The sequence below is a fragment of the Streptomyces triticisoli genome (assembly GCF_003270085.1).
Lineage (GTDB): Bacteria > Actinomycetota > Actinomycetes > Streptomycetales > Streptomycetaceae > Streptomyces > Streptomyces triticisoli.
Genome location: NZ_QFDQ01000002.1, coordinates 1 through 54,087, shown reverse-complemented (window position 1 = coordinate 54,087; position 54,087 = coordinate 1). Strand labels below are relative to the sequence as shown.

At 72.6% G+C, this 54,087-nt stretch carries 57 protein-coding genes, 1 pseudogene and 1 riboswitch (1 of these 59 only partly in view); of the genes and pseudogenes, 23 read left to right on the top strand and 35 right to left on the bottom strand.

Annotation, left to right across the window (positions count from 1 at the left end; translation table 11 throughout):
• From DEP02_RS00575 to bioB, 6 genes are all read right to left on the bottom strand, one after another.
• A protein-coding gene (locus DEP02_RS00575) for an ABC transporter ATP-binding protein (RefSeq protein WP_112465326.1) crosses the window boundary here: on the bottom strand, positions 1–125 show its 5' end (the start). The gene continues 715 nt to the left of window position 1, outside the view; only the first 125 of its 840 coding nucleotides appear in the window; the start codon lies at positions 123–125; the stop codon falls past the left edge of the window.
• Between the two features lie 171 nt (positions 126–296).
• Positions 297–971, bottom strand: coding sequence for a class I SAM-dependent methyltransferase (locus DEP02_RS00570; protein ID WP_112465324.1), 675 nt, complete (start codon positions 969–971; stop codon positions 297–299).
• 682 nt (positions 972–1,653) lie between these two features.
• Complete coding sequence (locus tag DEP02_RS33200; RefSeq protein WP_157977348.1) at positions 1,654–1,794, bottom strand: hypothetical protein; 141 nt, start codon at positions 1,792–1,794, stop codon at positions 1,654–1,656.
• A 35-nt stretch (positions 1,795–1,829) separates the two neighbouring features.
• Positions 1,830–2,558 (bottom strand): dethiobiotin synthase, encoded by a 729-nt coding sequence (gene bioD / locus DEP02_RS00565; RefSeq protein ID WP_157977347.1) that lies wholly within the window; start codon positions 2,556–2,558, stop codon positions 1,830–1,832.
• A 1-nt stretch (position 2,559) separates the two neighbouring features.
• Entirely contained in the window at positions 2,560–3,849 is a 1,290-nt protein-coding gene (locus DEP02_RS00560; RefSeq protein ID WP_112465322.1) for an adenosylmethionine--8-amino-7-oxononanoate transaminase, read from the bottom strand.
• A complete protein-coding gene (gene bioB / locus DEP02_RS00555; protein ID WP_112465321.1) occupies positions 3,842–4,978 on the bottom strand; it encodes a biotin synthase BioB in 1,137 nt (378 codons plus the stop codon). Before bioB ends, DEP02_RS00560 begins: the two co-directional genes overlap by 8 nt.
• Positions 4,979–5,284: 306 nt before the next feature.
• Here bioB and DEP02_RS00550 point away from each other — a divergent pair, with 306 nt between their 5' ends.
• Positions 5,285–6,412 carry an 8-amino-7-oxononanoate synthase gene (locus DEP02_RS00550; RefSeq protein ID WP_112465319.1) on the top strand — a complete coding sequence of 376 codons (1,128 nt, stop codon included), beginning with the start codon at positions 5,285–5,287 and terminating at the stop codon, positions 6,410–6,412.
• Positions 6,413–6,465: 53 nt separating this feature from the next.
• Here DEP02_RS00550 and DEP02_RS00545 read toward each other — a convergent pair whose 3' ends face one another.
• Together DEP02_RS00545 and DEP02_RS00540 are read right to left on the bottom strand one after the other, a co-directional pair.
• Complete coding sequence (locus DEP02_RS00545) at positions 6,466–6,696, bottom strand: DUF397 domain-containing protein (protein ID WP_112465318.1); 231 nt, start codon at positions 6,694–6,696, stop codon at positions 6,466–6,468.
• A gap of 34 nt (positions 6,697–6,730) precedes the next feature.
• Positions 6,731–7,591, bottom strand: coding sequence for a helix-turn-helix domain-containing protein (locus DEP02_RS00540; protein WP_112465333.1), 861 nt, complete (start codon positions 7,589–7,591; stop codon positions 6,731–6,733).
• Between the two features lie 225 nt (positions 7,592–7,816).
• Between DEP02_RS00540 and DEP02_RS00535 the strand changes: the two genes are divergently transcribed.
• A complete protein-coding gene (locus tag DEP02_RS00535) occupies positions 7,817–8,275 on the top strand; it encodes an ATP-binding protein (protein WP_112465331.1) in 459 nt (152 codons plus the stop codon).
• A 60-nt stretch (positions 8,276–8,335) separates the two neighbouring features.
• Here the strand turns inward: DEP02_RS00535 and DEP02_RS00530 are convergent, their stop codons facing one another.
• Entirely contained in the window at positions 8,336–8,809 is a 474-nt protein-coding gene (locus tag DEP02_RS00530; protein WP_112465316.1) for a C40 family peptidase, read from the bottom strand.
• Between the two features lie 3 nt (positions 8,810–8,812).
• Positions 8,813–9,026: riboswitch (cyclic di-AMP (ydaO/yuaA leader) on the bottom strand.
• Positions 9,027–9,560: 534 nt separating this feature from the next.
• Here DEP02_RS00530 and DEP02_RS00525 point away from each other — a divergent pair.
• Positions 9,561–11,159 (top strand): alpha/beta hydrolase, encoded by a 1,599-nt coding sequence (locus tag DEP02_RS00525; protein ID WP_198668233.1) that lies wholly within the window; start codon positions 9,561–9,563, stop codon positions 11,157–11,159.
• 72 nt (positions 11,160–11,231) lie between these two features.
• On the opposite strand, the gene DEP02_RS00520 is transcribed toward DEP02_RS00525, so the two are convergent.
• Complete coding sequence (locus DEP02_RS00520; RefSeq protein ID WP_112465313.1) at positions 11,232–11,957, bottom strand: lysophospholipid acyltransferase family protein; 726 nt, start codon at positions 11,955–11,957, stop codon at positions 11,232–11,234.
• 107 nt (positions 11,958–12,064) lie between these two features.
• On the opposite strand from DEP02_RS00520, the gene DEP02_RS33195 reads away from it, so the two are divergent.
• The 3 genes from DEP02_RS33195 (at position 12,065) to DEP02_RS00510 (ending at position 13,674) form a co-directional block, all read left to right on the top strand.
• On the top strand, positions 12,065–12,211 hold the full coding sequence (locus DEP02_RS33195; protein ID WP_157977346.1) for a hypothetical protein: 147 nt from the start codon (positions 12,065–12,067) through the stop codon (positions 12,209–12,211).
• A gap of 231 nt (positions 12,212–12,442) precedes the next feature.
• Positions 12,443–13,270, top strand: coding sequence for an SPFH domain-containing protein (locus DEP02_RS00515; protein WP_198668232.1), 828 nt, complete (start codon positions 12,443–12,445; stop codon positions 13,268–13,270).
• Positions 13,271–13,377: 107 nt separating this feature from the next.
• The gene (locus tag DEP02_RS00510; RefSeq protein ID WP_112465312.1) at positions 13,378–13,674 is read left to right on the top strand and encodes a hypothetical protein; all 297 of its coding nucleotides are present in this window, start codon (positions 13,378–13,380) and stop codon (positions 13,672–13,674) included.
• An 830-nt stretch (positions 13,675–14,504) separates the two neighbouring features.
• On the opposite strand, the gene DEP02_RS00505 is transcribed toward DEP02_RS00510, so the two are convergent.
• The 6 genes from DEP02_RS00505 to DEP02_RS00480 form a co-directional block, all read right to left on the bottom strand.
• The gene (locus DEP02_RS00505) at positions 14,505–15,980 is read right to left on the bottom strand and encodes a bifunctional aminoglycoside phosphotransferase/ATP-binding protein (RefSeq protein WP_112465311.1); all 1,476 of its coding nucleotides are present in this window, start codon (positions 15,978–15,980) and stop codon (positions 14,505–14,507) included.
• Positions 15,981–16,083: 103 nt separating this feature from the next.
• Positions 16,084–16,962 carry a universal stress protein gene (locus tag DEP02_RS00500; protein WP_112465310.1) on the bottom strand — a complete coding sequence of 293 codons (879 nt, stop codon included), beginning with the start codon at positions 16,960–16,962 and terminating at the stop codon, positions 16,084–16,086.
• A gap of 241 nt (positions 16,963–17,203) precedes the next feature.
• Positions 17,204–18,088 (bottom strand): universal stress protein, encoded by an 885-nt coding sequence (locus DEP02_RS00495; protein ID WP_112465309.1) that lies wholly within the window; start codon positions 18,086–18,088, stop codon positions 17,204–17,206.
• Positions 18,088–19,011 carry a universal stress protein gene (locus DEP02_RS00490; protein WP_112465307.1) on the bottom strand — a complete coding sequence of 308 codons (924 nt, stop codon included), beginning with the start codon at positions 19,009–19,011 and terminating at the stop codon, positions 18,088–18,090. Before DEP02_RS00490 ends, DEP02_RS00495 begins: the two co-directional genes overlap by 1 nt.
• Before the next feature lie 11 nt (positions 19,012–19,022).
• Positions 19,023–20,456 (bottom strand): nicotinate phosphoribosyltransferase, encoded by a 1,434-nt coding sequence (locus DEP02_RS00485; protein ID WP_112465329.1) that lies wholly within the window; start codon positions 20,454–20,456, stop codon positions 19,023–19,025.
• Complete coding sequence (locus DEP02_RS00480; protein ID WP_112465306.1) at positions 20,444–20,782, bottom strand: hypothetical protein; 339 nt, start codon at positions 20,780–20,782, stop codon at positions 20,444–20,446. Before DEP02_RS00480 ends, DEP02_RS00485 begins: the two co-directional genes overlap by 13 nt.
• Before the next feature lie 646 nt (positions 20,783–21,428).
• On the opposite strand from DEP02_RS00480, the gene DEP02_RS00475 reads away from it, so the two are divergent.
• Positions 21,429–22,052 (top strand): DedA family protein, encoded by a 624-nt coding sequence (locus tag DEP02_RS00475; protein WP_112465328.1) that lies wholly within the window; start codon positions 21,429–21,431, stop codon positions 22,050–22,052.
• Between the two features lie 201 nt (positions 22,053–22,253).
• Here the strand turns inward: DEP02_RS00475 and DEP02_RS34245 are convergent, their stop codons facing one another.
• Positions 22,254–22,568, bottom strand: a complete 315-nt coding sequence (locus tag DEP02_RS34245) for a hypothetical protein (RefSeq protein ID WP_332871911.1) — start codon at positions 22,566–22,568, stop codon at positions 22,254–22,256.
• Positions 22,569–22,781: 213 nt separating this feature from the next.
• Between DEP02_RS34245 and DEP02_RS00465 the strand changes: the two genes are divergently transcribed.
• On the top strand, positions 22,782–23,201 hold the full coding sequence (locus DEP02_RS00465; protein ID WP_112465305.1) for a CBS domain-containing protein: 420 nt from the start codon (positions 22,782–22,784) through the stop codon (positions 23,199–23,201).
• Between the two features lie 63 nt (positions 23,202–23,264).
• On the opposite strand, the gene rocD is transcribed toward DEP02_RS00465, so the two are convergent.
• The 3 genes from rocD to DEP02_RS00450 all read right to left on the bottom strand — a co-directional run bounded on the left by rocD (position 23,265) and on the right by DEP02_RS00450 (position 25,929).
• Positions 23,265–24,485 (bottom strand): ornithine--oxo-acid transaminase, encoded by a 1,221-nt coding sequence (rocD, locus tag DEP02_RS00460; protein ID WP_112465303.1) that lies wholly within the window; start codon positions 24,483–24,485, stop codon positions 23,265–23,267.
• A complete protein-coding gene (gene ddaH / locus DEP02_RS00455) occupies positions 24,482–25,303 on the bottom strand; it encodes a dimethylargininase (RefSeq protein WP_112465301.1) in 822 nt (273 codons plus the stop codon). Before ddaH ends, rocD begins: the two co-directional genes overlap by 4 nt.
• Positions 25,304–25,425: 122 nt before the next feature.
• Entirely contained in the window at positions 25,426–25,929 is a 504-nt protein-coding gene (locus DEP02_RS00450; RefSeq protein WP_112465299.1) for an Lrp/AsnC family transcriptional regulator, read from the bottom strand.
• A gap of 77 nt (positions 25,930–26,006) precedes the next feature.
• Here DEP02_RS00450 and DEP02_RS00445 point away from each other — a divergent pair, with 77 nt between their 5' ends.
• The 4 genes from DEP02_RS00445 to DEP02_RS00430 are packed head-to-tail and all read left to right on the top strand — an operon-like array spanning position 26,007 to position 30,067.
• Positions 26,007–26,762: a LytR/AlgR family response regulator transcription factor gene (locus DEP02_RS00445; RefSeq protein ID WP_112465298.1), complete on the top strand. Its 756-nt coding sequence runs from the start codon at positions 26,007–26,009 to the stop codon at positions 26,760–26,762.
• A gap of 25 nt (positions 26,763–26,787) precedes the next feature.
• Complete coding sequence (locus tag DEP02_RS00440) at positions 26,788–27,147, top strand: hypothetical protein (RefSeq protein ID WP_112465297.1); 360 nt, start codon at positions 26,788–26,790, stop codon at positions 27,145–27,147.
• 5 nt (positions 27,148–27,152) lie between these two features.
• Complete coding sequence (locus DEP02_RS00435; RefSeq protein ID WP_112465296.1) at positions 27,153–28,865, top strand: sodium/solute symporter; 1,713 nt, start codon at positions 27,153–27,155, stop codon at positions 28,863–28,865.
• Positions 28,862–30,067 (top strand): sensor histidine kinase, encoded by a 1,206-nt coding sequence (locus DEP02_RS00430; protein WP_112465294.1) that lies wholly within the window; start codon positions 28,862–28,864, stop codon positions 30,065–30,067. Before DEP02_RS00435 ends, DEP02_RS00430 begins: the two co-directional genes overlap by 4 nt.
• Positions 30,068–30,070: 3 nt before the next feature.
• On the opposite strand, the gene DEP02_RS00425 is transcribed toward DEP02_RS00430, so the two are convergent.
• The 5 genes from DEP02_RS00425 to DEP02_RS00405 form a co-directional block, all read right to left on the bottom strand.
• Positions 30,071–30,241, bottom strand: coding sequence for a hypothetical protein (locus DEP02_RS00425; RefSeq protein WP_198668231.1), 171 nt, complete (start codon positions 30,239–30,241; stop codon positions 30,071–30,073).
• Positions 30,242–30,332: 91 nt separating this feature from the next.
• On the bottom strand, positions 30,333–31,283 hold the full coding sequence (locus DEP02_RS00420; protein ID WP_112465292.1) for a cytochrome c oxidase assembly protein: 951 nt from the start codon (positions 31,281–31,283) through the stop codon (positions 30,333–30,335).
• Positions 31,284–31,421: 138 nt separating this feature from the next.
• Positions 31,422–32,447, bottom strand: coding sequence for a 6-phosphofructokinase (locus tag DEP02_RS00415; protein WP_112465290.1), 1,026 nt, complete (start codon positions 32,445–32,447; stop codon positions 31,422–31,424).
• 268 nt (positions 32,448–32,715) lie between these two features.
• Positions 32,716–33,444 (bottom strand): type 1 glutamine amidotransferase, encoded by a 729-nt coding sequence (locus tag DEP02_RS00410; RefSeq protein WP_112465289.1) that lies wholly within the window; start codon positions 33,442–33,444, stop codon positions 32,716–32,718.
• 20 nt (positions 33,445–33,464) lie between these two features.
• Positions 33,465–34,703, bottom strand: a complete 1,239-nt coding sequence (locus tag DEP02_RS00405) for a Mur ligase family protein (protein ID WP_112465288.1) — start codon at positions 34,701–34,703, stop codon at positions 33,465–33,467.
• A 150-nt stretch (positions 34,704–34,853) separates the two neighbouring features.
• Between DEP02_RS00405 and def the strand changes: the two genes are divergently transcribed.
• On the top strand, positions 34,854–35,429 hold the full coding sequence (gene def, locus DEP02_RS00400) for a peptide deformylase (protein WP_198668230.1): 576 nt from the start codon (positions 34,854–34,856) through the stop codon (positions 35,427–35,429).
• Here def and DEP02_RS00395 read toward each other — a convergent pair.
• The gene (locus DEP02_RS00395) at positions 35,426–36,070 is read right to left on the bottom strand and encodes a TetR/AcrR family transcriptional regulator (protein WP_112465286.1); all 645 of its coding nucleotides are present in this window, start codon (positions 36,068–36,070) and stop codon (positions 35,426–35,428) included. The genes def and DEP02_RS00395 overlap by 4 nt on opposite strands.
• A 169-nt stretch (positions 36,071–36,239) precedes the next feature.
• On the opposite strand from DEP02_RS00395, the gene DEP02_RS00390 reads away from it, so the two are divergent.
• Positions 36,240–37,460: an acyl-CoA dehydrogenase family protein gene (locus tag DEP02_RS00390; RefSeq protein WP_112465285.1), complete on the top strand. Its 1,221-nt coding sequence runs from the start codon at positions 36,240–36,242 to the stop codon at positions 37,458–37,460.
• A 5-nt stretch (positions 37,461–37,465) separates the two neighbouring features.
• On the opposite strand, the gene DEP02_RS00385 is transcribed toward DEP02_RS00390, so the two are convergent.
• From DEP02_RS00385 to DEP02_RS00360, 6 genes and pseudogenes are all read right to left on the bottom strand, one after another.
• The gene (locus tag DEP02_RS00385) at positions 37,466–37,984 is read right to left on the bottom strand and encodes a cupin domain-containing protein (RefSeq protein WP_112465283.1); all 519 of its coding nucleotides are present in this window, start codon (positions 37,982–37,984) and stop codon (positions 37,466–37,468) included.
• A gap of 7 nt (positions 37,985–37,991) precedes the next feature.
• Positions 37,992–39,206, bottom strand: a complete 1,215-nt coding sequence (locus DEP02_RS00380; RefSeq protein WP_112465282.1) for a cytochrome P450 — start codon at positions 39,204–39,206, stop codon at positions 37,992–37,994.
• Positions 39,203–40,267 (bottom strand): annotated as a pseudogene (locus tag DEP02_RS00375) (type III polyketide synthase); the annotation flags it as partial. The pseudogene DEP02_RS00375 and the gene DEP02_RS00380, both read right to left, overlap by 4 nt.
• A gap of 323 nt (positions 40,268–40,590) precedes the next feature.
• Positions 40,591–40,833, bottom strand: a complete 243-nt coding sequence (locus DEP02_RS00370) for a DUF6213 family protein (RefSeq protein ID WP_112465280.1) — start codon at positions 40,831–40,833, stop codon at positions 40,591–40,593.
• 25 nt (positions 40,834–40,858) lie between these two features.
• The gene (locus tag DEP02_RS00365) at positions 40,859–42,244 is read right to left on the bottom strand and encodes an NADP-dependent succinic semialdehyde dehydrogenase (RefSeq protein WP_112465279.1); all 1,386 of its coding nucleotides are present in this window, start codon (positions 42,242–42,244) and stop codon (positions 40,859–40,861) included.
• A gap of 78 nt (positions 42,245–42,322) precedes the next feature.
• A complete protein-coding gene (locus DEP02_RS00360) occupies positions 42,323–42,796 on the bottom strand; it encodes an NUDIX hydrolase (RefSeq protein ID WP_112465277.1) in 474 nt (157 codons plus the stop codon).
• A gap of 317 nt (positions 42,797–43,113) precedes the next feature.
• Between DEP02_RS00360 and DEP02_RS35730 the strand changes: the two genes are divergently transcribed.
• The 6 genes from DEP02_RS35730 to DEP02_RS00335 all read left to right on the top strand — a co-directional run bounded on the left by DEP02_RS35730 (position 43,114) and on the right by DEP02_RS00335 (position 47,726).
• The gene (locus DEP02_RS35730; RefSeq protein WP_157977345.1) at positions 43,114–43,419 is read left to right on the top strand and encodes a hypothetical protein; all 306 of its coding nucleotides are present in this window, start codon (positions 43,114–43,116) and stop codon (positions 43,417–43,419) included.
• A gap of 31 nt (positions 43,420–43,450) precedes the next feature.
• Positions 43,451–44,044, top strand: a complete 594-nt coding sequence (locus tag DEP02_RS00355; protein WP_112465276.1) for a helix-turn-helix domain-containing protein — start codon at positions 43,451–43,453, stop codon at positions 44,042–44,044.
• An 80-nt stretch (positions 44,045–44,124) separates the two neighbouring features.
• Entirely contained in the window at positions 44,125–45,102 is a 978-nt protein-coding gene (locus DEP02_RS00350; protein WP_112465274.1) for an NADPH:quinone oxidoreductase family protein, read from the top strand.
• Positions 45,099–46,328: an acyl-CoA dehydrogenase family protein gene (locus tag DEP02_RS00345; RefSeq protein ID WP_112465273.1), complete on the top strand. Its 1,230-nt coding sequence runs from the start codon at positions 45,099–45,101 to the stop codon at positions 46,326–46,328. Before DEP02_RS00350 ends, DEP02_RS00345 begins: the two co-directional genes overlap by 4 nt.
• Complete coding sequence (locus DEP02_RS00340; RefSeq protein ID WP_112465272.1) at positions 46,325–47,407, top strand: acyl-CoA dehydrogenase family protein; 1,083 nt, start codon at positions 46,325–46,327, stop codon at positions 47,405–47,407. Before DEP02_RS00345 ends, DEP02_RS00340 begins: the two co-directional genes overlap by 4 nt.
• 124 nt (positions 47,408–47,531) lie before the next feature.
• Entirely contained in the window at positions 47,532–47,726 is a 195-nt protein-coding gene (locus DEP02_RS00335) for a hypothetical protein (protein WP_112465271.1), read from the top strand.
• Positions 47,727–47,746: 20 nt separating this feature from the next.
• On the opposite strand, the gene DEP02_RS00330 is transcribed toward DEP02_RS00335, so the two are convergent.
• Entirely contained in the window at positions 47,747–48,106 is a 360-nt protein-coding gene (locus tag DEP02_RS00330) for a DUF779 domain-containing protein (protein WP_112465270.1), read from the bottom strand.
• Positions 48,107–48,220: 114 nt separating this feature from the next.
• Positions 48,221–50,317: a SpoIIE family protein phosphatase gene (locus DEP02_RS00325; protein WP_112465269.1), complete on the bottom strand. Its 2,097-nt coding sequence runs from the start codon at positions 50,315–50,317 to the stop codon at positions 48,221–48,223.
• Between the two features lie 246 nt (positions 50,318–50,563).
• Here DEP02_RS00325 and DEP02_RS00320 point away from each other — a divergent pair, with 246 nt between their 5' ends.
• Both DEP02_RS00320 and DEP02_RS00315 read left to right on the top strand, forming a co-directional pair.
• The gene (locus tag DEP02_RS00320) at positions 50,564–53,230 is read left to right on the top strand and encodes a winged helix-turn-helix domain-containing protein (protein WP_232838894.1); all 2,667 of its coding nucleotides are present in this window, start codon (positions 50,564–50,566) and stop codon (positions 53,228–53,230) included.
• 97 nt (positions 53,231–53,327) lie between these two features.
• The gene (locus DEP02_RS00315) at positions 53,328–53,525 is read left to right on the top strand and encodes a DUF8691 family protein (RefSeq protein ID WP_112465267.1); all 198 of its coding nucleotides are present in this window, start codon (positions 53,328–53,330) and stop codon (positions 53,523–53,525) included.
• 61 nt (positions 53,526–53,586) lie between these two features.
• Here the strand turns inward: DEP02_RS00315 and DEP02_RS33800 are convergent, their stop codons facing one another.
• Complete coding sequence (locus tag DEP02_RS33800) at positions 53,587–53,847, bottom strand: hypothetical protein (RefSeq protein ID WP_112465266.1); 261 nt, start codon at positions 53,845–53,847, stop codon at positions 53,587–53,589.
• A 17-nt stretch (positions 53,848–53,864) separates the two neighbouring features.
• Between DEP02_RS33800 and DEP02_RS00305 the strand changes: the two genes are divergently transcribed.
• Entirely contained in the window at positions 53,865–54,059 is a 195-nt protein-coding gene (locus DEP02_RS00305; protein ID WP_198668229.1) for an SHOCT domain-containing protein, read from the top strand.
• Positions 54,060–54,087: the final 28 nt, after the last annotated feature.

Genomic DNA, 54,087 nt, shown 5'->3' with positions numbered 1-54,087 from the left:
ACGTCCACCGAGTCCAGCGCGAGCACGGCGGTCTCGCCCGACCCGTACGCCTTGGTCAGCCCACGGGCGCGGGCCGCGATCCCGTCGGCCGACGCCTGGCCCGGCGCCGCAGCAGCTGTGGACACGACGGCCTCCCTGAGGGTGCTTCGTCCGATACGTCCCGGCTCGTGACTGGTTTGTCCCCCGCCGAGGGTAGTGTGAGCGGGCCCACAGCCGGTATCCCCCGTTGGGTCGAGCGCGGGCTCCACCCGCAGGACGGGCCCCGGATATCGGTGTAAGGGGCACCCTCCGTCTGATCAGCCGCGGTCGGCGGAGACCGGACGCCAGGCGGTGCCCAGCGCGCAGTACGAGGTGGGCAGGGCCGGCCCCTTCTCCGGCATCAGCATCCGGCGGTAGGGGCCGAGTTCGAAGCCGGCGTCCCGCAGGGCTGCGACCGGGTCGCGGGCCAGATGGCAGCCGCCGGCCAGCAGCGGCCACACCGTGCGGTCCAGGGCGCGCTGGGTGAGGGTCATCGCCCGGCCGCCGCCCCTGCCGTGCTCGAAGAACCGCACCTCACCGCCCGGCCGCAGCACCCGCCGCGCCTCGGCGAGCGCGCGCGGCAGGTCGCGCACGCTGCACAGCACCAGCGAGAACACCACGGCGTCGAACGCCTCGCTCTTCACCGGCAGCGCCTCCGCACGGCCCGGCACCACGTCGACCGGGACCCCGGCGCGCAGGGCGGCCTCCAGGGCCCGTTGCCGCAGCAGCCGCTCCGGCTCGATCGCGACGACCTCCGCGACGGTGCCCGGATAGTGCGCGAAGTTCAGCCCGTTCCCCGCGCCGATCTCGATCACCCGCCCGGACAGCCCGCCCAGCAGCCGCCGACGCACCCCGGCCATGCCCATCCGGCTCTCCGCGGCCACGCTGACCCGGGCGTAGTAGCGGGCGAACACCGGATGACGAACGGCGTCCCGCGCGGACCGCGACACCATGGCAACCTCCTGGACGGACGGGCTTACGGAGAGTGTCCCCCGCGCAAACCCCCGGCACGCACACGCGTGCCGGGCACCGTGCGTCCTGGCATGTCACCCGTGCGCCGGACCGGATGCCGCCTCGATCCGCCTTGAGCCCGCTGGGCTCGACACGGGGCCGCCCGCCGCGGCCGGCCGTTCACCGGAGATTGCCGGGCACCCGGGGCCGGACGTTGTCCGGCTCGCCGAGCCGCGGGTCCGCCGCAGGTCCGTAGGTCCGTAGGCCCGTGGGCCGCATGCGTGCCCGTGCGGACCGCTGCACGCGCGTCCGTGCAGGTGCGCTCCGGCCCGTGTCTGCCGTCCGCGCGCGGGGTTGTACCGCCCTGAGACCTGTCCGGGCCCGCGGGGGCTGTGTCCGGTCCCGGTCTGTCGTGCTCGTACCGGGGCTCGGCGCGCGTGCCCGCCGAGGGCGACCGTACGACGGGGCCGGCAGGGTGCCCGGCCGGGCCGGATGCCGTTCCGCTCGGCGAGCCGCCGGTTCTGTGGCAGGTCGGTCCGCACTGTGGGCCGCATGTGCGACGCACACCCGCTCGGGGCGGGGCCTGCCGCTCCGGCCGAGTGGGCCCGTGTGTCCGTGCCCGGGGAGCCAGTGGCCCCCGGTGTGTGCGTGCCTGTCGGGGCAGGCACCGTCCTCCTGGCCGGCTCAGGCGCGCGCCCGCGCGCGGGAGACGCGGCAGACGCGGGAGACGTCGAGTACGACGAGGGAACGGACCTCGTCCTCCACGCGGCGCGCGCCCGCGTGTGCGGACGCCGAGGACCGGTGCCGCGCACGCCTGCCGCGCACGTCTGCCGGGACGGTCCCGGCAGGCGGTCCGCCGCCTATGCGAACGGCGGCGGTGCCTCCCGCGTCGTGAAGGTCTCCGCGTCCCATCCGCCGTTGAGGCGGGGGGCCAGCCAGTCGGGGGCCGTCGCCCGGAAGACGGCCGGGAGGAGGGTGCCGGCGCCGGCGGGGAGAGCGCCGAGAAGGGGAGCGGCGGCTGCTCCGGGAAGGTCGGTGACGTTGCAGCGGGAGGCCAGGTCCGGGTGGGGCGGCCAGCTGCCGATCACCACGCCGAGCAGATCCAGGTCGCGGGAACGCAGTTCACGGGCCGTCAGTTCCGTCGTGTTCAGCGTGCCCAGGCCGGCCGAGGCCACCAGCAGGACCGGGGCGCGCAACAGCCGCGCCGCGTCCGCCAGGGTGCCGCCCGACTCGTCGAAGCGGACCAGCAGCCCGCCCGCGCCCTCCACCAGCACCAGGTCGTGCTCGGTGGCCAGCTTGGCCGCGGCCTCGGCCACCTGGTGCGGGCGCACCGGCGCCCGCCCGGCCCGCCGGGCCGCCGTAGCGGGCGCCAACGGCTCGGGATAGCGGGCCAGTTCACGTGCGGTCACCGGACCGGCCAGCCGCGCGACCTCCTCGGCGTCCCCGCGTTCGTCCGGCCGTACGCCCGTCTGCGCGGCCTTCAGCACGGCCACCGACCGTCCCGCCGCGAGGGCCGCCGCGGCGACGGCGGCCGTGGTGACCGTCTTGCCGACCTCCGTCCCGGTGCCCGTGATCACCAGTACCGGCATCTCAGCCCTCCCGCGCCGCCGCGCACACCGCGCGCGCGATCCGTGCCACATCCGCGTCACCGGTGACATACGGCGGCATCGTGTACACCAGGTCCCGGAACGGCCGCAGCCACACGCCCTCGCGCACGGCCGCCCGCGTCGCCGCCGCCATGTCCACCGGACGGTCGAGCTGGACCACGCCGATGGCGCCCATGACCCGCACGTCCCGCACCCCGGGCAGCTCCGCCGCCGGGGCCAGCCCGTCCCGCAGGCTCGCCTCGATCCGCTTGACCTCCGCGCGCCAGTCCTGGCCGAGCAGCAGCCCGACCGACGCGCACGCCACGGCCGCCGCCAGAGGATTTCCCATGAACGTCGGCCCGTGCGCCAGCACCGGCACCTCGCCCCGCGAGATCCCCTCCGCCACCCGCGCCGTGCACAGCGTCGCCGCCATCGTCAGATAGCCGCCGGTCAGCGCCTTGCCCACGCACATCACATCCGGCGTCACGGCGGCGTGCTCCGCCGCGAACAGCGCGCCGGTGCGCCCGAAGCCGGTCGCGATCTCGTCGAACACCAGCAGTACGTCGTGCGCGTCGCACGCCTCGCGCAGCACCCGCAGATAGGCGGGGGAGTGGAACCGCATCCCGCCCGCGCCCTGCACCACCGGTTCCACGATCACGGCGGCCAGTTCACCGGCGTGCCGTTCGACCATCTCCCGCAGATGGTCGGCGTACGCTTCCTCGTACTCGGCCGGCGGCGCGTCCGCGAAGACCTGACGCGGCAGCACACCGGTCCACAGCTCGTGCATCCCGCCCTCGGGGTCGCACACGGACATCGGCTGCCAGGTGTCGCCGTGGTAGCCGCCCCGCCAGGTCAGCAGCCGCCGCTTGTCCGGGCGGCCGAGCGAACGCCAGTACTGCAGGCACATCTTGACCGCGACCTCGACCGACACCGAACCGGAGTCGGCGAGGAACACGTGTTCCAGGCCGTCCGGCGAGATGTCGGCAAGGAGCTTCGCGAGCCGGACGGCGGGCTCGTGCGTGAGCCCGCCGAACATCACATGGCTCATCCGTGCCAGCTGCTCCCGCGCGGCCTCGTTGAGCACCGGGTGGTTGTAGCCGTGGATCGCCGCCCACCACGACGACATGCCATCGACCAGTTCGCCGGAGCCGTCCGCGAGCCTGAGCCGCACCCCGCTCGCCGACTCCACGACGAGCGGTTCCTGACGGCCGGGCATGGGCCCGTACGGGTGCCACACGTGCCGCCGGTCGAGCTCCAGCAGCTCGGCCACGCCCGGGCCGGACAGGTCAGGCATTGGGCGCGACGTCCGTTCCGGCGCCCCGGCGGCGTACGGCGACGAGGTCCGTGCGCGGCTCGTTCCCCGAGGGGGTGGAGTCCGCGGAGGTTCCGCACACGCCACCCTCGTGACAGCCGCCGGAGGTCCGGTGCTCCGGCAGCGTCACCTGGTCCGTGCCCTCCACCTCGAACCCGGCGTCCGCGATCATCTCCAGGTCGGCCTTGCCGGCCTGGCCCTCGCTGGTCAGGTAGTCGCCGAGGAAGATCGAGTTGGCCAGGTGCAGGGCGAGCGGCTGCATGGTGCGCAGGTGCACCTCGCGGCCGCCCGCGATCCGCACCTCCACGTCCGGGCAGACGAACCGCACCATCGCCAGGATCCGCAGGCAGCGCTGCGGGGTCAGGTGCCACTCCTTGGCGAGCGGCGTTCCCTCGAACGGGATCAGGAAGTTCACCGGAACGGAGTCGGGGTCCAGCTCGCGCAGCGAGAAGACCACGTCGACCAGGTCCTCGTCGCTCTCGCCCATCCCGGCGATGAGCCCGGAGCAGGCGGACAGCCCGGCCGCGTGCGCCTTGTTCACAGTGTCCACCCGGTCGGCGTAGGTGTGGGTGGTGGTGATGCCGCCGTACGTCGCCTCGGAGGTGTTGAGGTTGTGGTTGTAGGCGTCGGCCCCGGCCTCCCGCAGCCGCTCGGCCTGGCCGTCGGAGAGCAGTCCGAGACAGGCGCACACCTCGACGCCCTCGTTCTGCTCCTTGATGGCCTTGATGGTCTGGGAGACCCGGTCCACGTCACGGTCCGTCGGACCGCGTCCGCTCGCCACCAGACAGACCCGCTTGGCACCGCCTGCCAGCCCGGCCGCCGCGGCCTTGGACGCCTCGTCGTCCTTGAGCCAGGTGTACTTGAGGATGCCGGCCTTCGAGCCGAGCCGCTGGGAGCAGTAGGAGCAGTCCTCGGGGCACAGGCCGGACTTGAGGTTGACGAGATAGTTGAGTTTCACGCGCCGGCCGAACCAGTGGCGGCGCACCTTTCCGGCCGCGGCCACCACGTCGAGCAGGTCGTCGTCGGAGGTGGCCAGCACGGCCAGAGCTTCCTCCCGGGTCGGCGACTCGCGCCGGAGCCCCTTGTCCACCAGCGTGTTCAGCAGGTCCATCGATCTCCTAGCGAGGGAACCACCGGCTTCGGCCGGTGGGGGGAATCGCTTCCTGAATTTGTGGTAGTTTCCGCCTGTCCCGCAAGGGACCGGTTCGGGCTGGACCGCAACCCTTGGGTTGGAAGCCCCCCTCCTTCGGGTGGGGGAGCGGAGTCACGAGAGTCGATCCTGTCCTACGGGGTTGTCCGGGGCCAAGGAGAGTCTCCACAAATCCACACGCATTGACGTGTGGATATTGCCACACCATGGGTGGCTGGCTCCGGGGCTAGGGTCTGTGCACTGCACTGCAAAAGCCCCGGAGGACCCATGGCGTTCGGCTGGATCGAGGAGCAGGCCGAGGTACGCCGCCGGTCCGGGCTCGTGCGGACGCTGCGGCCCCGCCCGGCCGAGTCGCCGCTGCTGGACCTCGCGAGCAACGACTACCTGGGGCTGGCCCGCCATCCGGAGGTCACGGCGGGGGCCGCGGACGCGGCGCGCGCCTGGGGCGGCGGCTCGACCGGCTCCCGGCTGGTCACGGGCACCACCGAGCTGCACGCCGAGCTGGAGCGCGAGCTGGCCGATTTCTGCGGATTCGAGGCGGCGCTGGTCTTCTCCTCCGGATACGCCGCCAACCTCGCCGCGGTCACCGCGCTCGCCCCGCACGGCTCGCTCATCGTCTCCGACGCGGGCAACCACGCCTCGCTCATCGACGGCTGCCGGCTGGCCCGGGGTATCACGCAGGTCGTCGGGCACGCCGACCCGCAGGCCGTGCGCAAGGCGCTCGGCACGCACGAGGGCCCGGCGGTCCTCGTCTCCGACACGGTGTTCTCGGTCGACGGCGACGCCGCCCCGCTGGCGGAGCTCGCCGGGGCCTGCCGGGAGCACGGCGCCGGTCTCGTCGTCGACGACGCCCACGGGCTGGGCGTGCTGGGCGCCGGCGGCCGCGGTGCCGCGTACGCGGCGGGGCTGGCGGGCGCCGGTGACGTGGTCGTCACCGTCACGCTGTCGAAGTCGCTCGGCAGCCAGGGCGGAGCCGTCCTCGGGCCCGCACGGGTGATCGACCATCTGGTCAACGCGGCCCGGACGTTCATCTTCGACACGGGCCTCGCCCCCGCGGCCGCGGGGGCGGCCCTGGCGGCGCTGAGGCTGCTGCGCCGCGAACCGGAGCGGGCGGCACGCGCGCGCGAGGTGGCCGACGAACTCCACGCGCGCCTGACCGCCGCGGGTCTGCACTCGGTACGCCCCGACGCCGCGGTGGTCTCGGTGCGCGCGCCGTCCCCGGAGGGGGCCGTGCACTGGGCGGCCGACTGCCGTGCGGCCGGGCTGGCCGTGGGCTGCTTCCGTCCTCCTTCCGTGCCCGACGGCATCTCACGGCTGCGGCTGACCGCCCGCGCGGACCTCTCCGGGGCGCAGATCGAACGCGCTGTACGGGTGATCGGCGAAACGCGGCCATGAGTCGGCGTGACACGGCCGTGCGTCGCCGGATGCGGAACTGACCGGATCGTGCGTCAGAGGCCGTGCGCCGCGGCCGTGAAGCCCACCCAGCTCTCGGGGGAGAAGAGCAGCGCCGGCCGGGCCGGGTCCTTGGAGTCGCGCACGGCGAGCAGCCCGGCCCAGGGCCCCGCGGACGGCCGGGCCGTCTCGACGCAGTTGTTGGCTCCGGTGCTGTAGCTGCTGCGCAACCAGAGCGCGCCGTGCAGATCGGTGCTGGAAGGTACGTGCCGAGGCAGAGCGGACATGGTGCCTCCTTACGCGGTGAACGGTGGTGCGCCGTCAGGTGTCCCGGCGCGTCCGGGCGATGAGATCCAACGAGTCCTCGGGCGGAAGAGCGTGGCTCCGAAGAGCGTCGAAGGCCTCGGCGTAGGCCTCCAGGTCTTCTTTCCGTTCGAGGTGGAGGCTACTCGTCAAGTGGTCGATGACCACCACGTCAAGATCAGAAGTGCTCGAAAATGAGAAGATGACGAAAGGCCCGGTGACGCCGATGTGCTCACCGGCGGCGAACGGCAGTACCTGCAGCCGTACTTGGGGCAGTCGCGCCGCCTCCGCCAGCCGCTCCAGCTGACGTGCCATCACCTCGGGCCCGCCGACCTCCCGGCGCAGCACGGCCTCGTCCAGCACCACGTCCAGCTCCAGCGGCGGATGCGCGTGCAGCACGTCCTGGCGGGCCAGCCGCACCTCCACCAGCGCGTCCAGCCGGCCGCCGTCGAGCCCGTCCACGACGGCCCGGGTGACCGCGCGCGCGTACTCGGGGGTCTGCAGCAGCCCGGGAACGACCGAGGTCTCCAGCGTGCGCATCCCGCTCGCCTGCGACTCCAGGCTGATGAAGTCCCGGTAGGTCGGCGGCAGTACGCCCCGGTAGGCGTGCCACCAGTGGTGCCGGCCGCCGTCGTCGTCCAGCCCCGCCAGCACCAGCAGCAACTCGCGCAGTTGGGAGTCCCGGACGGCGTACGCGTCCAGGAGTAACCGCACATCGGCCGGTTTCACCCCGCTGGCGCCGGTCTCGATCCGGCTGACCTTCGACTGGTGCCAGCCCACCAGCCGGGCCGCCTGACCGCTGGTGAGACCCGCACCGGTGCGCAGCGCGCGCAGTTCGGCGCCCAGTTTCCGGCGGCGTACCGCGGGACCGTGCTGCATGGACTGCTCCTCACTCATCCGAACGCTCCACATGACTCGCTTCACATACGGTCTGTCGTCGCAGAGTTCACCGCATCGAGCGACAGATATATGCATATCTGGTGGATCGCCACGCAGGACCGGTGCGGTGATGGCAATCTGGCGGCGAAGCACCAGTCCGGGACCGTACTCGAACCCACCCGCTCGTGTCGGACTGCGATCGCCTGGGAAAGGGCCGACCTCGCCATGGCAGACCATCTGGAAGCATCCGTCACTCTGCCGAGCGATCCCGCCTCGGTCTCCGCGGCCCGCGGTTACGTGGTGGGCACCCTCGAGGAGTGGGGCCTGCCGCCGGACACGGACGCCGCCGAGACCGTCCGGCTCATCGTCTCCGAGCTCGCCACCAACGCCGTACAGCACACCCTCGGGCAGTCGCCCACCTTCACGGTGGACCTCGCCCTCGTGCGTGACGAACACCTGCGTATCGGGGTGACCGACAGCCATCCGAGATTTCCGAAACGACTGCCGGCCGCCGTCCAGCAGGACAACGGCCGGGGCCTGGTGATCATCCGGTGGCTCACCGCCGAGTGCGGTGGCAGGCTGACCGTGCGGCGGACCCGGGAGGGCGGCAAGACGGTCTGCATCGAGCTTCCGTGGACGGTCCCGGCCCGGCCGGTCACGGCCGCGGGGCGGCAGGAACCGTAGCGCGTGCGGAGCCCGGGGCGGTGACGGCGCCTCAGGGCGCCGCCACCGCGTCCGGGCGGGTCAGCGGACCCGGCCGTACCAGACGTTCTTCGTCCAGATCTTCTGCAGCTTCACCACGTCCCCGGTCTTCGGGGCGTGCCAGATCTTGCCCTTACCGGCGTAGATGCCGACGTGGTAGACGTACGAGCCCGAGTGGAAGAACACCAGGTCCCCGGCGCGGCGGCTCTTCGCGGAGATGTGACGGGTCTTGTTGTACTGCTGGGCCGCCGTGCGGGGCAGCTTCTTGCCCACCTTCTTGAACGAGTACAGCGTGAGGCCGGAGCAGTCGAAGCTCCGCGGCCCGGTGGCGCCCCACTGGTAGGGGGAGCCCTTCTTGGACGCCGCGATCCGAAGCGCCTTCGTGGCCGGTGCCGCGGCCGCGGCCTCGGAGGCCATGCCAGGAACCACGATCGAACCGCCCACGGCGGCCAGGGTCAGGGCCGAGGCCGTGCCGGCCCGGGCCATCAGTGACGGGACACGATTGAGCGAAGTCATGCGCAACCCTTCGTCAGCCGCCTGTGAAGGATGACCTGTCGGATTCGGGCTGGCGAAGTTGCCCGGCCGCGTTGCCGCGGCTTCACCCCAAGGGCTGCTCGGGCCGGCCATGGCGTGACCGTTCCGGCGACCCGTCGTGCTCGGGTCCTCCACTCCTGCCGATCCACTGGTGTCGACCGGTCGTCCGGGCGGCGGCAGGATTCGGCGTCCGCCCGGACCGCCCCGCCGCTGTGGCGGGGGCTTGTCGTCAGACACGGATCTTCACCCACGCATGTCCGAAAATCCCAACAGAACCGGGGATTTGTGTTGTTACTCACCACTCAGCCGTTCGGGTGGACACCCTCGCGCTCGAACGGCTGTCTCCTCCCGTGACGACTCCCGGACCAGCACCGGAACGTCCCGTTCCGCCATCCGGGGAGGCGGGTCGCGCAACCGGAAGGGCCTCGAAAAAGGAGGTGAACCTACCTGAAAGGAGGTACGTCATTTGCTCCGTTCCGACTCATGCCCACAGGACTCGTTCTCGCCGACGGCGTACGGAGTCTGTTGATGCGTCAACTCCTGCCATCCGACGGAGGGCTGACGGCCGGTAGGCCGGCCGAGTCGAGGTGACGGATGATCAGTTCCGCTCAGCGGGACTCGCCGCGCCGGTTATCGGATTGGCAAAGAAGGCCAGTGCCCCCTGTTCCCGGGGACCTCGCAGCCGTAAGGATCCCCCGTACCCAATTCGCAACGATGTACGGGGAGGTCCCACTTGAGGGACATGAGACCGAAGGACCGGGCGGTGGCGCTCGGTTCGGCCGGTGCGCTGGTCACGGCGACCCTGATGGCCGGCGCCATGGCGACGCCCGCCGCCGGTGCGGAGAACCGCTACGGCCAGGACCGGGAGGCCCGCGGCGCCGCGATCGCCGCGGAGCGCGCCGCCAGGGCCGGGATCGACTGGCAGGACTGCCCAGCCGACTGGGGACTGGCCAAGCCCATCCAGTGCGGCTGGGTCTCGGTGCCGGTCGACTACGCCAAGCCGTACGGCAAGCAGATCAAGCTCGCCGTCGACCGCATCGGCAACACCGGCACCAAGAAGGAACGCCAGGGCGCCCTCGTCTACAACCCGGGCGGACCGGGCGGCTCGGGCCTGCGCTTCCCGGCCCGGGTCACCTCCAAGAACCCCATCTGGGCCAACGTGGCGAAGGCCTACGACTTCGTCGGCTTCGACCCGCGCGGTGTCGGCCACTCGGCGCCCATCTCCTGCACGGACCCGCAGGAGTTCGCCAAGGCGCCCAAGCCGGACCCGGTGCCGGACTCCGAGGCCGACAAGCGCGTCCAGCGCAAGCTGGCCCGCGAGTACGCCGAGGGCTGCTACGAGCGCACCGGCCGTACGATGCTGCAGCAGATGACCACCGCGAACACCGTCCGCGACATGGACGTCATCCGCGCCGCGCTCGGCGAGAAGAAGCTCAACTTCCTCGGCGTCTCCTACGGCACCTACCTCGGCGCCGTCTACGGCACGATGTACCCGGACCACGTGCGCCGGATGGTCGTCGACAGCGTCGTCAACCCGGCGCGTGAGAACATCTGGTACCAGGCCAACCTGAACCAGAACACGGCCTTCGAGGTCCGCTGGAAGGACTGGCAGGACTGGGTCGCCAGGAACGACGCCACCTTCCACCTGGGCACCACCCGCGCCGAGGTCCAGGCCAAGTGGCTGGAACTGCGCGCCACCGCCAAGAAGAACCCCATCGGCGGGGTCGTCGGCCCGAACGAGCTGATCTCCTTCTTCCAGAGCGCCCCGTACTACGACTCCGCGTGGGTGCCGGTGGCGACGGTGTTCAGCAAGTACGTCGCCGGTGACACCCAGGCGCTGGTCGACGCGGCCGCCCCGGACCTGTCCGACACCGCGGGCAACATCTCCTCGGAGAACGGCAACGCCGTCTACACGGCCGTGGAGTGCACCGACGCCAAGTGGCCCACCAGCTGGCAGAAGTGGGACCGGGACAACACGCGGCTGCACCGGACCGCGCCGTTCATGACCTGGGCCAACGCATGGATGAACCTGCCGTGCGCCACCTGGCCGGTCAAGCAGCGGACCCCGGTGAACGTCAGGACCGGCAAGGGCCTGCCGCAGGTGCTGATCGTGCAGTCCGAGCGGGACGCCGCCACCCCGTACGCCGGCGCCGTCGAACTGCACAAGCGCTTCAAGGGCTCCCGCCTGATCACCGAGAAGGACGCGGGCTCCCACGGCGTCACCGGCCTGGCCAACCCGTGCGTCAACGACCGGGTGGACGCCTACCTGCTCACCGGCAGGCTGGACCGGGAGGACGTGACCTGCGCTCCGCACGCCACGCCGAAGCCATAGCGGGCGGCCGTACGTGACGAGGGGCGGCCGGGACGCCCGGCCGCCCCTTCTCCGTGTGCGGTGCCGTGGCGGTCAGCCGAGCGGTGAGCGCGGGAACCTGCGCTCCTTCTCGCCCTTCGCCTCGGCCTGCTCCGCCTTGACCACCGCCGCGTACCGGTCGACGTACTCCTGCCCGGACAGCGACAGAATGGCGTACATGATCTCGTCCGTGACGGCGCGCAGGACCGCCTTCTCGTTCTCCAGTCCGGCGTAGCGGGAGAAGTCCAGGGGCTTGCCGAAGCGGATCGTGACCGGGTACATGTGCGGGACGACCCGGCCCGGCGGCTGGGCCTCGAAGGTGCCGATCATCGCGCACGGCACGACCGGCACCCCGGCCTTGAGCGCCATGACCGCGACACCGATCTTGCCCTTGTACAGACGGCCGTCGTGCGATCGGGTGCCCTCCGGGTAGATGCCGAGGAGCTCGCCCTCGCGCAGTACCCCGAGCCCTTCCCGGATGGCGGCCCGACCGGCCTCCTTGCCGGAGCGGTCGACCGGGATCTGCCCGGCGCTGCGGAAGAAGGCGGCGGTGAGCCGGCCCTTGAGGCCCGGTCCCGTGAAGTACTCGGCCTTCGCCAGGAAGGTGATGCGCCGTTTGAGTATCGCGGGCATCAGGAAGTGGTCCGAGAACGACAGGTGGTTGCCCGCGACGATGGCCGGACCGGACGCCGGCACGTGCTCCAGCCCTTCGATCCGGGGGTGGAAGACCGTTCTGAGCAGCGGTCCCAGCAGGACGTATTTGAGCAGGTAGTAGAACACGGCTCGCCCCTAACGCGACCAGGTCCGCCTGGATCCGGGACTTCCCCAGGTCAAGGTCATCAGGACCACGGGAGTCGGCTCACGTGCACCTGTATTCATCTGTAACCGTGTTCGCTCGGGCTCATGCCGCCCTGCGGCTTTCGCCCGCGCCCTGGGTGGGGGTGTCGGTGGTGGTGGGCCGGCCCGCCGCCGCCTTCCAGCAGGCGCTCGACCAGCTGCGCCGGCCGCCCCGCACCGAGAGGGGACCGCGGTGAGACCGGCCGGGCGGACCACGGACCGCCCGGCCGGTTGCGGCATCACTCCCGCCGTCCGGTCCCACCCCTCACGCCGACCCGACGCGGCCACTGTCGGAACGGCCCCTCCAGGGGCCTCGCGTACGTGCATCCAGGTGCCCGCGGTGGTCGCCGAACGGGCGCGGTATGGGCCGATCGGCCTTCGCCGACGGGACTGGTGGCCCCGGTCGGAGTCAGGACGGTCGAGTCACCATGAACCCAGGACTCCTGACGGAGGAGGTGGGACCGGTGGCGAACCTCGGTGCCGCGATCGTCCGGCAGCACCAGCGGGGCGTCGCGTTCCGCTTCGGGAAGCTGCGCGGTGTGCGTGATCCGGGCATCCGGTTCACGATTCCCCCGGCGGACCGGATGTGGAAGGTCACGCTGCGCACGGTGACCCTGCCGATCCCGTCCCAGCAGGTGATCACCCGGGACGACGTCTCCCCCGGCGTCGCCGCTGTCGCCTGCTTCCGGCGCGTCGACCCGGTGAAGTCCCTCGTGGAGATCGAGGACGTGTCGACCGCGATCGGTCGGATCGCCCGGACCACCGTGCGCAACGTCGTCGGCCGTTCCCTGCTCGACCAGGTCCTCACCGACACCGAGACGCTCAACACCCGGATCAAGGAGGTCCTCGACGGTCTCACCCGGCAGTGGGGCGGGTACGTGCTGCTGGTGGAGCTGAAGGACATCGAGCTTCCGGCCGCCGTGCAACGGGCCGTGTCCTGCCAGGCCGAGGCCGAGCGTGAGAAGCGCGCCAGGGTCATCGCCGCTGCGGGGGAGACCCTGAGCGCCGACCGCCTCGCCGAGGCCGCCGACGTCATCAGCGACCATCCCATCGCCCTGCAACTGCGCAACCTGCGGATCCTGGCCGAGATCGCAGCGGAGAAGAACTCCACGATCGTCTTTCCCGCCCAGTTCCTCGAAAGCGCCCGGACTCTGCCCGGGTTCGTCGAAGGGGAAGACGGAAAGGTCACCGCGGCTGTGCCGGACCTGGGCCCGCGCAGGCAGCCGGTGGCAAGCGGCGGCCCCGTCAAGAGGTGAGCCGGGGGAACAGAACAGTTCGGGGAGGCCCGGTACGCCGGCAACACGGCCGTGGCGGGCGCCGTCGCAAGAGGCGCCCCCAATGAGGAAGAGGAAGGGTGAGGGTCATGAACCGGGCATCATGGACGACGAAAGAGGTGTTCACCGGGCGGGGAGGCGCCCGTACCGACGAGGCCGGAGTCATCACGGGCGGTCTGACCGTGCGCACCACCTGGGATGGCAGGCAGGCCGATGTCGCGGTCGGGTACAGCGGCACCTCCCAGTGGTTCACCCTCACCGGAAGCCCGGTGTCCTGCGCCCGCCACCAGGACAGCCGAAAGCTGCACCAGGCGGTGGTGGAAGCCGTGAAGGCCGGCGGCGGTGCCACCGTCCCCCGGCTGGAGGACGTGGTGGGACGGTCTTGAACGGCGGCGCCTGCTCGCTCGGACAGGCAAGGCGAGCAACGGCGCCTCGGCCCGGCCGCACCGCAGGGCCGATACGGCGGCGGGGCGCGCGGGCCAGGACCCGACGGCCACTCGGCATCACGGCTGCCGTACGCGGTTCGTCCGTGCGGTGCGAGCCGTCGACCGGGCACCTGATTCCGTGCTTCGGCCGGGAGCAGGTGCCGGGCGCCGCGGCCACAGCGGGCCGATGCCTGATGCGCCGGGCGGGACGGAGACTCGCACCATGGAAGAACCCGAATGCCGTCATTCCGCGGGGGTGAACCGCGATGACACCGCCCGTACACCGTCGGCCCGGCCAGTTCCCGGAACGACCCTTCCGCGCGATGGGCCGGGGTGAACCGGTCGCCGCCGAGTCCGGCGATTTCTTCGAGCGGATGAACCGCTTCCTGGAGGAAGCCGGTGTCGTGCCCGCCGGTGGGGCCTCCCCCCCCCGGCGGACCTGCACGAGACCGACGAGGCCAAGGCACCGCCGGCCGGCGGTGTGCTGACCATCACCATGCCCAAGGCGCAGCCGGTCAGGCCGTACCACATCGAGATCGCCGAGTCCTGAGCCGCGGCGGCCAGGGGAGGCGGACGTTCTCGGTGTGCGGCGAATGCGCGTCGTGGGCGGCCGATGAACCGGGACGGCTCGTCCGAACAGGCGGCGCATCCGGGCCGCGCCGACACGCCTCCACCCGGTTCCGGGCAGCAGTCACCCGCCGACGGTGTCCATGTGGCCGGCGGGTTCGCACGGGGTGCGAGAGGGAGCGGCCTGCGCCGCGGGCAGGCGGGCCCCGGGGTGACGGCGCACCTCAGTCCGGCTCCATGCGGGGGCGGCGGTAGACCGGGGCCTGGCCGGTGCCCCACGGGCGCACGGCTGCCAGCACACGGGTGACCGCGGACTCGATCGGACCACTGGTGTCCACCGAGAGGGCCTCGGCCCAGGGCGGTTCCCCGGCCGCCATGGCGGTGGCGATGCCGGCGTCGGCGTCGGACGCGCCGGGGGCACGTGTGCGCAGCCGGGCCGCAGACACGTCGCCGGGCACGTGGCAGTGCAGGGCCACCAGGTCGGCGCTGCCGCGTTCGGCCACGCGCAGCGCTGCTTCGCGCTGCCTGGCATCGGACCAGGTGGCGTCCAGGACGACGGACTCGCCGCGGGACAGCAGGGCGGCCGCGCGATCGAGCAGGGTGGTGTAGGTCCTGGCCGTCCACTCGGGTGTGTACAGCCCCTCGCCGTAGCCGGCCGCCGCGGACTGTTCCGGGGGGATGCCCGCCAGTTCCTTGCGCAGACGGTCGCTGCTGAGCAGTGCGACGCCCAGCCGGTCGGCCAGTGCCCCGGAGAGAGTGGACTTTCCGCTGCCCGGCAGTCCGCCGACGAGGACGAGGCACACGGTGGAGGAACGCAGGTGGCGCAGTGCCGTGGAGGTCAGCCGTCGTGACGCCGCCTGTGCGCCCGGCGCGCCCTGGCGTGCCTGGATCAGGGAGACCTTGGCGCGGACGAACGCGCGGTAGGCGACGTAGTGGTGCCACAGGGAAGGAGGCGCGGGGTCGCCGGAGTACTCGCTGTACTGGGCGAGGAAGTACGCCGCGGCCTCCGGAGCGCCGAGCTGTTCCAGGTCCATGGCGAGGAAGGCGGCGTCGTCGAGGCCGTCGACATGGCGCAGGTCGTCGTCGAACTCCAGGCAGTCCAGGACGCGGGGGCCGTCGTCGAGGCAGAAGATGTCCTCGGCGAGCAGGTCGCCGTGGCCGTCGACCACCCGCCCCTGCGCGATCCGGGAATCGAACAACGGCTTGCGGCCGGCGAGGTAGCGGCGCACCAGACGCTCGGTCTCCGCCACCCCGTCGGGCACGGAGCCGTCGGCGGCCAGCGCGCGGACCTGTGCGAAGCCGGCCTCCCAACGCGATGCCAACGCGTCCCGTGTGCCCTGCTCGTCCACGTCGCGGCCGCGGGGCGCCTTCGCGTGCCACGCGGCGAGGTGCCGGGCGACGGTCCGCAGGACATCGTCGACATCGGCCCCGTCCCGTACCAGCCGGGACAGGCGGCGCTCCGCCGGCATGCGGCGCATCACCACGAGCGGTTCGGCTTCCTCCACGCCGGGGCTGCGGATCTCGCCCAGGCCCAGGTAGACGTCCGGGGAGAAGCGGCGGTTGAGGGCGATTTCGCGCTCGCAAGCGGTCCGGCGGGCCGTCACCGAGGTGTAGTCCAGGAACCCCACGTCCACCGGTTTCTTCAGCTTGTAGGCGCGGTCGCCGACGAAGAACACGATCGCGGTGTGGGTCTCGCACACCTCCGCGCGCGGCAGCGGCCCGCCGTCGCGGCGGGCACCGGGCCGGAGCGCGGACGGGTCGGCCCGGGGTACCGACCGCGCCGACTGCGGGTGGAGGCCGGGCTCAGTCATGAGGAACGACGGCGACGGGGCAGCGCCCGTGATGAATGGCGGCCTGCGCCACGGGACCCAGGTGGGGCGCCAGGCCCGGACGATGCCGGCGTCGGCCGACGACCAGTAGCAGCGCGCCTTCGGCGGCCCGTACGACGGCCTGGGCGGGGCTCGCGAGACGGACGCTGTCGGCCACGTCCACCTGCGGGTACTTCTCCCGCCAGGGGCGAAGCGCCGCGCCCAGCCGCTGCCGGGCGTCCCGTGTCGTCTCTTCGGCGACGGCGTGGTCCACATCCCGGGGCACATGTGCGGGCAGTGGCATGCTCCTGCCGTGGACGGCCAGGAGCGGAACGTCCCTGGCGGCAGCGGTGTGGAAGGCGAAGTCGAGCAGGTCGTCGGAGGATCCGCGCAGTTTCAGGGCCACGACCACGCGGCTCGAGGACGGCGGGAGTGGCGGCTCCTGCTGTCGGCCTTCGGCGCGAACCAGCACCACCGGCCGCTCGGCCCGCGCCACGACGGGCATGCTGACGTCGCCCAGGAAGTAGCTCTCGACGGGTTCCAGACCCCGCGAACCGAGCACGAGCATCTCCGACTCCGCCGCCGAGGCCGCTTCGAGCAAGGCGTTCCGGGCGTCGTCGGCGACCAGGTCCTCGACGACGGACAGGTTCGGGTGGTGTGCCCGGAGCTCCGCCCGCGCGGTGCGGACGAGACGTTTCGCCCAGTAGTTCTGATCGATCTCCGCGGGGACGTGGGTCGGTTCCGGTGCCAGCAGCGGCCACGCGTGCAGCAGACGGAGAGTGAGCTTGCGCCGCTGGGCCTCCTCGGCGGCCCAGTGGGCCGCGGCGAGACTCTCGGGTGAGCCGTCGAGACCCACGGTGACGACCGGTTCCATGGCGTCGGCCTCCGTCTCGTAAGAATCAAGAACAAGGAGCTGGAAATGACGGCGAACGAGTCCGACACCGATGGTGCCGACGGCCCGGACGCCGCCGACACGCCGAGCACGGTGCGTTCTCATTCGAGGAGTACCGCAATCCCTCCCGCGGCGCATGTGGACCCGTGCAGGCGGGGGCCGCAGGCGTGGAACGCGGTACGAGGCGCCGCTTCACCCCGCGCACACGGCGGCGGGGAGAGCACTACCCGCCGTGCTTGTGCGGCACCGTGATCACCGGGCATCGGGCGTGGTGCAGCACCCCCTGGCTGACCGAGCCCAGAAGCATGCCGCTGAAGCCGCCGAGCCCCCGCGCGCCCACGACCAGGCCGAGAGCGTGCGCGGACGCCTCGGTGAGGACCTGCACCGGATGGCCGCACACGACCTCGTGGTGCAGATCGACTTCCGGATGGGCGGCGGTCCGCCCGGACGTCGTCTCCGACAGGACACGACGGCACTCCTGAACGGCCGCGTGCTCGTCGAGGACGCCGAGCACCGGGGGATGCCAGATGTACAGGGCCCTGAGCACCGCGCCGCGCAGTGCGGCCTCCTCGAAGGCGAGGTCGACGGCGGCGGCCGAGTGCGCGCTGCCGTCCACGCCGACCACGAAGTACGGCTGCTGCTGGGTGACGTGCTCCGGCTCGGGCGTCACCACCACCGGACAGGCGGCGTGCGCGACGAGCGGCAGAGCGACCGCCGCGGAGGTGAACAGCTCCTGCCTGGTGCTGAGGTGCCAGGACCCCACCACCACGGCCGTCGCGTGCCGGGCCTGCTCGCGCAGCACCCAGGCCGGAGGTCCCTCGGCCAGCAGCGCGGACGTCTCCAGTCGTGGATGCCGGGACTCGACGAAGGCGACGGCTTCCTCGAGGGTGTGATCACCGGCCGTGTGCAACTCGTCCTTCCAGCTCTCCCAGGAAGGAAGCCCGCCACGTGGCCGGTACCCGGCGGTCGGCAGCCCCTGCGCGTGCACGAGGAGCAGGGGCAGGTGACGTCGCTTCGCCTCGTCCGCGGCCCAGGCGAGCGCCGTCCGCTTGTGCGGATCCGGGTCGACACCGACCACGATCGGCTTTCGGCCATCGGTGTGAGCCATCAAGGCCTCCCGAACTGGAGCATGTCCTCTTCGTCGCGGCCGCGCACCACCGCCACGGGCCCGTGCGCGTGGTGAAGCAGCGCCTGACTGACCGATCCCAGCATCAGTCCGGCGAAGCCTCCGCGCCCGCGCGAGCCGACGACGGTGAGCTGAGCGGTGCGGCTGGCCTCGATCAGTGATTCACGGGTGGGGCCGTGCAAGGCCCTCTGCTCCACGCGCACCTCCGGATACCGCTCGCGCATGCCCGCGACCGCCTCGGCGAGCAGGCGTTCCTCCGCGCCGGCCGGCGCGGAGGGTTCGTTCGCACAGGGCAGGGCCGGGCTGACGGGCCGCGGCAACGGGGTGTTCCACGTCGTCCACGCGTGCAGCGCGACGAGGCCCGCACGGCGCCGGCCGGCCTCGTCGAAGGCGAAGCGGACGGCTTCGGCACCGGCCGGAGAGCCGTCGACGCCGAGCAGGATCGGCCCCGCCGGATCAGCGGGCTCCCGCACCACCAGCACCGGGCACCGCGCGTGAGAGGCGAGCCGCGTCGACGTGGAACCCACCAGCAGCCCCGCGAAGCCGCCGAGGCCCCGGCTTCCGACGACGACGAGCTCTGCCGCCCGGGACTCGGCCTCCAGTACGGTCAGCGGCTCTCCCCGCATGACGGCACCGCGAGCCTCCACACCCGGCACCGCTTCACGGGCCCGGACCATGGCCTCCTCCAGCAGGCGGTCGGCCGCTTCCAGCAGGTGTGCCCTCAGGGGCCGGCTGACCGCCCTGTCCAGCGCTGTGTGCGCCGTGGGCCAGGAGAAGGCGTGCACCACGCGCAGGGCCGCCTTGCGCAGTTCGGCCTCCCGAGCCGCGCACGCGACCGCGGCCAGGCTCGAGGGCGAGCCGTCCACCCCCACGACCACCCGGGCCTGTGGTTCAGAGGGTTGCATGGCCTCCTCACTCAAGTGTCGCTGTCCTTGACGTCCAAGCTGTCCGGCCCGACGCGACCGGGCCGGTCGGGGTGTGCCGGCGGCGGGGCGGCGGGCGGCCCCGGCCGGCGAAGGGGATCGCCCGCGTGGCGGGCCGCCAGACGCTCGCGCAGGTCCGCGGTCGTGCGGGACAGGCGCGGGGAGACGTCGGGCACGGGCGGGACCGGGGCCCGGATCCGCAGGGCCGACCCGGGCAACGCGGACAGATCGGCCACCAGGCGTTCGTGTGCCTCGGCCAGGGTGTCCGGTGGGGCGGTACGGCAGCCGTTCCGCATGACGGTGCGCAGCAGCGGCTCCGCCCCAGGGGGAGCAGGCTCGTCGCGCAGCGCGAGGAGGTCGGGCCTCCCGGGGCGGCGGTGGATCTGCTTGCGTCCGGGTGCCGTGACCTTGGCCGAGGACAGCTTCATGACCGGGTGCCCGTCGTACTCCACCAGTTTGTAGGCGGAGTCGAGGTAGGGCGCGTCCGCCGAGGTACCGACGCGGGTGCCGACCGCGTAGACGTCGATGGGCGCCCCGGAGCGCACCAGTTCGTCCACGCGGTACTCGTCGAGGCCGCCGCTGACGACGACGCGCACCTCGGGCAGGCCCGCGGCGTCCAGCACACACCGGGTACGGCGGGACAGCTCCCCGAGGTCGCCGCTGTCCAGGCGGACGGCGCAGCCGGGGCCCCGGCCGATCTCCCGCAGGACACGGGCCGCGACACGGACGCCCCGGACGGTGTCGTAGGTGTCCACGAGGAAGGTGACCGGACCCGGATGGGCTCGGGCGAAGGCGTGGAAGGCGCTCTCCTCGTCCGGGAACGCCTCGATGTAGGAGTGCGCCATCGTGCCCGACGCACGAAGACCCCATCGGACGGCGGCGGCGACGTTGCTGGTGCCCGCGAAACCCACGAGGGCCCCGACCCTGGCGGCCTGCAGGCCCGCCGACGTGCCGTGGTCACGGCGCAGCGAGAAGTCGATCACCGGATGACCTGCCGCCGCCAGGACACACCGGGCGGCCTTGGAGGCCACGCTCGTCTGGTGGCTGACCTGGTTGAGCAGGAACGTCTCCACCAGCTGGGCCTCCGCGACCGGCGCGGTGACCTCCAGCAGGGGCTCTCCCGCGAACACCACGCGCCCCTCCGGAACGGCGCACACCTCTCCCGAGAACCGCAGGCCGGACAGAGCCGCGAGGTCCTCGGGCGGGCGGCCGAGGGCGGAGGCGAAGTCGCGTATGTCGGCCGCGGTCACGCGGAAGGCGCTCAGGAAGTCCAGGACCGGCTCCAGTCCCGCACTCACCAGGAAGCCGCGCTCGGGCGGCAGGTCCCGGACGAAGAGGCTGAACGTGGCTTCCCTGTCCATGCCCTCGTGCAGATAGGACAGGACCATCGTGACCTCGTACAGGTCCGTGGTGGTCACAGCCGACATCGCGCCCACCCACCGGTGTCCGTCCGCTCGGCCCGCTCGACGGCCTCGCGTTCGACGGGACTCGGTCCGCTTTCCCGGAGGACGCCCTCCGCGATGACGCGGACGCCGTGTTCACCGATCGCGCCGAGGCCCGGTTCCGGCTGCCGGGGCACACGCAGCCCGCGTACCACGGCCGGATCCAGCGGGGCACCGAGGCACCGGGCCACTTCGAAGGCCACGGGGACGTCACCCAGGGGCACTCCCGGCACCACCACGTCCGTGTCGCGCAGCTGCTCCAGGCGTCGCGCCGAGCGCCGTCCGGCGGCCGCACGGTCCTCTTGGCGCATGGGCCACCTCCCTCGAAGCCTGCACGCGAACCTCGGAGTGATCCGTGGCGTGGCGGTGGCAGCAGGGCTCTCCCTGCCGTTGCAGCGCGTACGGTGCGCCGGTGCGGTCAGGATCGTCGCGGAGGCCATGGCGCCGGCTCCTTTCGCCCGCGAAGCGCGGAACGGTGCCATGGAGCTGCTGCTTCCAGCCTCCGCCCGGGCGGACCGCGCCGCCACTGACCCCCCGGACTCCGACCGGCGCCCTTCGGCACAAGAAGCGGGCGACGCAGGGACAACAGGACGCAGGGGCAACAGGAGGGACACGGGCGGAGACGAGGACCCGGCGGGAGACGAGGGAACGGGAAGGGCCACCCGCTTCTCGCGGATCCTGATTGCGCGGTGCGCGGCTGATCGCTGCTGCTCCGCGTCCTCTGCGGTCCTTCCCGTCACCTCAAGGACACCACGCGGGACGCCGGGACACCAGGGCCGTTCGGTCCTGGTCCGTGTTTCCCCGCTGACCACCAGGGCATCGTCGCGCGCCGGGCCGTGGGAAATGTCCGGGCACCCGGCGGTGCCGGCCGAGGCGCTGTGAGGACTCGGCGCCCCGCGGGCGGTGCGGTGCCACGCCTGCCAGGAGCCGTCCACCCGGCGACGTACGGTGGTGGACATGGCCCCTCCGCTGCCAGGTCCGCTGGCGCACCTGGCACCGCTGCTGAGCCACTACGGATACCTGGCCGTCGGCGGTGTGGTCCTGGTGGAGGACTTCGGGGTTCCCGCACCGGGTGAGACGATCCTGATCGCGGCCGGGGTGTATGCCGGAGCCGGTGAGCTCAACGTGGTGGCCGTCGGCCTGATCGCGTTCGCCGCGGCGATCGTCGGGGACAACATCGGCTACCTCGTCGGCCGGTTCGGCGGCCGGGCGTTCGTCCACCGCTGGGGGCGGTACGTCTTCCTGACGCCTGAGCGGTTCGAGACGGCCGAGCGGTTCTTCTCCCGGCACGGCGGCAAGATCGTCACGGTGGCACGCTTCGTCGAGGGCCTGCGCCAGGCCAACGGCATCATCGCCGGCACCACGGGCATGCACTGGCTCCGCTTCCTCGCCTTCAACGCGCTCGGCGCCGCCCTGTGGGTGGGCCTGTGGCTGACCCTGGCCTACTTCGCGGGCACGCACATCGGCACGGTCTACGACGAGATCCGCCGCTACGAGATCTACGTGCTCGTCGCGCTCGGCCTCCTGGCCGCCGCCCTGATCACCCGCCAACTGCTGCGCCGCAGGCACCGCGAGGACTGATGCGCGCGGGACCCGGGTGAACACCCCGGGGCATCGAGGTTCCGGTGCGTGGGTTCCTCATCCGCGGGTGTCTCCCGGCACAGGGCCGCGCAGACCACGACGCACCGCCGCGCCGGGTGCGCCGTCGGTGAGGTGCTCGGCGTGGTCGTCGGCACCGTGGCCGCCCGCACGACGCGGCCACGGGCCGGACGGCCGTACCGGTCAGGGGTGGCCGTCCCGGCCCATGGGCTCGTTCAGCGGACCGGTGTCCGGCCGGCCGCCGTGCCAGGGCACGGCCCGGTGCGTGTGCCGGTGGCGTGTCGCGGCACCGGCCAGGAGAGCTGCGCCCAGACAGAAGATCAGGGCGAGGGCGAGACCGGCGCTGAAGGCCTCGAGCGTGTTCATCCTGGCGATGTCGTTGCCGAGCACCGACACCGTGTGCTCGGGGCCGCCGGACAGGTTGCCGGCGATGAGCAGAGCGGTGAAGGCAGCGGTCGCCGCGAGGAGGAGCAGGCCGATGAGCAGCATGGAAGTCATCTCCTCAGAGAGTCCCGTCACTTCGCCGGGTACCCGCCCCGTCGCCGTGCAGGCAAACGTGCGGGCCTCCCCCGGATCACCGCCGGAAGACCGCACACGGACCGGACCGCACCGCCGGTCACCAGGTGCGCCACCGCTCCCGCCGGGTACCCGGCGAGGGCGGCGCGGTGAACGGCACCGCGCGGACCGCAGGACCTGACGAAGGGAGGCGTCATGGCTCAGCACGTACGCGACATCATGACCAGCCGACTGGTGACGGTGGAGCCGCAGACCCCGGTGACGGCGGTCGCCCAGAAGATGCGCGACGAGGACATCGGCATCGTCCTGGTGACCGAGGGCGACGAGCTGCGCGGCGTGGTCAGCGACCGCGATCTGGTGATCCGCGCGCTGGCCGAGGGCGGTGACCCGCAGCAGCGGACCGTCGCCTCGGCGTGCAGCGAGGACCTCTTCACCGTGACCCCGGACGAGGACCTCGACCACGCGGTGCAGTTGATGCGGGAGCACTCCGTGCGCCGGCTGCCGGTCGTCGACCACGGTCACCCCGTGGGCATTCTCTCCCTCGGCGACCTGGCCATCGAGCGTGACCCGAGGTCGGCGCTCGGTGACATCAGCGCGGCGGAGCCCAACCAGTAGGACCGCGACGGCACCGACCGCTGGGGCGCCCGCGCCGGCGCCCCCAGCGGTCGGTGCCGGCCGTCAGGCGGCCAGCACCTTCTCCAAGGAGGCCAGCGCGGAGCGCAGTTCGTCCTCCGTGACGGTCAGCGGCGGCGCCAGCCGGATGGTGGAGCCGTGGGTGTCCTTGACCAGGACACCCTCCCGCATCAGACGCTCACTGATCTCCCGCCCGGTGCCGATCGCCGGATCCACGTCGACGCCCGCCCACAGGCCGTGCGAGCGGAAGCCGACCACGCCCCGGCCGGCCAGCTCGGCCAGACCCTCGCGCAGCACCGCGCCCAGCTCTGCCGCCCGGCGCTGGAACTCGCCGGTCTCCAGCAGGCCGACCACCGCCGTGCCGACCGCGGCGGACAGCGGGTTGCCGCCGAACGTCGACCCGTGCTCACCCGGCCGCAGCACCCCGAGCACCTCCCGGCGCCCGACGACCGCGGACACCGGCACGATCCCGCCGCCCAGCGCCTTGCCCAGCAGCACGACGTCCGGCACCACGTCCTCGTGCTCGACGGCGAGCGTGCGCCCGGTGCGGCCGAGGCCCGACTGGATCTCGTCCGCCAGGAACAGACAGCCCGCGCGGCGGGTCAGCTCCCGCACCCCGGTGAGGTAGCCGTCGTCCGGGACGATCACACCGGCCTCGCCCTGGACCGGCTCGATCAGCACGGCGGCCGTCGTCTCGTCGACCGCCGCCTCGAGCGCCGCCAGATCGTTGTACGGGACGATCCTGAAGCCCGGAGTGAACGGCCCGAACCCCGACCGCGCCGTCTCGTCCGTGGAGAAGCTGACGATCGTCGTCGTACGGCCGTGGAAGTTGTCCGCCGCGACCACGATCGTCGCCCGGTCGGCCGGGACGCCCTTGACCTCGTACGCCCACTTGCGGGCCACCTTGATGCCGCTCTCCACCGCCTCGGCGCCGGTGTTCATCGGCAGCACCATGTCCTGACCGGTCAAGGACGCCAGCCGCTCGGCGAACTCGGCGAGCCGGTCGTTGTGGAAGGCCCGCGAGGTCAGCGTCAGCCGGTCGAGCTGGCGGTGCGCGGCCTCGATCAGCGCGGGGTGGCGGTGGCCGAAGTTCAGGGCCGAGTAGCCGGCCAGCATGTCCAGGTAGCGGCGGCCCTCGACGTCCTCCACCCAGGTGCCCCCGGCGCGGGCGACGACCACGGGCAACGGGTGGTAGTTGTACGCGAGGACCGGCTCCTCGGCCTCGATCAGCTCGGCGGAGGTGCGGGTACGGGCAGGTGCGGTCATGAGCGGATCTCCTGGGTGCAGCACTTGATGCCGCCGCCGGCCTTGTGGAACTCGGACAGGTCGACGGGGACGGGGACGTAGCCGCGGCCGGTGAGCTGTTCGGCGAGTGCCGTCGCCCCGGGCGATATGAACACGTGACGGCCGTCGGAGACGGAGTTCAGGCCGAAGGCCAGCGCGTCCTCGCGGGTGGCGAGCACCGCCTCCGGGTACAGCCGGGCGAGCACCTCGCGGCTGCCGGGCGAGAACGCCTCCGGGTAGTACGCGATGTTCCCCTCGCCCTCGTCGTCGAGGACGAACAGCGCGGTGTCCAGGTGGTAGAAGTACGGGTCCACCAGGGTCAGGCCGATCACCGGCACGCCCAGGTACTCCTGCGCCTCGCGATGGGCCTCGCGGGTGGTGCGGAAACCGGTGCCGGCCAGGATCCAGCGGCCGGCCGGCACGAAGTCGCCCTCCCCCTCGCACACCGACTCGGGACGGTAGACGTCGTAGCCGGCCGACTTGAACCACGTGTCGTAGGGGAGGGACTCCGGGCGGCGCTCGGGTGCCTTGAACAGGGAGCCGAAGACGCGGCCGCCCACGACGACCGCCGCGTTGGCGGCGAAGACCATGTCCGGCAGGCCGGGCACGGGCTCCACGGTGTCCACGGTGTGGCCGTGGGCGCGGTAGGCGTCGACCAGCGCCCGCCACTGTGCCTGGGCGAGCCCGACGTCGACGGGACGATCCGGATGCATCCAGGGATTGATCGCGTACTGCACGGCGAAGTGTCTGGGTTCGCAGACGAGGAGGCGCCGCCGACGCGGCACACGGGATTCGGGCACAGAGGGGTTCCTCCGCTTCCTGGGTGTCGACTGGGGGTGACACAAAGGTAGGAAGTGGTGACGGTGGGCGACAAGAAACGAAACCTGCGCGTATGAGCAGGAACGCTGCGTCTTTGAGCCGCTCAGCGCAGGTCTGCTGCGTCCTGCGGGGCGGGCTGGCTGGCACTCGCCTCCGGGGAGTCCGGCAGCAGGTGGGACAGCACCATCACGCTGATCGTCTTCCGGATGAACGGCTCGGTGCGGATCCGCTCCAGCACCTCCTCGAAGTGCTCCACGTCCCGCGCCCGCACATGCAGCAGCGCGTCCGCGCCGCCGGTCACCGTCATCGCCGCGGTGATCTCCGGATGGTTGCGCACCACCTCGGCCAGCCGCCGCGGCGGGGCCGCGCCCTCGCAGTACACCTCGACGTACGCCTCCGTGCGCCAGCCCAGCGCCGACGGCTTGACCGTGGCCGTGAACCCGGTGATCACGCCCGTCTCGCGCAGCCGGTCAACACGGCGCTTGACGGCTGTCGCGGACAGGCCGATGGCCGCGCCGATCTCGGCGAAACTGCTGCGGGCGTTCGCCATCAGCGCGGTGAGGATCTTCCGGTCGAGTGCGTCGAACGGTGCCGGCCTGCTGTTCATGGCGGCACTGTATCCAGCGCGAACGTCCACGCCCGGCCCGTGTCCAGGCATACGGATCCCCCCTACACTCCACCTTCATGCTGCGTGCCCTGGCCGTCGACGACGAACGCCCCTCGCTCGAGGAACTGCTGTACCTGCTCAACGCCGACCCCCGGATCACCGGCGTGGAAGGCGCCGGCGACGCGACCGAGGCGCTGCGCCGCATCAACCGGGCCCTGCAGTCCGGCCCGGACGGGCCCGACGCGGTCGACGTCGTCTTCCTCGACATACAGATGCCCGGCCTCGACGGCCTCGACCTGGCCCGGCTGCTCACCGGGTTCGCCGAGCCGCCGCTGATCGTGTTCGTCACCGCCCACGAGGACTTCGCCGTACAGGCCTTCGACCTCAAGGCCGTCGACTACGTGCTCAAACCCGTCCGCAAGGAACGCCTCGCCGAGGCCGTCCGCCGCGCCGCCCAGCTGCGCGACGCCGCCCCGCGGATCCCCGTCAGCGAACCTGACCCCGACCACCTGCCCGTCGAACTCGGCGGCGTCACCCGCTTCGTGGCCGTCGACGACATCACCCACGTCGAGGCACAGGGGGACTACGCCCGGCTGCACACCGGCAAGGGCAGCCACCTCGTGCGCATCCCGCTGTCCACGCTGGAGGAGCGCTGGCGCGCCCGCGGCTTCGTCCGCATCCACCGCCGCCACCTGGTCGCCCTGCGCCACATCGGCGAACTCCGCCTGGACGCCGGCTCGGTGAGCGTCCTGGTCGGCACCGAGGAACTCCAGGTCAGCCGCCGGCACGCGCGAGAGCTGCGGGAGCTGCTGATGCGCCGGACCGCGCGCTAGAGGGACGTACGGAGAGACGCAGACCATGCCGCAGGACCCCGCCGACCGCCGTGTCGTCGTCACCGGCCCGCCCCGCCGCACCCGCCGGGCCCCGGGCCACTACCGCCCGCGCACCGAGATCGACGAGCAGACCACTCTCGGCCACACCTACGTCCGCTCCCTGATGCGCAGCCAGCTGCGCGCCGGTCTCACGGTGTTCGCGGTGCTGGTGCTGCTCGTCGGCCCGCTGCCGCTGGTGTTCGCCGCCGCTCCCGACGCCCGGCGCCTGAAGTGGGCGGTGCTCGGCTTCGGCCTCTACGTCCCGCTGGTGCTGCTGGCCCGCTGGTACGTGCGCCGCGCCGAGCGCAACGAACGCGACTTCGTCCGCCTCGTGGGAGACCGCTGAACGCCGTGAACTCCGCCTACACCGTCCCCGCCGTCGCCCTCGTCGTGGTGGCCACCGTGTTCGTCGGCGCGTTCGGCCTGCGCATCTCCCGCACCACCTCCGACTTCTACGTCGCCTCCCGCACTGTCGGACCACGCCTGAACGCCGCCGCGATCAGCGGGGAGTACCTCTCCGCCGCCTCGTTCCTCGGCATAGCCGGCCTGGTCCTCGTCCAGGGCCCGGACATGCTGTGGTACCCGGTCGGCTACACGGCCGGCTATCTGGTCCTGCTGCTGTTCGTCGCCGCCCCGCTGCGCCGCTCCGGCGCCTACACGCTGCCCGACTTCGCCGAGGCCCGGCTCGCCTCCCAGGGCGTGCGGCGGCTCGCGGGCGCCTTCGTCGTCGGCGTCGGCTGGCTGTACCTGCTGCCCCAGCTGCAGGGCGCCGGGCTCACCCTGGCGGTGCTCACCGACGCGCCCGACGCGCTCGGCGGAGTGATCGTCGCCGTCGTCGTGGTGGCCACGGTCGCCGCGGGCGGGATGCGCAGCATCACCTTCGTCCAGGCCTTCCAGTACTGGCTGAAGCTGACCGCGCTGCTCGTCCCCGCCCTGTTCCTCGTCCTCGCCTGGCAGCACGACGGAGCACCCCGTCGCGCCTTCGACGAACCGGCCGCCTTCCGCGAGCAGCGCACCGTCCGCGTCGCCGACACCCTCGACCTCAGACTGCAGCGCCCGCTCACCGTCACCGTGACCGGCACCGTCGACGGCCGCGTCCACCAGGAGAAGCAGGTGCGGCTGAGCGCGGGCACCCACCGCGTCGAACACGGCACCCGGCTCACCTTCGCGCCGGGCGCCCACGTCCCCGAGGCCACCCGCGGCGGCAACGGCGGCATGTCCACCTCACTCGCCTCCGGCCGCGAGGAACGCCCGTTGTACGCCACGTACGGGCTGATCCTCGCCACCTTCCTCGGCACCATGGGCCTGCCGCACGTCGTCGTCCGCTTCTACACCAGCCCGCACGGCGTCGCCGCCCGCCGCACCACCGTGGCCGTGCTCGGCATGATCGGCGGCTTCTACCTGCTGCCGCCGGTGTACGGCGCACTCGGCCGCCTCTACGCCCCCGAGCTCACCCTCACCAGGAGCGCCGACGCCGCGGTGCTGCTGCTGCCCGACCGGGTGATCGGCGGCCTCGGCGGCGACCTACTGGGCGCGCTGGTCGCGGGCGGCGCCTTCGCCGCGTTCCTGTCCACCGCCTCCGGGCTGACCATGGCGGTGGCCGGGGTGCTCACCCAGGACGTGCTGCCCTCGCGCGGGGTGCGGCACTTCCGGCTGGGCACGGTGCTCTCCATGGCCCCGCCGCTCGCCGCGAGCGTCCTGGTCGGCGGGCTGCCGGTCGCCGACGCCGTCGGGCTCGCCTTCGCGGTGTCCGCGTCCTCCTTCTGCCCGCTGCTCGTCCTCGGCATCTGGTGGCGGCGGCTCACCCCGCCCGGCGCGGCCGCCGGGATGCTGGCGGGCGGCGGCGGCGCGTTCGTCGCCGTCGCCGTGACCATGGCCGGCTTCCCCGGCACCGGACCGCTGCACGCGCTGCTCGCCTGGCCCGCCCTGTGGTCGGTGCCGCTGGGTTTCCTCACCATGATGCTGGTGTCGCTGGCCACACCGGGCCGGGTACCGGCCGGCACCGCGGGCGTCCTGGCCCGCTTCCACCTGCCCGAGCAGCTGCACGCGGAGGTGAAGGCATGAGCGGGTTCCTCGCCGGGTTCTTCGCTGCCGCGCTGCCGCTGCTCGCCGCCGGCTACTGGCTCGGCCGGCGCACCGCCCGCCCGCAGAGCCTCGGCGACCTCGGCACCCCCGTCGAGCACGCCACCTTCCAGACCCTGCACACCGCCTCCCTCGCCGCTCCGCCGCTGCGGGCCGGGCTGACCGAGGAGACCGCCCGCAAGTCGGCCCGCCGGCTGCGCTCCCTGCTCGGCACCGACGCCCTGTGCCTCACGGACGACACCCGGGTCCTCGCCTGGGACGGGGTCGGCGCGCACCACCGCGGCGAGATCATGGAACGCCTCACCGGGCCCCTGGAGACCGGCCGCGGCGAGGCCTTCCGGCTCACCTGCCAGATTCCGGACTGCCCGGTGCGCTGGGCCGTCGTCGCCCCGCTCACCGTCGACGACCGGGTGCACGGCGCCCTCGTCGCCTGCGCGCCCCGTGAGTCGGCCGTCCTGGTCCGCGCCGCGGCCGAGGTGGCCCGCTTCGTCTCCGTGCAGCTGGAGCTCGCGGACCTCGACCGCTCCCGCACCCGGCTCATCGAGGCCGAGATCAAGGCCCTGCGCGCCCAGATATCCCCGCACTTCATCTTCAACTCGCTCGCGGTGATCGCCTCGTTCGTCCGCACCGACCCCGAGCGGGCCCGCGAGCTGCTGCTGGAGTTCGCCGACTTCACCCGTTACTCGTTCCGCCGGCACGGCGACTTCACCACGCTCGCCGACGAGCTGCACGCCATGGAGCACTACCTGGCGCTCGTCCGGGCCCGCTTCGGCGACCGTCTCGCGGTCACCCTGCAGATCGCGCCCGAAGTGCTGCCCGTCACCCTGCCGTTCCTGTGCCTGCAGCCGCTGGTGGAGAACGCCGTCAAGCACGGCCTGGAGGGCAAGACCGGCACCTGCCGAATCCGGATCACCGCACAGGACGCCGGCGCCGAGGCCCTGGTCGTCGTCGAGGACGACGGCGCCGGCATGGACCCCGACCTGCTGCGCCGCATCCTGGCCGGCGAGCACAGCCCCTCCGGCGGCATCGGGCTGTCCAACGTCGACGACCGGCTCCGCCAGGTCTACGGCGACGACCACGGCCTGGTCATCGAGACCGCCCCCGGCGCGGGCATGAAGATCACGGCCCGGCTGCCGAAGTACCAGCCGGGCGTGCACTCGGCGGCACGGCTCACCGGGGAGTGAGCCTCAGGTGCCGCGGAGGGCGATCATGCCCAGCGTGATCAGGCCCAGCACGACCCAGCCGAACCACAGCCAGCCGTTGCCGCCGAGCGCCACCGTGTAGGCCGTCACCACGACGAGGGCGCCCACGGTGAGCACCCCCATCGCTCTCGTGGAACCGTCCGTGGAACCAGGCATGGCGGCACCCTCCTCATGGTCGGCTGGCTCCATGGTGCCCCGTTCTGCCTCGGGGCAGAACGGGGCAGAGGTGCCGAATGCGAGAGCCCGTTCAGTTACCGCGCGCGTTCAGGGAGGCCAGATAGGCGTTGTACGCCTCGAGCTCCTTGTCGCCGTCACGGTCCGCGGCGCGGTCCTTGCGCCGGGCCTGGCGCTGTTCGGAGCCGTACCACTGGAAGAGCAGGGCGATCAGCACGATGACGGACGGGATCTCGCTGAACGCCCACGCGATGCCGCCGGCCGCGTTCTGGTCGGCCAGGGCGTCGATGCCGAGGGAGGCGGGCGGGTTCATGTAGGTCTCCACCATGGGCGCGGTCGCCATCATCACCGCGATGCCGAAGAACGCGTGGAACGGCATGCCCGCGAACAGCTGCATCATCCGCATGAGGTAACCCGGCCGGTTCGGGCCCGGATCCACGCCCATGATCGGCCAGAAGAAGACCAGGCCCACCGCGAGGAAGTGCACCATCATCGCCACGTGTCCCACTCCCGACCCCATCAGCCGGTCGAAGATCGGGGTGAAGTAAAGCCCGTACAGGCTCGCGATGAACATCGGGATGGTGAAGAAGGGGTGGGTGATGACCCGCATGTAGCGGCTGTGCAGCAGCATCAGCAGCAGCTCGCGCGGCCCCTTGCGGCCCCTGGCGGCCACCGGCAGCGCGCGCAGCGCCAGCGTGATCGGGGCGCCCAGCAGGATCAGGATCGGCGACAGCATGCTGATGACCATGTGCTGGACCATGTGCACGGTGAAGATGACCATGCCGTAGTCGTTCAGCCTGGTGCACATCATCAGGACCACGGTCAGCACACCGATGACGTACGACACGGTACGGCCCACCGGCCAGGAGTCGCCGCGCCGCAGCAGCCGCACCACGCCCCAGCCGTACAGCGCGAGCCCGAGCAGGCAGGCAACGAAAAAGAAGGGGTCCGCGGACCACTGAAGACCGCGTCCCAGCGTGAACGGCGGCAGATCCGTCATCATGCCGTGCCCGCTGTGATCCATCCGCCGGCTCCTGTTTCGTGGGGGTTGTGCGCTGTCTGTCCACAGCTGTCTGTCCGCACCCAGGGTAGAACCGCCCCCGGCCGCTCTTGCGGCCGGGGGCGGTTTGTGCTTACGCGTGTGTCGTCCTACGCGTGTGTCCTACAGGACGCACTCCGCCTCGGCGTACCGCTCCGCCGGCACCGTCTTCAGGGTCGCGACCGCCTCGGCGAGCGGCACCGTCACGATGTCCGTGCCGCGCAGCGCCGTCATCCGGCCGAACTCCCCGCGGTGCACGGCCTCCACGGCGTGCCAGCCGAACCGGGTGGCGAGCACGCGGTCGTACGCCGTCGGCGTGCCACCGCGCTGGACGTGCCCGAGGATGACGGGCCGGGCCTCCTTGCCGAGCCGCTGCTCCAGTTCGACCGAGAGCTGCCGGGCGACGCCGGCGAACCGCTCGTGGCCGTAGACGTCCTTGCCGCCCTCGTCGAAGTCCATGGTGCCCGGCCTGGGCTTGGCGCCCTCCGCGACCACCACGATCGCGAACCGCTTGCCCGCCGCGAAGCGCGCGCCGACCTTCTCCGTCAGCTCCTCGATGTCGAAGGGCCGCTCGGGGACGACGATGGCGTGGGCGCCGGCCGCCATGCCGGACTGCAGCGCGATCCAGCCGGTGTGGCGGCCCATGACCTCCACGATCAGCACCCGCTGGTGGGACTCGGCGGTGGTCTTCAGCCGGTCCAGGGCCTCGGTGGCGACGGTCACGGCCGTGTCGAAGCCGAAGGTGACGTCCGTGACCGCGATGTCGTTGTCGATGGTCTTGGGCACACCGACGATGGGCAGGCCGCTGTCCGACAGCAGCCGGGCCGCCTTGAGCGTGCCCTCGCCGCCGATCGGGACGACCGCGTCGAGACCGAGCTCCTCGACGTGGCCCCTGGCCCGCTCCACCCCGTCCCGCAGGTGCTCGGGACGGACCCGGGAGGACCCGAGGATGGTGCCGCCGCGGGCGAGGACGCCGCCCACCGCGTCGAGGTCGAGCTTGAGGTAGTCACACTCCAGCAGGCCCTTCCAGCCGTCGCGGAAGCCGATGACCTCGTCGCCGTGGTCGACGACGGCGCGGTGCACGACGGACCGGATGACGGCGTTCAGGCCGGGGCAGTCGCCGCCGGACGTGAGGACACCAATGCGCATAGCCCGAACAACCTTCTCCACATGGGCACGGGACCGGACCGCGCTGTCCGGCTCGGTCCCCGCCACCCTAGCGGCACCCGGGGGCGGGGCCGCACCGTCCGTCCGCCTGCTGGACGGGGCCGCTCACCTGTGCGGACGGCCCGTCAGACGGGCTGGTCGCGCCGTGCTGACGGGCCGGTGGGCGCGTGGTGCGCCGGGGTGGCGGAAGAACCGTTCCCGCAGGGGCGGATGCGCGAGCGCGCCGGTGCGGGCCGCCGTGCGACGGTGCCTACGCGGGCTGCTGGGCGGCGGCGATGCGCTCGTTGCGCAGGGCCTCGTACCAGCGGTCGTCGACCGGCGGGAGCGCGTTGACGTCGAGTGCCAGCTTCAGCAGCAGGTCCGCGATCAGCGGGTTGCGGGCCAGCACCGGACCGTGCATGTACGTGCCGAAGACGGTGTCGTTGTACGCGCCCTCCGTGCCGTCGCCGGTGCCGTTGCCCTTGCCGATCCGGACCTGGGCGAACGGGCGGGCGGTGGGACCGAGGTGGGTGACGCCCTGGTGGTTCTCGAACCCGGTCAGCGGAGGCAGGCCGAGCCGCGGGTCGATGTCGCCCAGCACGTCGCCGACGCACCGCTCGCCCTCGCCGCGCACCGACACCACGTCGAGCAGGCCCAGTCCCGGCTCGCGCTGCCCGAGGTCGTTGACGAACTCGTGGCCGAGGATCTGGTAGCCGGCGCAGACCGAGAAGACGATCGCGCCGTTCTCCACGGCCCTGGTCAGGCCGCCGTCACGGCGCAGCCGCTCCGCCGCGAGCCGCTGCGGCCGGTCCTCGCCGCCGCCGATCAGATAGATGTCGCCGGAGGTCGGGACCGGCTGGTCGCTGCGCACGTCCAGGCGGGCCACGTCCAGGCGGCGCTGCCGGGCCCGGCGCTCCACGACGAGTACGTTGCCCTGGTCCCCGTAGGTGCTCAGCAGGTCCGGGTAGATCCACACCAGCCGCAGTTGGTTGTCGCTCATGAAGTGCTCGTCCTTAGTGGTCAGTTGCCGACGCGACGGCGCAGGTCCTGGAACGCGGTGTAGTTGGCGATGACCTCGATCCGGCCGGGTGGCGCCTGCTGGACGGCCTGGTCGAGGTCATCGCAGACCTGGAACTGCTGGTTCGCCACCTCCAGACGCACCGCGAGGTCCAGCTTCCGGTCGCCGAGCACGAAGAGCGGACGGCCGGTCAGGCGCGTGTAGTCGACGTCCCACAGCCAGGAGGTGTCGGTGCCGTCGGCGCCGCGCGCGTTCACCGCCAGGATGACGGGCGCGGGCGGCGGGTCGATCAGGGAGAAGGTCTCCAGCCAGCCGGCCGGGTTCTTCGCCAGCAGCAGCCGCAGGTCGCGGCCCTGGTACTGGACGACGTCGTAGCGGCCGGCGACCGCCTGCACCTGGTACATCCGCTCCAGGGCGACCTGCGGCGGCACCCCGAAGACGGCGGCGACGGCCGCGGAGGAGGCGGCGTTGGCCTTGTTGGCGCGGCCCGGCAGCTGCAGGTGGATCGGCCAGGCGGAGCCGTGCGGGTCGAGGACGTGGTCGCCGTTCAGCGCCCAGCTGGGGGTGGGCCGGCGGAAACCGCACTCGTTGCAGAACCATTCGTCGTCGGGGCGTTGCATCACACCGCCGCAGGACGGGCAGGACCAGGCGTCGTCCTTCCACATCTGCCCGGCGGCCACCCAGATCACATTGGGGGAGGAGGACGCGGCCCACACCACCAGCGGATCGTCGCAGTTGGCGACGATCACGGCCTTGGACCCGGCCAGGGCCTCGCGCCAGTTCTCGGCGAGCATCCGGGTCTCGCCGGCGCGGTCGAGCTGGTCGCGGGAGAGGTTGAGCAGTGCGATGCACTTGGGGGCGGTGTCCCGGGCCACGCCCGCGAGGTACTTCTCGTCGACCTCGATCACACCGAACTTGGCGTCCGAGCCGCCCGCCAGCGCCGAGGTGATGCCCGCGGGCATGTTGGCGCCGAGGGCGTTGGAGACGACCGGACCCGCGGCCCGCAGGGCCTCGGCGATGAGCCGGGTGGTCGTGGTCTTGCCGTTGGTCGCCGAGACCAGGATCACGTCCAGGTGCTGGGCGAGCCGGCCGAGCAGGTCGGGGTCGAGCTTCAGGGCCACCCGACCGCCGATCACCGAACCGCTGCCGCGACCAGCGGCACGCGAAGCCGCAGCGACCGCCTTGCCCGCGGTCACGGCCAGCTTGGCCCGCGGCGTGAGCGGGTCCGAGTTGCCTGCCATCAGTTCTCGATCCTCCTTGCGTACGCGCCGCGCCTGAGCCATCCGGCAACGTGGTGGGGGCCTCAGCCTATCGAGATCCACCGGCGCCCCCGAATCCCGGCCCGCGCCTGCGCGGCGGGCATGGGCCGAGGGAACCGTACCCTTGCCGCCATGCGACACGGATCGATCCCCGGCGCCCGCGGACGCGTCCGGCCCCTCACCCTGCTCGGCGACCCCCTCCTGCACGCGCCCTGCGCCGAGGTCACCGACTTCGGCCCCGCACTGTCCCGGCTGGTGGAGGACCTGTTCGCCACGATGTACGAGGCACGGGGTGTGGGCCTGGCCGCCAATCAGGTGGGGGAGTCCCTGCGCGTGTTCGTGTACGACTGCCCGGACGACGAGGACGTGCGCCACCTGGGCCATGTGGTGAACCCGCGGCTGGTGGAGGCGGACGGCGTGGTGGTCCGAGGCCCGGAGGGCTGCCTGTCCCTGCCGGGCCTGGAGGCGGGGACGGAGCGCTACGACCACACGGTCGTCGAGGGTTTCACGGTGACCGGGGAGCCGGTCACCGTGCACGGGACGGGGTTCTTCGCCCGCTGCCTGCAGCACGAGTACGACCACCTGCGGGGGCGCCTGTACGTGGATCACCTCACGGGGTGGCGCAGACGCAAGGTGCTGAGACAGGCGGCGAAGGCGCCCTGGAGCCGAAGGGGCCGTGGAAGTACCGGGGATACCGGGGAGCCCTAGAAGCCCGGACCGCCCATCTTGTCCCCGGCCGCCGCCAGCCGGCCCCACAGCAGGTCCGCCAGGCTGCGTACCAGCTCCGCGCGGGAGCAGGGTCGCTCGCCCAGCCACCAGTCACCGGCCGCGTGCATCATGCCGACGATGCCGTGCCCCCACACGCGGGCCAGTTGCTGGCTGCCCGGGCCGAGGTCCAGCCGCTCCTCGATGACCTGGGCCAGTTCCTCGCCCATGCGGCGCAGCAGCGGGGCGGAGTGCTTGCCGACGTCGAAGCCCTGGTCGCCGCCCTGACTGCCCTCCGCCGGGTGCATCAGGAACCGGTAGACCTGCGGACGGGCCTCGATGGCCGCGAGATAGGTGTCCAGCGTGGCCTCCACCCGCTCGCGCCGGCCCGCGGGGGCGTCCACCGCGGCCCGCAGGGAGCCGAGCAGGGCGTCGGTGTGCCGCTGGGCGAGGGCGGCGTACAGCCCCCCCTTGTCGCCGAAGTGGCGGTAGAGGATCGGCTTGGTGATGCCGGCCTCGGCGGCGATGGCGTTCATCGACGCCTGGGGGCCGTCGCGCAGCACCACCCGGTCGGCGGCCTCCAGCAGCTCGCGCCGTCGGCGGTCGGCGGACCGCTGCTGTTCGGTCCGCTGCGTGGTGTCCATGAACTCTCCCCACCCGTGCTGATTCGGTGACGCCTGCGCAAAGTAACACTGACTGTGCCCGATATCTCGAACGGGCTGCCGAGGAGTCATCCGGAGTTGACTTTACCTACCGGTCGGTAACACAGTAACGTTACCGTTAGTAACACGCGTGTGCGCCGCTGGAGGGGACATGGCCGAGTTCACCATGGAGCTCAACGACGAGCAGAAGGGGGTCCGGGACTGGCTGCACGGCTTCGCGGCCGACGTGATCCGCCCCGCGGCCGCCGAATGGGACGAGCGCGAGGAGACTCCCTGGCCGGTCATCCAGGAGGCCGCGAAGGTCGGCATCTACTCCCTCGACTTCTACGCCCAGCAGTACTTCGACTCCACCGGCCTCGGCATCCCCATGGCCATGGAGGAGCTGTTCTGGGGCGACGCCGGCATCGCCCTGTCCATCGTCGGCACCGGCCTGGCCGCGGTCGGCGTCCTGGCCAACGGCACCGAGGAGCAGATCGGCACCTGGATCCCGCAGATGTACGGCGACGTCAACGACGTCAAGGTCGCCGCGTTCTGCTCCTCCGAGCCCGACGCCGGCTCCGACGTGGCCTCCATCCGCACCCGCGCGGTGTACGACGAGGCCAAGGACGAGTGGGTGATCAACGGCACCAAGACCTGGGCGACCAACGGCGGCATCGCCGATGTCCATGTCGTCGTCGCCTCCGTCGACCCCGAGCTGGGCTCCAAGGGCCACGCCTCCTTCATCGTCCCGCCGGCCACGCCGGGGCTGTCCCAGGGTCAGAAGTTCAAGAAGCACGGCATCCGGGCCTCGCACACCGCCGAGGTGGTCCTGGACAACGTGCGCGTCCCCGGCTCCTGCCTGCTCGGCGGCAAGGAGAAGCTGGACGAGCGGCTGGCCCGCGCCCGAGAGAGGGCCAGGAAGGGGAGCGTCAAGAACGCGGCGATGGCCACCTTCGAGGCGTCCCGGCCGGCCGTCGGCGCGATGGCGGTGGGCACCGCCCGGGCCGCGTACGAGGTCGCCCTCGACTACGCGAAGACCCGCGAGCAGTTCGGCCGGCCGATCATCGACAACCAGGGCGTCGCCTTCCAGCTCGCCGACATGCGCACCCGGATCGACGCCGCCCGCCTGCTGGTCTGGCGCGCCTCCTGGATGGCGGTCAACGGCAAGCCGTTCACCGCCGCCGAGGGCTCGATGTCCAAGCTGTTCGCCAGCGAGACCGCGAAGAAGGTCACCGCCCAGGCGATCCAGATCCTGGGCGGCAACGGCTACACCAGGGAGTACCCGGTGGAGCGGATGCACCGCGACGCGGCGATCTACACGATCTTCGAGGGGACGAGTGAGATCCAGCGGTTGGTGATCTCCCGCACGATCTCGGGGATGCCGATCCGCTGACGGTACTAACGGTGCCTGAGCGGTGTCAGCTGCTCGATGTCGTAACGCTTGCGCAGGGCTTCGATCGCCTCGTGGTCCGGGGGGCCTCCACCGCCCAGGATGTCGAGCAGTTCCTCGAAGTAGCGTTCGTGGTCCGGGGGCGGGGAGGCCTGGAAGAACATCTTCGCCGGGGCGTCGGTCGGGTTGGCGAACGCGTGCGGGCAGCCCGGGGGCACGACGATGACCGTACCCGGGGTCGCCCGCACCACGCGGTTGCCCGAGCTGGACTCCCACCTCTGCCAGTGGTCGGGGGTCCGGATCCGCGGCTCGAAGGCGAGCACGTCCAACTCGCCCTCGAGCACGTAGAACAACTCCTCGCTGCGCGTGTGCACATGGGCGCCCACGTCGAAGCCCGGCGGGACCTCCACCTCGAAGGTGGAGGCCACCCGCGAGTGCGAGCCGGTGACCTTGAACGTCACGCGCTGGGCCGGCGTCTCGACAACGCGCCCGTGGCCCGGCGGCACGAGCAGTCCCTCCGTGGTCATGGCGGGCTCACCACGTCACGGGCAGGGCCTCGGGCCCGCGGATCGACGTGCCCTTCCTGAAGGGCACCTGGTCCGCCGGCACCGCGAGCCTCAGCCCCGGCACCCGGTCCAGCAGGGCGTCGACCAGCAACTCCGACTCCAGCCGGGCCAACCGGCCGCCCGGGCAGCGGTGCGGGCCGAAGCCGAACGTCACGTGCGGGTTCGGACTGCGCGAGAAGTCGATCGCCGCGGGGTCCGGGAAGACGTCCGGGTCGCGGTTGGCGGCGAGGTACGACACGTGGACGGCGTCACCGGCGCGTATCCGCACGCCCCTGATCTCCACGTCCTCCAGGGCGACCCGGGACAGCCCGACCCCGTCGTGGTGCGGGATCCAGCGCAGCAGTTCGTCGACGGCCTGCGGGCGGATCTCCGGCTCACGGCGCAGCCGTTCGGCCAGCTCGGGGCGGGTCAGCAGGATGTGGAACAGCTGCCCGCTGTTGTCGGTGACCGCCTCGCCGCCGATCTGCAGGAGCACCGCGAGACCCACGGCCTCCGCCAGGGTGATCTCCCGGCGCCCCACGGCCGCGCCGAGGAGTGAGGCGACATCCTCACCGGTGCTCTCCACGCGCGCGTCGATGAGCTCGGCGAAGTACGCGCCCATCTCCTCCTTGGCCTGCTCGCCGGCGTCGGCGCCGGGCGAGGAGGACAGGATCAGCCGGGTCCAGGTGTGCATGCCGTGCCGGTCGGCGGGCGGCACCCCCATCAGCTCGCAGATCACCGCGATCGGGAACGGGCTGAGCACCGCACGTGTGAGGTCGGCGGGCGGGCCGCCCCGAAGGAGCTCGTCGACCAGTTCGTCCAGCGTCCGCCGGGAGCTCTCCCGCACCCGCTCGACACCGCGCGCGGTGAAGGCGGGGGCGACCGAGCGGCGCAGCCGGGTGTGGTCGGGCGGGTCCAGGAAGCCGACCGCGTCACGGGTCGGGACGAAGTGCGGGGCCTGCCGGGTGATCTGACGGCCCATGGCCGCCTCCCGGCTGAACCGGGGGTCGTCGGTGACCATCCGCACATCGTCCATGCGGGTCACCAGCCATGCCCAGCCCTCGCCGCCGGGCATCTCGACGCGGGTGACCGGACCCTCCTCCACCAGGCCGGCCGGCACCGGGTCGAAGCCGACGCCGGTCGGGTCGGGGGCGGGCCGGCGCCGCACCGGGGACGGTGTCTCGGCGAGCGTCTCCTCGGTCATGCCCCGGCCCCGATCTGCCAGCTGCCGAGCGACATCTCGGCGGTGATGCCGGGGCCGAACCCGGCGAGCAGTCCGCGCGCCCGGTCCTCGGGGACGCCCTCGTCGAACAGCCGGCGCAGCGCGTCCAGGACGACGGCGCTGGCGATGTTGCCGTACTCGGTGAGCGTGGCCCGGCTGAACCGGAACGCGTACGGCTCGACGTTCAGGAACTTGCTGAGGTCGTCCAGAATGCGGGGGCCGCCCGCGTGGATGACGTAGAAGTCCAGGTCGGACGCGTCCCAGTCATGCAGCTTGGCCAGGTCCCGCAGGGCCGGGGCGAGCGGCTCCATGGTGGTGGGCACACGCTTGTCCAGCAGGAAGTGGAAGCCGGTCTCCCGGACGTCGTACGCGATCCACTCCTCGGTCTCGGGGATCAGGTACGAGCCGTTGCGCTCCAGCCGGACGCCGGTGCCGCCGGTGCCGCGGACCACCGCGGCGGCGATGCCGTCGCCGAACAGGCCGTTGGAGAGCAGGGAACCGACGCCGAGGTCGGTGGGCTGGTAGCACAGCGAGCAGAACTCGCAGGCCACGATGAGCGCGTTGGCGTCCGGGTAGGCCGTGCAGAAGTCGTGGGCCCGGTTGATCGCCGCGCCGCCGGCCGCACAGCCCAGCTGGGCTATGGGCAGCTGGCGGGTGGTCGAGTCGAAGCCCATCTCGTTGATCAACCACGCCGTGAGCGAGGGCATCATGAAGCCCGTGCACGAGACGTAGATGATGACATCGATGTCGGACGACAGGAGTTCGGCGTCGTCGAGCGCGTGCTGGATGACCTCGGGAACCCTGGCCTTGGCCTCCTGCTCGTAGAGCTTGTTGCGCTGCTCGAAGCCGGGATGCTTGAGGGTCTCCTCGATGGGCTGCACGATGTGCCGGGTGAGCACGCCGGTGTTCTCGATCAGCCGGAGGGCCAGCGGGAGTTGCGGGTGGTCCGCGTGGCGGGAGCGTGCGAGCTCCAGCGTTTCCTCCATCGTGATCACGTGCTCTGGAACGGACACCGAAGGTCTGCACAAAGTCGCCATGAGCCGTGCCTGCTTTCGCCTTCCGGAAGGCCGGTAGCCCCCGGGTCAGAGGGTGGTGCACCCAGAAGGGTGGTCCACCCATGATCGCCCGAAAGGGACGGTGATCTCTCGGTGGACTACTCCAATCCGGCGACGGCGAGTGAGCCCCGCACGTCCCTCGCACCACCGGCGGCGCTTCTCCGCTCAACCAGAAAACCGCTGGTCAGGCAGCACTTCATGGAGGGGCCGGACAGGCCTTCGGGCGGGTATCCGACCGCGTGTGCCGCGTGCCGGCCCGCGCGACGTACCGGGGCGCCCGGCAACGCGTCGCCGGGGTGGGCTCCTTCCGGTCAGCCGGAAGGAGCCGCGCCGCTGCTGTGGGCGATGCAGGCCACGTCGATGCGGTCGGCCAGCTTGGCCAGTTCGATGGTCAGGGCGGCGACCGTGTCCTCGTCGAGACCCTCCTGGCCGGCCTCCACCAGACGCAGCCACCGGCCGCCGACCGTCCGCAGCAGCTTGCTCACATCGGCCGCGGCCACCTGCAACGTGCCGCGGTCGTCGACGATCAGAGGCAGAGTCACTTCGCGGTTCACAAAAGGGATCGTAGCCGCGGAAGCCTCACGCTCCGTGCCATACGGTGGTGATGTTGCAGAACTCGCGGATTCCGTGCCCGGACAGCTCACGCCCGTACCCCGAGCGCTTCACCCCGCCGAAGGGGAACGCCGGGTGCGAGGCGGTCATCCCGTTGAAGTACACCCCGCCCGCCTCCAGGTCCCGTACGAACCGGTCGACCTCGTTCTCGTCCCGCGTCCAGACGTTCGAACTCAGGCCGAACAGCGAGTCGTTGGCGATCAGCACGGCCTCGTCCAGGTCGGCCGCCCGGTACAGCGTGGCGACCGGCCCGAACGCCTCCTCGCGGTGGATGCGCATCTCACGGGTGATGCCCTCCAGCACGGTCGGCGGGTAGTACCAGCCGGGCCAGTCGGGCCGTTCGCCACCGCACAGCACCTTCGCCCCGCTCCGCCGCGCGTCGTCGACCAGCTCCTCCAGATCCGCCCGGCCCCGTTCGCTGGACAGCGGCCCCACCTCGGTGTCCTCCCGCATCGGGTCGCCGGTCCTCAGCGCCTTCATGCCGGCCACGAAACGCTCGGCGAAGGCGTCGTAGACGTCCGTGTGCACGATGAACCGCTTGGCGGCGATGCACGACTGCCCGGTGTTCTGCACCCGCGCGGTCACCGCGACCTCGGCGGCCCGGTCGAGGTCGGCCGACGGCATCACGATGAACGGGTCGCTGCCGCCCAGCTCCAGCACCGTCTTCTTGATCATCTCCCCGGCGGTGGACGCCACCGCCCGCCCCGCCGGCTCGCTGCCGGTCAGCGTGGCCGCCTTCACACGCTCGTCGCGCAGGATGTCGTCGACCGCGCCGGAGCCGATGAGCAGGGTCTGGAAGCAGCCCTCGGCGAAGCCCGCCCGGTGGAACAGGTCCTCCAGGTACAGGGCGGTCTGCGGCACGTTCGAGGCGTGCTTGAGCAGGCCGACATTGCCGGCCATCAGCGCGGGCGCCGCGAACCGGACCACCTGCCACAGCGGGAAGTTCCAGGGCATCACCGCCAGCACCGGGCCGAGCGGCCGGTAGCGCACCAGGGCCCGGGAGGCCCCGGAGTCCTTCACATCGGCGGCGGCGGGCTCCTCGTCCGCGAGCAGTTCCTCGGCGTGCCCGGCGTACCAGCGCATCGCCTTGGCGCACTTCGCGGCCTCCGCGCGGGCCTGCTTGACCGGCTTGCCCATCTCCGTGGTCATGACACGGGCGATCTCCTGCTGGTCCTCGTCGAGGAGGTCGGCGGCCTGGTTCATCAGCCGGGCCCGCTCGGCGAAGGTCGTCGTCCGGTACGTGCGGAACGTGGCCCGAGCGAGCTGGAGCCGACGCTCGATCTCCTCCTCGCCCATGGCCTCGTACGTCTTGAGCGTCTCGCCGGTGGCCGGGTTCACCGTGGCGATGGACATGGCTGACCTCCCCTGGGACGGGCTGTGTTTCGACCTTCGCGCGCAGCGGTGCCCGCCGCAACGCGTGAGGGCCTTCTCTCAGAGCGAGTGCTCAGCCAGGCGGTCGAGAAACGCGGCCTGCGCCTTGACGATCACCTCACGGGCCCGGTCCGGACCGAGCCACGCCACCCGGTCGAGCTCCGGGAACTCCCGGGTCCGCCCGGACCGCGGCGGCCACTCCATCAGGAACGTGCCGGGCGTGATCGTCGCAGGGTCGAGGTCGGCCTCCACCGCCCAGGCCGTGACGGTCTTGCCGTTCGACTGCCGGACCTCGCCCAGCGGCACCGCCTCGCCGTCGGGCGGCACCAGCCCCAGCTCCTCCTGGAACTCACGACGGGCGGCCTCCCAGGCGGACTCCCCGGGGGCGTACTCACCCTTGGGCACGGTCCAGGCGCCCGCGTCGCGCCGGGCCCACAGCGGGCCGCCCATATGACCGAGCAGCACCTCCAGGCCGTCGCCGGTGCGCCGGAACAACAGCAGACCCGCGCTCCGCTTCCCTCGCCGGACGCTCATCTTCACACCTCCGGGTGCGTGGTCAGGGAGGGCTCGGCGGCGGGCGGGACCCCGCAGCCCAGGACCTTCCGCCGTTTCTGGAAACTGAGCGGGAGTGAGTCCTGGTGCCAGGGCTTGTGCTCAGCCGTGTGTCCCGAACGGTTGTGGGCACTCTCCCAGCTTCGCCGGGGGTACCCCGAGGTCGCCCGTTTTCGCTGCGCGTCCGGCGCCGGCGGATCGTGTCCGCGGTCCGGGGAGGGCGGGGCGGCCCGCGGCCGGAGGCCGCTGACAGGCAGGGCCTCACGCCCACGGTCGTCGCGTCCGGCCTGGATGGTCCGATGCCCCGCCCGATCGCTCCGGCCGTGTGGGGCGGTGCCGTCCTCCCCCAGTGCCTGAACGGCCCGGGAGGCCCCCAGCCGGACCGGGTGTCCCAGGGCGCGTCGTCCGACGGCCACGGCGGCAGCGTCTTGCCGGTGAGGGGTTTTTGCCGGTGCCGGGCACCCCAGCGGCTGGTGCGGGCCGCGCCGCCGCCGATGACGACGGCCTCGCACTTCTCGCTCTTCTCGCTCTTCCCGGTCATGCCGGTCATGCCGGCGATGGTGAGCACCTCCAGCGAGAAGGCCGCCCGGTGGGTGCCGCGTTGACAAATGGATTTGCCGGTTCTGCAATGAACGCATGACTACCGAGGACGTACTGGCCGACGTGGGGCCAAGGCTCCGGCGGATCCGGAAGGAGCGGGAGGTGACCCTCGCCGCGCTCTCCGAGGCGACCGGGATCTCCGTCAGCACCCTCTCGCGGCTGGAGTCGGGCCTGCGGAAACCCAGCCTGGAGCTGCTGCTGCCGATCGCGCAGGCCCACCAGCTGCCCCTGGACGAGCTGGTCGGCGCGCCGCCGGTCGGCGACCCGCGCGTGCGGGTGAAACCGATCGTGTGCGGCGGGCGCACCCACTGGCCGCTGACCCGCCGGCCGGGCGGCCTGCAGGCGTTCAAGGTGCTCGAACCACGGCGCAGGCTGGAGCCGGATCCGCGGATCCACGAGGGCTACGAGTGGCTGTACGTGCTGTCCGGCAGGCTCCGGCTGGTGCTGGGCGAGCACGACCTCGTGCTGACCGCGGGCGAGGCGGCCGAGTTCGACACGCGCGTGCCGCACTGGTTCGGGTCGACGGGGGAGGGGCCGGTGGAGTTCCTGAGCCTGTTCGGGCCGCAGGGCGAGCGGATGCACGTACGAGCGCGGCCGTCGAGGTCGTCGCGCCGTGGTCAAGCCGACTGACTTCCGGTGTTCCCCGATCGGCAAGCGACCGCTTAGTATGCGATCGACCGGTCCGACGACGCAGTCCCTGGAGGCGGCGCATGCAGGCATGGCGAGTGCACGAGAACGGCGAGCCGAGCGAGGTGATGCGCCTGGAGGAGACCGAGCCGCCCACCCCCGGCGACGGCCAGGTCCTGCTGAGGGTGCGTGCCGCCAACATCAACTTCCCCGACGCGCTGCTGTGCCGGGGCCAGTACCAGGTCCGGCCGCCGCTGCCCTTCACACCGGGCGTGGAGATCTGCGGCGAGACCGGGGACGGGCGCCGGGTGATCGCCAACCCGGCGCTGCCGTACGGCGGTTTCGCCGAGTACGCCGTCGCCGACGCCGCCGCCCTCCTGCCCGCCCCGGACGCGCTGGACGACGCCGAGGCCGCGGCCCTGCACATCGGCTACCAGACGGGCTGGTTCGGCCTGCACCGCCGGGCCCGCCTCGAGGCCGGCGAGACGCTGCTCGTGCATGCCGCCGCCGGCGGGGTCGGCAGCGCGGCCGTGCAGCTCGGCAGGGCGGCCGGCGCCAGGGTCATCGGTGTCGTCGGCGGCGCGGAGAAGGCCGCCGTGGCCCGGGAACTGGGCTGCGACGTCGTCGTGGACCGGCGAGGAGAGGACGTCATCGCCGCCGTCAAGGAGGCCACCGGCGGCCGGGGCGCCGACGTGATCTACGACCCGGTCGGCGGCGAGGCGTACGCCCAGTCGGCCAAGCTCGTCGCCTTCGAGGGCCGGATCGTCGTCGTGGGCTTCGCGAGCGGCACCATCCCGAGCCCGGCGCTCAACCATGCCCTCGTCAAGAACTACGCGATCCTCGGCCTGCACTGGGGCCTGTACAACACCAGGAACCCCAAGCTGGTCCAGCACTGCCACGAGCAGCTCACCGAACTGGCCGCCCGGGGCGCGATCAAGCCGCTGGTGAGCGAACGGGTGCCGCTGGGCGGGGCTGCGGCCGCCGTGCAGCGGGTCGCCGACGGTGTCACCACCGGCCGTATCGCCGTGGTGCCCTCGTCGGAGAACGGAGCCGCCGCATGACCGACAGCCCCATCGACGCGACGGAACTGCGCCGCCGTACGAGCGAGTTGCTGGCAGCCCAGCCACCTGCGACCACCGACCGCCTCGACTTCCTCAAGGCCCGCTTCGACGCCGGACTCGCCTGGGTGCACTACCCCGAGGGCCTCGGCGGCCTCGGCGCCCCCCGCTCCCTCCAGGCCGTCGTGGACGCGGAGTTGGAGGCCGCGGGCGCCCCCGACAACGACCCGCGCCGCATCGGCATCGGCCTCGGCATGGCCGCCCCGACCATCCTGCGCCACGGGACCGAGGAGCAGAAGCGGCGCTTTCTGCGGCCCCTGTGGACCGGGGAGGAGGTCTGGTGCCAGCTGTTCAGCGAGCCCGGCGCCGGCTCCGACCTCGCCGCCCTCGGCACCCGGGCCGTCCGGGACGATGGGGGCACCTCCCGCTCGAGCGCAGCCGAGAGTGGGGGATGCTGGGTGGTCAACGGGCAGAAGGTGTGGACGTCCAGCGCCCATCTCGCCCGGTGGGCCATCCTCATCGCCCGCACCGACCCGGACGTGCCCAAGCACCAGGGCATCACCTACTTCCTGTGCGACATGACCGACCCCGGCGTCGAGGTCCGGCCGCTGCGCCAGATCACCGGGGAGGCCGAGTTCAACGAGGTCTTCCTGACCGACGTCCGCATCCCCGACTCCCGCCGCCTCGGCGGGATCGGCGACGGCTGGCGGGTCGCGCAGACCACGCTGAACAACGAACGCGTCGCCATCGGAGGCATGCGGCTGCCCCGCGAGGGCGGCATGATCGGCCCGGTCGTGAGGACCTGGCGCGAACGCCCGGAACTGCGCACCCACGACCTGCACCAGCGGCTGCTGAAGCTGTGGGTGGAGGCCGAGGTCGCCCGCCTCACCGGCGAACGCCTGCGCCAGCAGCTCGTCGCCGGCCAGCCCGGCCCCGAGGGCTCCGGCATGAAGCTCGCCTTCGCCCGCCTCAACCAGGAGATCAGCGGCCTGGAGGTCGAACTGCGCGGCGAGGAAGGGCTGTTGTACGACGACTGGACCATGCGCCGCCCCGAACTGGTCGACTTCACCGGCCGCGACGCCGGCTACCGCTACCTGCGCTCCAAGGGCAACAGCATCGAGGGCGGGACCAGCGAGGTCCTGCTGAACATCGTCGCCGAGCGCGTCCTGGGCCTGCCCGCCGAGCCGCGCACAGACAAGGACGTCGCGTGGAAGGACCTGGCCAAATGACGGATCTTCTCTACTCGGAGGAGGAAGAGGCGCTGCGCGCCGCGGTCCGGGGCCTGCTCACCGACCACTGCGCCCCGGCGGGCGTGATCGCGCGCACGGAGTCGGACGCGCCGCACGACCTCGCGCTGTGGAAGTCGCTCACCGAGGGCATGGGACTGGCCGGTCTGCTGGTGCCCGAGGAGCGGGGCGGCCAGGGGGCCACCCACCGCGAAGCGGCCGTGGTCCTGGAGGAGTTGGGCCGGGCCGTGGCTCCCGTCCCGTACCTCACGAGCGCCGTGGTCGCCACCGAGGCGCTGCTGGCCTGCGCGGACGAGGAGACCGCGGGGCTGACGGCCGACCTGGCGTCCGGCCGGAGGATCGGCGCCCTGGCCGTCGGGCTGCACACCGCGCCGGGCGGCACCTTCCGTGCCGTACGCGTCGAAGACGGGCGTCTGCACGGGGAGCTGACCGGCATCGCGGACGCGGCCGTGGCCGATGTCCTGCTGGTGCCGGCCGAGGACGGCGGGCTGTACGCAGTGGAGGCGGACGCGGTGGCCGTCACGCCGCGGGTGTCCCTGGACCTGACCCGGCCCGTGGCGACGGTCGCTCTCGAGGGCGCTGCGGGACGCCGGCTGGGCGACGCCGAGCCCGCCGTACGCCGGGCCCTGCGCGCCGGGGCCGGACTGCTCGCCTCCGAGCAACTCGGCCTCGCCGAGCAGGCCTTGACCGAGACCGTGCGTTACCTGAAGGAGCGCAAGCAGTTCAACCGGCCCGTCGGCGGCTTCCAGGCGCTCAAGCACCGGCTCGCCCAGCTGTGGCTTCAGGTCGTCAACCTCCGCGCCGCCGCCCGGAGCGCGGCCGACGCCCTCGCCCGGGGCGAGGGCGTCGACGTGGCGGTCGCCGTCGCCCAGGCCTACGCGGCTCCCGTCGCCGTCCACGCGGCCGAGGAGGCGCTGCAGCTGCACGGCGGCATCGGCATGACCTGGGAGCACCCGGTCCACCTCCACCTCAAACGGGCCAAGGCCGACTCCCTCGCCTACGGCACGGCGGGCGCCCACCGCGAGGAGCTGGCCGCACTGGTCGACCTCCAGGCCCCCTGACGCACCTGGGGCCACCCGTCAGAACCACACGTTCGGAGGACATGTCTGCCGCCCGGCCGGGCCCTCCGCTGCGCCACACTTGCGGCCGAAAGCCGCGATGCGGGCGTGGCGGAGGAGGCCGACGGTGATTGTTTCCATCTCTGTGGTGCTGCTGTTCCTGATCATCGCGGTGATCTTCGTGCGCAACGGCGCCCTGAAGTTCTCGCACGCCCTGATCTGCGTGCTGCTCGGCTTCTTCCTGGCCGGCACGAGCATGGCGCCCACCATCCACGAGGGCCTGGCGGCCACGGCACAGATCGTCGGCGGCCTGCGCCCCTGACACGGTGTCCCGTGCGGGGCTCAGGCGCCGACCAGGCGGGAGCGAATGAGGAAACGCACCCCTTCGGGCGCCTCCAGGGAGAAACCGCTGCCCCGGCCGGGCACCACGTCGACGATCAGCCGGGTGTGGCTCCACACCTCGTACTGGCTGCGCGACATCCAGAACGCCACCGGCCGGTCCACCCCCTCCACCTCCAGCTGCGCGAGCAGCACGTCCGAACCGCCGGTACGGAACTCGCCCTCCGGATAGCACATGGGCGCGCTGCCGTCGCAGCAGCCGCCCGACTGGTGGAACATCAGCGGTCCGTGCGCCTCGCTCAGCCGCCGCACCAGACCGGCTGCCGCGGGCGTGAGCTCGACGCGCGGGGTCTCCTCGTACATCGTCGCCGCCCTTCGCCGCACCGGAAGCAGAAGCCGGGGCCCGTGTCCGCCCGGGATCCAGACAAGCAGCACCGAGGTTGCGACAAGGTTGCACCGGCCGCGGGCGGGCGGTGGTCAGTCCTCCTCCCCGGGCAGGGACTGCTCGGTCCAGACCGTCTTGCCCGAGGGGGTGAAGCGGATGCCCCACGCCTGGGCCAGCTGGGAGACGATGAACAGGCCGCGGCCGCCCTCGTCGACGACCCGGGCGTGGCGCAGGTGCGGGGCGGCCGGACCGGAGTCCCGCACCTCGCAGGTGAGGGTGCGGTCGTGGATCAGGCGGAGTTCGATCGGCGGGGCTCCGTACCTGAGGGCGTTGGTGATGAGCTCGCTGACGATGAGCTGCGCGTTGTAGGTCGTTTCGGCGTCCACGTGCCAGGCGGTGAGCCGTTTGCGGGTGCGGTCGCGGGCGGTGGCCACCGAGGAGGGGTCCGTGTCGAGCCGCCAGGAGGCGAACCCGTCCGGCGAGAAGGAGCGGACGCGTGCGACGATCACCGCCGCGTCATCCGCGCCCAGGCCGTCCGGAAGGGCGTAGACGATGGCGTCGCACAGGTCCCGCAGCGGACGCTCGCCGTAGTCCGGCACGACCCGCAGCGGCCCCGAGAGCTGCGCGAGATGGGCGGTGACGCGCGGATCGCTGGCGAAGACCAGCACGCTGCCCTCAGGAACCGCGAACTCGGCCGTCGTGAAGGGCGCGTCCTCCCCCGTGGCCAGAGACGGCCCGGCCGGGCAGTCGGGAACGGTGACAGTGCGGTCCGGCAGCATCACGACGGGGGCCAGGGAGCCGGCCACCGCCATCACGCACGTGCCGACCAGGGGATCGTGGACGGCGTACACGCAGTCGGCGGTGAGTGTCTCGCGGCGCAGCGGGTCGCCCAGCGGCAGGTCCGCCCGCTCGGCCGCCAGCTCGGCCGCCGTGTCGTGCAGCCGGGCCATGAGCTCGTCGGGAGCGAGGTCGAACGCCGACAGGGACCGTACGACGGTGCGCAGCCGGCCCATGGTCGTGGCCGCGTTCAGGCCCCGCCCGGACACCTTGCCGACCACGAGCGCGGTGCGGGCGCCGGACAGGGCGATGGTGTCGTACCAGGCGCCGGGATCGGCACCGGTGACCGACAGAAAGGCAGCCTGGAGGGACGTGTGGCTCTCCGGGCGGCGGGGCAGCAGCCTGCGCTGGACCAGGGCGGCCACGGCGTGCTCACGGACGTAGCGCCGGGCGTTGTCGATGCCCAGGGCGGTGTGCGCGGCCAGCTCGACGGCGAGCCGGCGGTCGTCCGCGTCGAACGGCGGGGACTGCCCCGCGCGGTAGAGGCTGACCAGCCCGAGGGCCGCGTCGCGCAGGGCCAGGGGCACCACCAGCAGTGTGTGGCACCGCGACGCGTGCATCGCCTCCGCGCGCGCGGGGTCGACGGACAGCCACGGGTCGGACGGGTGCAGCGGAACCACCCGGGGCCGCAGATCGGCCAGCGCCTGGGTGAAGGGCGTGGGGGCCGGCAGGCGGCGTACGTCACCCACGGGATGCGCCTGCAGCGGGCTGTCCTGGCTGCTGCGGAAGGCGGTGCGCATCAGGGGCGTGCCCGGCGGCAGCGGGGCGAGGGGAGGGTCGTCGCCGCGGAGCACGGCGTCCACCACCTCCACGATCGCCACGTCGGCGAACTCGGGGACCACGGCCCCGACGAGTTCCTCGCCGCTCACCGAGGGATCCAGGGTGCGGCCCACGCGCCGGCGGACCGCTTCCAGCACCCTGGTGCGGGCGCGCGCCCACTCGCGTTCGCTGACGTCGATCGTGGTGACCGCCAGGCCCAGCACCTGCCCGCGCGGACCCAGCAGGCGCAGGGCGGTGATCTCGAAGTACCGCTCCTGAGGGGGCTCCCCCGCGACGCGTGCCCGCACGATGCGCTCGCGCAGGGCGTCCCCGCTCTCCAGCACGTCGCGCAGCAGGATCTCCATCTCGTTGTCCTCGAAGTCGTCCGCGACGATCCGGAGCGCGTCGCGGAGAGGACGCCCGACCAGATCATCCGCGGACAGGTCCTGCATGGGAGGCACGGCGGTGTTGAGCCGGACCACCCGCAGTTCGGGGTCCAGCAGATGGAGACCGACCGGCGCACTGCTGAACAGGGCCTCCAGCAGGGAGGCCGACATCTCGTCCACGAGCCGGCCGGCATCGCCGCACGCCAATGGGGACCTCCTTCGGCTCCGCCCGAGCGCTCGGACGGGCGCGCGGCTGCCGACGCGCACCCGAGGCGCGTTTCCAGCGTGCTCCGCCCGTCGTGCGCCCGCACGCGCAGCACATGCGCCGCGGGGAGCGATGCGCGACGACGGGAGCAGCGGTCGCTGTCCGCGACGCGCGAGCGTGCGGGAACGCTGAGATCCTGGACAGGAGGAGCGCTGCCCATGACATGACGAGCAGTGGTGGTGAGCGTGGTGTCCGAACGTGGGGACAACAGGCCCCGGCCGCCGGCCGCGGGCGTCGATCCGCTGGGGGACCCGTTCCTGCGGACCCGCTTCGCCGTGCCGGTGCGGCCGGCCACCTTCCTGCGCCGGCAGCGCCTGGTCGAGCACCTCGACCAGGCGCTGGACACAGCACTGACGATGGTCGACGGATGCGCGGGCGCCGGCAAGACGCTCCTGGTCGCCGACTGGGCCGCCCACCTGGGACGGCCGGTGGCCTGGCTCACCGTCGACGCCTGCGACCAGGCGCCCGGCGTCTTCTGGGCCTACCTGCTGGAGGCCCTGCGCGCCTCGGGGGCCGACGAGATCCGGGACGTCGGCTGCCCCGCCGACGCCGGCGCGGTGGAGCACGGCCTGCTCGCCCGGCTCGCCGCACAGCTGAACGGCCGTGACCGGCCCCTGACCGTCGTCCTCGACGAGTACGACCGCGTGACCGCCCCGGAGATCGCCGACCAGCTCGGCTTCGTCCTGCACCACGCCGGCCGGGGCCTGCGTCTGGTCCTCGTCACCCGCACCGAACCGACCCTGCCCCTGCACCGCTACCGCGCGGACGGCACCCTGACCGAGATCAGGGACGCGGAGCTGGCCTTCACCCCCGAGGAGGCGGCGACACTGCTGGAGCTGCACGGTCTGCGTCTGGGCCCCGACGCCGTCCGTGCGCTCGTCGAGCGCACGCGGGGCTGGGCGGCGGGCCTGCGGCTGTGCGCCCTGGCCGCGCAGCAGAGCAGCGACCCCGGGACGTACCTCAAGGAGTTCGAGGCCGGACAGAGCACGATCGCCGACTTCCTGCTGGCCGAGGTGCTCAGGAGACAGCCGGCCCCGACCCAGGACCTGCTGCTGCGGGTCAGCGTCCTCGACCGGTTCTGCCCCGACCTGGCCAACGCGCTCGCCGGCCGCCGGGACACCGGACCCGTCCTGGCCGAACTGCACCGGGCCAACGCGTTCGTCGAACACCTCGGCCACTCCTGGTACCGCCTCCACCCGCTCTTCGCGGAGATCCTCGGAGCCCATCGCAGAGTGCGGTTCCCCGGCCTGGAGCCCGAACTGCACCGCAGGGCCGCCGAGTGGCTGCGGCACCGCGGGCCGCTGTCCGACACGCTCGCCCACGGCGCCGCGGCCGGCGACTGGGAGTTCACCGCCCGCGTCCTCGTCGACGACCTCGCGATCGGCCAGTTCTTCACCGGCCTGCACTCCGACGGCCTGGGCGAGCTGTTCGCACGGATGCCCCCCGACACCACCGGCCCCGAGGCCGACCTCGTCCGCGCGGCGCGCGAGCTGTCCGACCACGACCTGGACCACGCACACGTGCACCTGGAACACGCCCGCCGCGCACTCGCCCGGGCCGGGCCCGGCAGGGCGGCGGCCCGGCTCAGCTGCGCGCTCCTGGACACCCTCGCCGCCCGGCTGACCGGAGCCCCGGGCCGCGCCGAACACGCGGCCCGGACGGCGCGGGAACTGCGCCAGGACCTCCCGGCCGAACTCCTGGACAGGCACCCCGAACTCCCCGCCCTGCTGCAGACCCACCTGGGCGCGGCCCGTCTGTGGGCAGGGCACTTCGACGAGGCCCGGGCCGCGCTGTCCGCGGCTGCCGCCGGATCCGGCGGGGAGACGGCGCTGCCCCGGGAGGAGTCCCTGGGCCGGCTCGCGCTCATCGACTACCTGACCGGCTGGCCCACCCGCGCCGAACACAAGGCCCTGGCGGCACTCACCGACGCCGAACGCTTCAGTCTGGCCGAGCCGGCCGGCCTGGGCCTCGTCCACCTGGTGCTCGCCGCGGTGGCCGTCGACCGCGACGAACTGGACGACGCCCAGGCCCTCCTGGACTGGGCGACGGCCGTGCAGCCGGTGCCGCCGGACCCCGTGACCGCCGCGAGCCGCGTCATCGCACAGGCCCGCCTCCAACTGGCCCGCGGACAGCCCGGGACCGCCCTGGAGACCGCCGGGTCCACCGTCCCGGCCGCCGCGGCCTCCCCGTGGGCCGAGGACCACACGGCGCTCGTCGTCTCCGACGCCCACCTCGCCGAGGGCCGCCCCGAGACGGCCGTGAAGGTGCTGGAGGACGCGGTGGGCCGGGAAGCCGCGTGCACGGTGGCGGCCGCCCGGGCCCACCTGGCCGCGGGAGACCCGGACGCCGCCCTGGACCTGCTCGACCACCTGCCCGCCGAGGAGCACAGGGGTCCCGCGGTGACGGTCCGGGCCCTGCTGGCACGCGCCGAGGCCGTCGGCCGGCAGGGCGACCCCACCACCGCGCGCCGACTCGCGACCAAGGCGCTGGCGGAGGCCCGGCGCGAGCGGCTGCGACGCCCGCTCCTCGAGGCCGGCCCGTGGCTGCGCCGCCTGCTGCGCACGGACGCGCTCCGGGAACCGGTCCCGGGCGGCTTGACGGCCCGTCCGGAGTCCCGTCTCCGGACCCTGCCGCACACGGCCCGGCAGACCGCCCTGGTCGTCGAGGAGCTGAGCGGCCGCGAGCGCGACGTACTCCGGCGGCTCGCCCGGATGATGTCGACCGAGGAGATCGCCGCGGACCTCTTCGTGTCCGTCAACACGGTGAAGACCCACCTCAAGAGCGCCTACCGGAAGCTCGGCGTCAACCGGCGGGGCGACGCGGTCCACCGCGCACGCGAACTCCGTCTCCTGTGAGGATCACCTGCATCGGGTGAGGCCCCGCGGCCGGCCGGGGCGGACCCTGGGACAGGAGGCGTGGTACGCCGCCCCCAGGTCACCGCGGGAGCAGCTGATGCGCTACGAGATCCGTGTCGACGGGCACATGTCGGAGACGCTGGCCAAGGCGTTCCCGGAGCTGGAGCACGTGATGATGTCCGGTCAGACGGTCCTGTTCGGTCCCGTGGTGGACGAGGCGCACCTGTACGGGCTGCTGGCCCGCTGCCGGTCGCTGGGCCTGCGGGTCCTGGAGATGCGGCGCGTCCCGGAGTGAGCCACCGGCCACTCGGGCGGACGGTCCTGCTGCTGCCGCAGAGCTGCCCGGACGGCGCTCGTCAGCACGTGCGCGGCGACCGCGCGGTGATGTCGCCGTACCCGGCGGCGGTGAACGCGGTGCGGGCGAGCATCACGACGGCCGCCCGTCGGGGCGCACGCTGTCCCGGGTTGCTCCCGGGCCGCCACCTGCCGGCGGCGGCGTCCACGGTCACCCGCGCCGGGTGAGGCGCCCGGGGCTTGCCGTGCGCACGCTGAAGGACGGCAGGTCGCGGCAGCCGGGCGCAGGTCCGGAACAGCAGCCGGGCGCAGGTCCGGAACACCGGAACAGAGGAGAGAGATGAGCACGCAGATGAACCTCGCGTACGACTACCCGCTGCTGGGCGCCTTCTGGGCCCGGGGCGACATCAGCGACGAGGAGTTCGCCCGGGCCAAGGCGATGGTGCTGTCCGGCGGCGCCGCCGAGGGCCGCGCCGCCTCCGCCGCCGCCCAGGCCCCCGGCGCCTCCGCCACCTCCACTCCCGGCCGCCGCTGAGCCCGGCCGGACCCGACGAATCCGAGAC

Bases quoted from the DNA above. Each gene is read 5' to 3' on its own strand.
- DEP02_RS00425 (WP_198668231.1), bottom strand. From the start codon at position 30,241: ATGCCTGGTTCCACGGACGGTTCCACGAGAGCGATGGGGGTGCTCACC.
- DEP02_RS00475 (WP_112465328.1), top strand. From the start codon at position 21,429: ATGGCCCCTCCGCTGCCAGGTCCGCTGGCGCACCTGGCACCGCTGCTG.
- DEP02_RS00415 (WP_112465290.1), bottom strand. From the start codon at position 32,447: ATGCGCATTGGTGTCCTCACGTCCGGCGGCGACTGCCCCGGCCTGAAC.
- DEP02_RS00355 (WP_112465276.1), top strand. From the start codon at position 43,451: ATGACTACCGAGGACGTACTGGCCGACGTGGGGCCAAGGCTCCGGCGG.
- bioD (WP_157977347.1), bottom strand. From the start codon at position 2,558: ATGCCGGTACTGGTGATCACGGGCACCGGGACGGAGGTCGGCAAGACG.
- DEP02_RS00495 (WP_112465309.1), bottom strand. From the start codon at position 18,088: ATGGCTCACACCGATGGCCGAAAGCCGATCGTGGTCGGTGTCGACCCG.
- DEP02_RS00500 (WP_112465310.1), bottom strand. From the start codon at position 16,962: ATGGAACCGGTCGTCACCGTGGGTCTCGACGGCTCACCCGAGAGTCTC.
- DEP02_RS00360 (WP_112465277.1), bottom strand. From the start codon at position 42,796: ATGAGCGTCCGGCGAGGGAAGCGGAGCGCGGGTCTGCTGTTGTTCCGG.
- rocD (WP_112465303.1), bottom strand. From the start codon at position 24,485: ATGACCGCACCTGCCCGTACCCGCACCTCCGCCGAGCTGATCGAGGCC.
- DEP02_RS00535 (WP_112465331.1), top strand. From the start codon at position 7,817: ATGGCAGACCATCTGGAAGCATCCGTCACTCTGCCGAGCGATCCCGCC.
- DEP02_RS00380 (WP_112465282.1), bottom strand. From the start codon at position 39,206: ATGACCGAGGAGACGCTCGCCGAGACACCGTCCCCGGTGCGGCGCCGG.
- DEP02_RS35730 (WP_157977345.1), top strand. From the start codon at position 43,114: ATGCCCCGCCCGATCGCTCCGGCCGTGTGGGGCGGTGCCGTCCTCCCC.
- def (WP_198668230.1), top strand. From the start codon at position 34,854: ATGCGACACGGATCGATCCCCGGCGCCCGCGGACGCGTCCGGCCCCTC.
- DEP02_RS00450 (WP_112465299.1), bottom strand. From the start codon at position 25,929: ATGAACAGCAGGCCGGCACCGTTCGACGCACTCGACCGGAAGATCCTC.
- DEP02_RS00445 (WP_112465298.1), top strand. From the start codon at position 26,007: ATGCTGCGTGCCCTGGCCGTCGACGACGAACGCCCCTCGCTCGAGGAA.
- DEP02_RS00315 (WP_112465267.1), top strand. From the start codon at position 53,328: ATGCGCTACGAGATCCGTGTCGACGGGCACATGTCGGAGACGCTGGCC.
- DEP02_RS00385 (WP_112465283.1), bottom strand. From the start codon at position 37,984: ATGACCACGGAGGGACTGCTCGTGCCGCCGGGCCACGGGCGCGTTGTC.
- DEP02_RS00485 (WP_112465329.1), bottom strand. From the start codon at position 20,456: ATGTCGGCTGTGACCACCACGGACCTGTACGAGGTCACGATGGTCCTG.
- DEP02_RS00530 (WP_112465316.1), bottom strand. From the start codon at position 8,809: ATGACTTCGCTCAATCGTGTCCCGTCACTGATGGCCCGGGCCGGCACG.
- DEP02_RS00515 (WP_198668232.1), top strand. From the start codon at position 12,443: ATGAACCCAGGACTCCTGACGGAGGAGGTGGGACCGGTGGCGAACCTC.
- DEP02_RS34245 (WP_332871911.1), bottom strand. From the start codon at position 22,568: ATGACTTCCATGCTGCTCATCGGCCTGCTCCTCCTCGCGGCGACCGCT.
- DEP02_RS00365 (WP_112465279.1), bottom strand. From the start codon at position 42,244: ATGTCCATCGCCACGGTGAACCCGGCCACCGGCGAGACGCTCAAGACG.
- DEP02_RS00540 (WP_112465333.1), bottom strand. From the start codon at position 7,591: ATGCAGCACGGTCCCGCGGTACGCCGCCGGAAACTGGGCGCCGAACTG.
- DEP02_RS00305 (WP_198668229.1), top strand. From the start codon at position 53,865: ATGAGCACGCAGATGAACCTCGCGTACGACTACCCGCTGCTGGGCGCC.
- DEP02_RS00390 (WP_112465285.1), top strand. From the start codon at position 36,240: ATGGCCGAGTTCACCATGGAGCTCAACGACGAGCAGAAGGGGGTCCGG.
- DEP02_RS00350 (WP_112465274.1), top strand. From the start codon at position 44,125: ATGCAGGCATGGCGAGTGCACGAGAACGGCGAGCCGAGCGAGGTGATG.
- DEP02_RS00480 (WP_112465306.1), bottom strand. From the start codon at position 20,782: ATGCGCCAAGAGGACCGTGCGGCCGCCGGACGGCGCTCGGCGCGACGC.
- DEP02_RS00430 (WP_112465294.1), top strand. From the start codon at position 28,862: ATGAGCGGGTTCCTCGCCGGGTTCTTCGCTGCCGCGCTGCCGCTGCTC.
- DEP02_RS00465 (WP_112465305.1), top strand. From the start codon at position 22,782: ATGGCTCAGCACGTACGCGACATCATGACCAGCCGACTGGTGACGGTG.
- DEP02_RS00490 (WP_112465307.1), bottom strand. From the start codon at position 19,011: ATGCAACCCTCTGAACCACAGGCCCGGGTGGTCGTGGGGGTGGACGGC.
- DEP02_RS00550 (WP_112465319.1), top strand. From the start codon at position 5,285: ATGGCGTTCGGCTGGATCGAGGAGCAGGCCGAGGTACGCCGCCGGTCC.
- DEP02_RS00560 (WP_112465322.1), bottom strand. From the start codon at position 3,849: ATGCCTGACCTGTCCGGCCCGGGCGTGGCCGAGCTGCTGGAGCTCGAC.
- DEP02_RS00570 (WP_112465324.1), bottom strand. From the start codon at position 971: ATGGTGTCGCGGTCCGCGCGGGACGCCGTTCGTCATCCGGTGTTCGCC.
- bioB (WP_112465321.1), bottom strand. From the start codon at position 4,978: ATGGACCTGCTGAACACGCTGGTGGACAAGGGGCTCCGGCGCGAGTCG.
- DEP02_RS00330 (WP_112465270.1), bottom strand. From the start codon at position 48,106: ATGTACGAGGAGACCCCGCGCGTCGAGCTCACGCCCGCGGCAGCCGGT.
- DEP02_RS00545 (WP_112465318.1), bottom strand. From the start codon at position 6,696: ATGTCCGCTCTGCCTCGGCACGTACCTTCCAGCACCGATCTGCACGGC.
- DEP02_RS00440 (WP_112465297.1), top strand. From the start codon at position 26,788: ATGCCGCAGGACCCCGCCGACCGCCGTGTCGTCGTCACCGGCCCGCCC.
- DEP02_RS00345 (WP_112465273.1), top strand. From the start codon at position 45,099: ATGACCGACAGCCCCATCGACGCGACGGAACTGCGCCGCCGTACGAGC.
- DEP02_RS00410 (WP_112465289.1), bottom strand. From the start codon at position 33,444: ATGAGCGACAACCAACTGCGGCTGGTGTGGATCTACCCGGACCTGCTG.
- DEP02_RS00405 (WP_112465288.1), bottom strand. From the start codon at position 34,703: ATGGCAGGCAACTCGGACCCGCTCACGCCGCGGGCCAAGCTGGCCGTG.
- DEP02_RS00510 (WP_112465312.1), top strand. From the start codon at position 13,378: ATGAACCGGGCATCATGGACGACGAAAGAGGTGTTCACCGGGCGGGGA.
- DEP02_RS00420 (WP_112465292.1), bottom strand. From the start codon at position 31,283: ATGGATCACAGCGGGCACGGCATGATGACGGATCTGCCGCCGTTCACG.
- DEP02_RS00340 (WP_112465272.1), top strand. From the start codon at position 46,325: ATGACGGATCTTCTCTACTCGGAGGAGGAAGAGGCGCTGCGCGCCGCG.
- DEP02_RS00395 (WP_112465286.1), bottom strand. From the start codon at position 36,070: ATGGACACCACGCAGCGGACCGAACAGCAGCGGTCCGCCGACCGCCGA.